The following is a 43,435-nucleotide window of genomic DNA, read 5'->3' as shown; positions in this document are numbered from 1 at the left end:
CGGGCGACCCCCCTCGCCCGCCGCACCACGCACCCGACCCCAAGGTGACCCCATGCCCGAAGACCAGCCCGTCCTGCAGGCGATCGACCTGCGCAAGCACTTCCCCGTGCGCGGCTCCCGTCCCAAGAAGTTCGTGCACGCCGTCGACGACGTGAACCTGTCGCTCCACCGGGGCACGGTGGTCGCGCTGGTGGGGGAGTCGGGCTCCGGCAAGTCCACGATCGCCCGCCTGCTCGCCCAGCTCATGCCCGTCACCGGCGGGCAGATCCTGCTGCACGGCCAGGACGCCACGGCGAAGAACCGCACGGCGTTCCACCGCTACGTGCGCCGGGTCCAGATGATCTTCCAGGACCCCTTCGGGTCGCTGAACCCCGTGCACACCGTGCGCTACACCCTCACGCGCAGCCTGAAGATCCACCGCGGGCGCCTGCGCGGCGTCGAGCTGGAGGCGGCCCTCGACGAGCTCCTGGACCGGGTCCAGCTGCGCCCGGCCGCCCGGTACATCGACAAGTTCCCCCACGAGCTGTCCGGCGGTCAGCGCCAGCGCGTCGCGATCGCCCGCGCGCTCGCGGCCGACCCCGAGGTGCTGCTCGCCGACGAGCCGATCTCGATGCTCGACGTGTCGATCCGCCTCGGCATCCTCAACCTGCTGCGCGACCTGCGGGACCGCCTGCAGCTCGCGATCCTCTACATCACGCACGACATCGCGTCGGCGCGCTACTTCGCCGACCGGACGATGGTCATGTACGCGGGCCGGATCGTCGAGACGGGCGACTCGGAGTCCGTCACGCAGGACCCCAAGCACCCGTACACGCAGCTGCTGGTGCGCTCCGCGCCGGACCCGGACGACCTGGAGTCCCGCGCCCGGGGCGCCCGCGGCGAGGCGCCGAGCCTGGTGGCCCCGCCCAGCGGGTGCCGGTTCAACCCGCGCTGCCCGTTCGCGACCGACCTGTGCCGCACCGAGGTGCCGCCGCTGATCTCCGTGGGCGAGGGCCGCGAGGCCGCCTGCTGGGGCTACTCCGACCGCCCGGACCGCCCGTCGCTGGGCTCGGTGCTCGACGCGTACGGCGAGCGGCCGGCCGTGGACGTCTCGGTGCTGGAGGTCGACCGATGAGGTTCTTCACGCGACGCATCGTGTTCTACGCGATCACCGCCTGGGCGGCGATCACCATCAACTTCTTCATCCCGAGGATCATGCCGGGCGACCCCGTGAGCGCCCTGATCGCGAAGAACCAGGGCCGGATCAGCCCCGACGCCGCCGAGGCGCTGCGGGCGCTGTTCGGCCTCGACAAGGACATGTCGCTGTGGGACCAGTACGTCGCGTACTGGCGGCTCCTGCTGCACGGCGACCTGGGCATCTCGTTCACGTACATGGCACCCGTGGCCGACGTGATCCGGCAGGCGCTGCCGTGGACGATCGGCCTGGTCGGCGTCGCGACGATCATCAGCTTCACGCTCGGCACCCTGATCGGGACCGGGATCGGGTGGCGTCGCGGGACCTGGATGGACGGGCTCCTGCCGCTGTCCACCTTCTTCTCGGCCGTGCCGTACTTCTGGCTCGCCCTGATCGCCATCTCGCTGTTCTCGGTGACGCTCGGCTGGTTCCCCGCCAGCGGCAGCTACGACCGGAGCATGGTGCCCACCCTGTCGTGGGAGTTCGTCGGGTCCGTCATCTACTACGGGTTCCTGCCGGCCATGACGATCGTCGTGTCCTCGATCGCCGGCTGGATGCTCGGGATGCGCAACATGATGGTCACCGTGTCCTCCGAGGACTACGTGACCGTCGCGCAGGCCAAGGGCCTGGCGGAGCGGACCGTGATGATGGGCTACGCCGCCCGGAACGCGATCCTGCCGCAGGTGTCCAGCTTCGCGCTGTCCCTCGGCTTCATCGTCGGCGGCACCCTCGTCATGGAGATCGTCTTCTCCTACCAGGGCATCGGCTACTACCTGTTCAGCGCGGTGAACGCGAAGGACTACCCGCTCATGCAGGGGTGCTTCCTCGTGATCACGTTCGCCGTGCTCCTCGCCAACATGGCCGCCGACGTCGCCTACGGCGTGCTCGACCCCCGCACGCGACAGGAGGGCTGACATGACCGTCGAAGCCGCGTTCCTCGAGGACCTGGAGATCAACCCGGACGCGACGACGCCCCGGACGGGCAAGCGTCGCTTCCTGTTCATGCGCAACGCGAAGGCGCTGACCGGTCTGGCGATCCTGGGGTTCTTCTTCCTCATCGCGATCATCGGGCCGTGGATCGCCCCGTACGACCCGAACGCCCGGTCGTCGGCCATCCTGCAGTCCCCGTCGTGGCAGCACCTCATGGGCACCACGCACCAGGGGCAGGACGTCATGAGCCAGCTCATCCTGGGCACCCGCAGCGTGCTGGTGGTCGGGTTCGTGGCCGGCACGGTCGCGACGGTGATCGGCGTGATCGTCGGCGTCACCGCGGGCTACATCGGCGGGGTGGGCGACGAGTCCCTCTCGGCGCTGTCCAACGTGTTCCTGGTGATCCCGCAGCTGCCGCTCATCATCATCATCGCGGGGCAGCTGCCGTCGGCGGGCGGGCTGACCGTCGCCCTCGTGATCGCCGCGACCGGCTGGGCGTGGGGTGCCCGCGTCCTGCGGGCGCAGACCCTCTCGCTGCGGAAACGGGACTTCGTCGAGGCCGCGCGCGCCAACGGCGAGAGCACGTGGCGGATCATCTCCGCGGAGATCCTGCCCAACCTCACGGCCATCATTGCCGCGGGCTTCGTCGGCACCGTCGGGTTCGCGGTCCTGTCCCAGATCACGCTCTCGTTCGTCGGCATCACGCCCACCAACGAGTGGAACTGGGGGACCGTCCTGTACTGGGCGCAGGCGCAGCTCGCCCTGCAGCGCGGCGCGTGGTGGTGGTTCGTCCCCGCCGGTCTGCTCATCGCGCTGCTCGGCATGGCCCTCACGCTCATCAACTTCGGCATCGACGAGTTCGTCAACCCGCGCCTGCGGTCCGTCGGCCTCAACGCCCGGTCGATGCGCAGGCGCAAGATCCGTCCCCGCATCGGCTTCACGCCGGTCGTCCACGAGGCCAAGGAGGACCGCGCATGACCGCCGAGACCGCCCAGCGCGCGTTCCGGGCGAACGCCGCCGCGACCGACCCGGTGCTCCAGATCAAGAACCTGTCGGTCGACTACGGGTACGACGAGGACCCGACGCACGTGCTGCGCCAGGTCTCGCTGACCCTCAACCGCGGCGAGGTGCTCGGCCTGGCCGGGGAGTCCGGCTGCGGCAAGTCGACGCTCGCGTACGCGGCGACCCGGCTGCTCCCCCCGCCCGGTCTCATCACCGGCGGCGAGGTCGTCTTCACCGACCGCGACGGGCAGAGCACCGACATCCTCACGCTCAGCGACGCCGACCTGCGGGCCACCCGCTGGCAGGACCTCGCGATCGTGTTCCAGGGCGCGATGAACTCCCTCAACCCGGTGTACCGGATCGGCCGGCAGATCGCCGACGCCATCCGCGCGCACCTGCCGGGGGTCACCAAGAAGGAGGCCCTGGAGCGGGCCGCGGGCATGCTCGAGCTCGTCGGGATCTCCGCGGACCGGCTGCGCGACTACCCGCACCAGCTCTCGGGCGGCATGCGGCAGCGCGTGATGATCGCGATGGCGCTCGCGCTCGACCCGCAGGTCCTGATCATGGACGAGCCGACGACGGCCCTCGACGTGGTCATGCAGCGGCAGATCGTCGAGCAGATCGCGGAGCTGCGCGACCGCCTCGGCTTCTCGGTCATCTTCATCACGCACGACGTGTCCCTGCTGATCGAGATCGCCGACCGCATCGCGATCATGTACGCCGGCGAGATCGTCGAGGACGCCTCCGCGCAGGACATGTACCGCCGCCCGCGGCACCCGTACTCCGACGCGCTCCTGCACTCGTTCCCGCCCCTGCGCGGTCCGCGCCGCGAGCTCACCGGCATCCCCGGCTCACCCCCGGACATGTCCAACCTGCCCACCGGCTGCCCGTACCGGGACCGCTGCGCGTTCGCGTTCGACGCGTGCGCCGCGATCACCCCGGAGCTCGTCGCGCCCGCCGTCGAGGGTGACGACCCGCGCCGGTCGGTCGCGTGCCTGCGCCACGACCCCGCGACCGTCGCCGCCGGCGGCTTCGAGCCGCAGCCGGTGCCCGTGGAGCTCTCGGTCCGTTGAACCCCGCCCTGCCCCTGGCTCCCTCTCCACAGGGCTGCTAGCCGGGGGCGGGGCGGCCCTTCGGTCGTGCCCGCACGTGCACCCGAGCGCCCTGGGCGCCGAAGATGCTGAGCAGCTCGACGGGCTCGGCGGTCTCGTTGCCGAACCAGTGGGGGACGCGGGTGTCGAACTCGGCGGCCTCGCCCGGCGGGAGCACCAGGTCGTGCTCGCCCAGCACCAGGCGCAGGTGGCCGTCGATGACGTAGAGCCACTCGTAGCCCTCGTGCGAGTTCGTCTCCGGGGAGGGGTGCGGGCCACCGGGCGGCAGGACGAGCTTGTAGACGATCAGCCCGCCGCTGCGGCGGGACAGCGGGATGACCGTCATGCCGTGCTCGATCACGGGGCGCGGGTGGATGCGGGGGTCACCGGTGGCGGGGGCGCCGACGAGCTCGTCCAGCGGGACCCGGTACAGCGCGGCCAGCGGGACCAGGAGCTCCAGCTGCGGGCGACGGGTGCCGGACTCCAGCCGCGACAGGGTGCTGACGGAGATGCCCGTCGCGTCGGACGCCTGGGCCAGCGTGAGGTCGCGCTGCTGCCGGACAGCCCGGAGCCGGGGACCGACGGTCTTCATCAGGTGCTCGACGTCGTCCATGCCCTCCAGTTTGCCACTTCGGCAACGATGCTTGCCGCCCGACGTCGCGCCGCCGGATGCTTGCCGCATGAGAGACGTGGTGGTCATCGGTGGTGGTGCTGCGGGACTGAGCGGGGCGGTGACGCTCGCGCGGGCGCGCCGGTCGGTCCTCGTGATCGACGACGGGTCGCCGCGGAACGCCCCCGCCGACGGGGTGCACGGGATCCTCGGGCAGGAGGGCGTGTCCCCGCTGGAGCTGCTGGTGCGCGGCCGGGCGGAGCTCGCGGGCTACGGGGGGTCGCTGCGGACCGGCCGGGTGGTGGCCGCCGAGCGTGCCGACGACGGGTTCGTCGTGACCCTGGACGACGGGACGACCGAGCGCGCGCGTCGGCTGCTCGTGGCCACGGGCCTCGTCGACGACCTTCCGGACCTCCCCGGACTGAGGGAGCGCTGGGGCCACGACGTCCTGCACTGCCCGTACTGCCACGGCTGGGAGGTGCGCGACCAGCCGATCGGGGTGCTCGCCACGTCCGAGCGCGCCGTGCACCAGGCGCTGCTGTTCCGGCAGTGGTCCGACGACGTGGTCCTGCTCCAGCACACCGCCCCGGAGCCGACGCCGGAGCAGGCCGAGCAGCTGGCCGCGCGCGGGATCCGGGTGGTGCCCGGGGTGGTCACGGAGGTGCTCTCGACCAGCGGTCGGCTCACCGGCGTGCGGCTGGAGTCCGGCGAGGTGGTGGAACGGTCCGCCCTGACCGTCATGCCGCGGTTCGTCGCGCGTCTCGACGGGCTCACCGGCCTCGGCCTGACCGCCGTCCCGCACGAGATGGGCGTCGGGGAGCACGCCGCCTCGGACCTCATGGGCGCGTCGTCGGTGCCCGGGGTCTGGGTGGCCGGCAACGCGACCGACCTCATGGCGCAGGTCACGGGCGCGATGGCGGCCGGCACGCGCGCGGCGGCTGCCCTGAACATGGACCTGATCGCCGAGGACACCACCCGTGCCGTCGCCGACCTCCACAGGTGAGGAGACGGTCACGTCCAGGGTGTCCACAGACCCGGCCGGTGGAGTGGGCGTCGAGCACGTGGACGACCGCGTGACCGACAGAGCCGGGAGGCCCGCCATGACCACGGTGACCACAGACGTACCGGACGCACCCGCGTGGATCACGGCCAGCGTGCGGCCCGCGGGGTCGTTCGGGCGTGCCGACGTCGGCCGGCTCCGCGACCTGCTGGGGGTCCTGTCGGCGTCGGCGTCGCTCGTCGTCCTGGACCTCGCCGCCACGAGCCTGCGCAGCGGGCACGCCGCCGAGGCGATCGACGAGGCCGGGTGGGAGCTGGAGCGGCGCGGCGGCTGCCTCCTGTGCATCAACGCGGACGACGACGCTCGCGCGCGCCTCGTCGGCTGCCGTCACGCCGTCGTGGTCGCGCCGGGGGAGCCCGCACCGGTGCCGTGATCCCGCGCGCCACCGCGCCGACACCGGCGCCGGGGGGCCGTCCCATCCGCGCGTCGGAACGGGCCCGGTGCACCGCCGCGGGTGACCTACCGTTGTCCGGTGAGCGACGCCCCCACCCTCCCCGCACCTGTGCGGCGGCCACCCGACGCCGGGGACCGCCGCGGTGTCGTGGTCGCGGTGGCGCTCGGCATCGCCGCGCTCTCCTTCGTCGGCGTCTACCTGCTGTGGCGGGTGTTCGTGGACACGCTCGCGGGTCAGCAGGTGGAGAACGCGGCGTTCCAGGGCGCCCTGTACGGCCAGACGCAGCTGTGGCGGGTCGCCGAGCGCGTGCTCGACGTGGTGTCGGTCGGGTTCATCGCCCTCGTGCTCATCGCCGCGATGCTCATCGCCGTGCTCCGTCGCCGGTGGTCGCTCGCCGTCCAGGTGGCGGTGCTCATGATCGGTGCCAACGTCACGACGCGCGTGCTGAAGACCTGGGTGCTCTACCGGCCGGAGCTCGGCGTGGAGGCGAGCTACGGCAACACGCTGCCCAGCGGTCACACCACCGCGGCGGCCTCCGTCTCGGCTGCGCTGCTCCTCGTGGTGCCACCCCGCATCCGTCCGTGGGCGGCGGTGCTCGGCGCGGGCTACACGACGGCCACCGGGATCTCGACCCTGATCGGCCAGTGGCACCGGCCGTCGGACGTCGTCGCGGCCGTCCTGGTGGTGCTGGCGTGGACCGCGATCGCGTGCGCCCTGGTGGCGCTGACCCCGGCGCGCGCGTCGACGGCGACCGGTGCCCTCCGGCTGACGGCCGACCGTCCGCCGACCCCGGCGACCATGCGCGGCGTCGTCGCCGGGCTCGTGATCCTCGGGGTCGCGGCCGGTGCCTCGGCCGCCGTCGCGCTCTCGCACACGTGGCAGAACCTGGACGATCTGGACGCTCGCGCCGAGGAGGTCACGGCCTACCTCGGCGGTGCCGCGGGGGTGCTGATGGCGTCCTGTCTGGCGTTCGCGATCATGCTGCTGCTGCGTCAGGCCGCGGCATCGCGATTGCCGCGGGGTTGACCGCACGCCGTAGAGTCCCCAACGTCGCACGGGTCGTCCGGCCCGCCGAAGTCCGAGAAGGGCCTGACTGATGTCTGCAGGGCGCAAGCTCGTGATCGTGGAGTCGCCCGCCAAGGCGCGCACGATCGCCGGGTACCTCGGCGAGGGGTACGACGTCGAGGCGAGCGTCGGGCACATCCGTGACCTCCCGCAGCCCTCCGAGCTACCCGCGGACATGAAGAAGGGCCCCTTCGGCAAGTTCGCCGTGGACGTCGACAACGGCTTCGCCCCGTACTACGTGGTGGACGCCGACAAGAAGAAGAAGGTCAGCGAGCTCAAGAAGCTCCTGAAGGAGTCGGACGAGCTCTTCCTGGCCACCGACGAGGACCGCGAGGGCGAGGCCATCGCCTGGCACCTGCTGCAGGAGCTCAAGCCCAAGGTCCCCGTCAAGCGCATGGTGTTCCACGAGATCACCCCCGAGGCCATCCAGCGCGCGCTGGCCAACACGCGCGAGCTCGACGACCGGCTGGTCGACGCCCAGGAGACGCGGCGCATCCTCGACCGGCTGTACGGGTACGAGGTCAGCCCCGTGCTGTGGCGCAAGGTCCGGCAGGGCCTGTCCGCCGGGCGCGTGCAGTCCGTCGCGACGCGGCTCGTGGTCGAGCGCGAGCGGGAGCGCATGGCGTTCGTCGCCGCCGACTACTGGGACGTCACCGGCACGTTCGCCGTCGCCGACGACGCGGAGCCCACGTTCAGCGCACGCCTGACGTCAGTCGACGGCCGCCGCGTCGCCACCGGCCGCGACTTCCTCGACACCGGTCAGCTGCGCGCCGCCGACGTCGCCCACCTCGACGAGGCCCGGGCTACGTCCCTGGTCACCGGGCTGGCCGACGCGTCGTTCACCGTCGCCTCGCTCGAGACCAAGCCGTACACCCGCAAGCCCGCGGCACCGTTCACCACGTCGACCCTCCAGCAGGAGGCGTCGCGCAAGCTGCGGATGGCGTCCCGGCAGACCATGCGCACCGCGCAGGGGCTGTACGAGAACGGCTACATCACCTACATGCGTACGGACTCCTCGTCGCTGAGCTCGCAGGCGATCGACGCCGCACGCCGGCAGGCCTCGGAGCTGTACGGCGCCGAGTACATCCCCGACGCTCCCCGCGTGTACGCCAGCAAGGCCAAGGGTGCCCAGGAGGCCCACGAGGCCATCCGGCCCGCCGGTGACCACTTCCGGACCCCCGCACAGGTGGCCAAGGAGCTGTCGGGCGACCAGTTCCGCCTGTACGAGCTGATCTGGAAGCGCACGGTCGCGTCGCAGATGGCCGACGCCCACGGGCAGACCGCGTCGGTCCGCCTCGGCGCCACCGCCGCCGACGGCACCGACGTCCTGTTCTCCGCGTCCGGCACGGTCATCACGTTCCGCGGGTTCCTCGCCGCGTACGAGGAGGGTCGCGACGTGTCGCGGTACGACTCGTCCGAGGAGGCCCCGGCCGAGAAGGACGACGCGCGCCTGCCGAAGATGGCCGAGGGCGACCCGCTGTCCGCGTCCGACCTCACCGCCGACGGCCACCGCACGTCCCCGCCGCCGCGCTACACGGAGGCCTCGCTGGTCAAGGCGCTCGAGGAGCGCGGGATCGGCCGGCCGTCGACGTACGCCGCCACGATCTCCGTGATCCAGGACCGCGGCTACGTCACCGGTCGCGGGCAGGCGCTCGTGCCGTCGTGGCTCGCGTTCGCGGTGACCCGGCTGCTGGAGGAGAACTTCGACTGGTTGGTCGACTACGACTTCACCGCCGAGATGGAGGAGGACCTCGACGCGATCGCGGCGGGGGACAAGGACCGGGTGGCGTGGCTGTCCCGGTTCTACTTCGGCGACGGGTCGGGCAACGAGGAGGGCGAGGGCCTGCGGGACCTCGTCGCGAACCTCGGTGACATCGACGCCCGCGAGGTCAACTCGATCCCGATCGGCGAGGGCATCGTGCTGCGCGTCGGCCGGTACGGCCCGTACCTGGAGGACTCGAACGCCGAGCCCGCCGAGGACGGCACCACCCGACGCACGTCGGTCCCCGAGGAGCTGGCCCCCGACGAGCTGACCGTCGCCAAGGCACGCGAGCTCCTGGAGACGCAGCCCGAGGGCGACCAGGTGCTCGGCACCGACCCCGTCGCCGGGACGCCCATCGTGGCGCGCAACGGCCGCTACGGCCCGTACGTCACCGAGATCCTGCCCGAGCCGGAGATCGACACGTCCCTGTCGGCCGCCGCCCAGAAGCGCGCGCTCGCCGCCGCCCCCAAGCCGCGCACCGCGTCGCTGTTCAAGTCCATGTCGCTCCAGTCGGTCACCCTCGACGACGCGCTCATGCTCCTGTCGCTGCCCCGCGTCGTCGGCGTCGACCCCGAGTCCGGCACCGAGATCACCGCGCAGAACGGCCGCTACGGCCCGTACCTGAAGAAGGGCACGGACTCGCGGACGCTCGCGTCGGAGGAGGCCCTCTTCACGACGACGCTGGAGGAGGCGCTGGCCATCTACGCGCAGCCCAAGCGCGGTCGCGGCGCCACCGCCGCACCCCCGCTGCGCGAGCTCGGTGACGACCCGACGTCGGAGAAGCCGATCACCGTCAAGGACGGCCGCTTCGGCGCCTACGTCACCGACGGCGTCACCAACCGGACCCTCCCGCGGGACCTCACGCCCGAGACCATCACGCGCGAGCAGGCCATCGAGCTCCTGGCCGAGAAGCGTGCGTCGGCCCCCGCGAAGAAGAAGGCCCCCGCGCGACGCGCCCCGGCGAAGAGCAAGGCCGCCGCGAAGAAGTAGGGACTCCCTCTAGACGTCGCGGCCGAACAACCGCTCCGCGCTGAGGGCCGGGTCGGGTACCCCGCCAGCCAACTAGGCAGCCGCGCCACGGGTCAAACCGCCTCGACACCCCGCGAGCGCGGCACTTTTCGACGAGAGCGGCAGTCGGGACTGCCGCTCTCGTCGCAGACTGCCGCGCTCGTGCGAGCCGGCGCCGGGGCGGACCCGGGGCGGACCGGGGGCGCGTCGCGCGCTAGGTTGTCGACCATGGCTGACCGCGCTGAAGACCCCCGTTCCGCACCGCCGATCCGCTGGGGCATCCTCGGCGCCGGAAACATCGCCGCGACGTTCGCGTCGGCCGTCAACGCGCACACCCGCGCGCAGCTGGTCGCCGTCGGCTCGCGCAACCGGGACCGCGCGGAGCGGTTCGCGACCGCCCACCACATCCCGACCACGCACGTGGGCTACCGCGAGCTCGTCGAGGACCCGCAGGTCGACGCCGTCTACATCGCGACCCCGCACTCCGAGCACAAGGAGCAGGCGCTCCTGGCCATCCGCGCCGGCAAGCACGTGCTCGTCGAGAAGGCGTTCACGCGCAACGCCGGCGAGGCCGAGGAGGTGTTCGCCGCCGCGCGCACCGCCGGGGTGTTCGTCATGGAGGCGATGTGGACGCGGTTCCTGCCGCACGTCTACGCGCTGCACCAGGTGATCGACGCCGGGGAGATCGGCGAGATCATCAACCTGTCCGCCGACCACGGCCAGGCGTTCACCTACGACCCGAAGAGCCGCCTGTTCGACCCCGCGCTGGCCGGTGGCGCGCTGCTCGACCTCGGGGTGTACCCGGTGTCGTTCGCGCACGACTTCCTCGGCGTCCCGGACGCGGTGCAGGCCGTCGGCCAGCTCACGCCGACCGGTGTCGACGGGCAGATCTCGATCGTCCTGTCCTACGGCGACCGCACGCAGGCCACCCTCTCGACCACCCTGTGGGCCAAGACGCCGACGATCGCGACGATCTCCGGCACCGAGGGCAACATCTGGGTCAAGGGCAGCTTCTACGCGCCGACGTCGTTCCGGGTGCAGCGTCTCGACGGCCGCGTGTGGGACTTCGACCAGCCCGGCACGAAGGGCCTGCAGTACGAGGCCGCGGAGGTCGCGCGCCAGGTGGCCGCCGGTCAGACGCAGAGCCCTCGCCTGACGTGGGACAACACCCTCGAGGTGCTGCGGACGATGGACACGATCCGCTCGCTCGTCGGCGTCACCTACCCGGGGGAGTGACGTCGGACCCGGCGGCTACCCTGACGCACGTGACCAGCCACCCCCCGGGCCTCTTCCTCTCGTTCGAAGGGGGCGACGGCGCCGGCAAGTCGACGCAGGCCCGTCTCTTGGGCGAGTGGCTGACCGGGCTGGGCCGTGAGGTCGTGCTGACGCGGGAGCCGGGCGGCACCGAGCTCGGCCTCCTGCTGCGCGACGCCGTCCTGCACGGCGAGCACGTGGACGCCCGCACCGAGGCGCTGCTGTACGCGACCGACCGCGCGCACCACGTGGCCTCGCTCGTCCGACCGGCCCTGGCACGCGGCGCGGTGGTCGTCACCGACCGCTACCTCGACTCGTCGGTGGCCTACCAGGGCAGCGGGCGGGACCTGGGGGCCGACGAGGTCGAGCGCCTCTCCCTGTGGGCGGTCGACGGGCTGCTCCCGGCGCTCACCGTCCTGCTCGACCTCGACCCGGTCGCGGGCAAGGCGCGGCTCACGGGGGACCCGGACCGCCTGGAGCGTGCGGGCGACGAGTTCCACCGGCGCACGCGCGAGGCGTTCCTCGGGCGTGCGGAGGCGGAGCCGGGGCGGTGGCTCGTGCTCGACGCGACACGACCGGTCGACGAGCTGGCCGCGGCCGTGCGGGCCCGTGTCGCCGCGCTGCTCGGGGTGCCGGCATGACGAGCGTCTGGGACGACGTCGTCGGCCAGGAGCCCGCCGTCGAGGTGCTGCGGCACGCGATCGAGGACCCGGCCGCGATGACCCACGCCTGGCTGCTCACCGGTCCGCCCGGCTCCGGACGGTCCAACGCGGCTCGGGCGTTCGCCGCAGCGCTGCAGTGCGCGACCGGCGGCTGCGGCACCTGCCACGACTGCACGACCACCCTGCGCGGGCTGCACCCGGACGTCACGGTCGTCGCCACCGAGGGCGTGTTCATCCGCGCCGAGACGGCTCGCCCGCTGGTCGAGCTCGCGCAGCGGTCCCCGTCGCAGGGCCGGCACCGCGTCATCATCATCGAGGACGCCGACCGCCTGAACGACACGAGCGGCAACTCCCTCCTCAAGGCCATCGAGGAGCCCGCGGGGCGCACGGTCTGGATCCTGTGCGCACCCAGCCCGCAGGACGTCCTGGTCACCATCCGCTCCCGCAGCCGCTCCGTGGCGCTGCGCGTACCGCCCGTCGACGCGGTCGCCGCCCTGCTGGTGTCGCGGGACGGCATCGACCCCGCGGTCGCGGCCGTCGCGGCCCGTGCGGCGCAGAGCCACGTCGGGATCGCCCGCCGGCTGGCCCGGGACCCGGAGGCGCGCGCCCGGCGGTCCGCGGTGCTGGGCATCGCGGCGAAGATCCGAGGCGTCGGCGACGCGGTGCTGGCGGCCGGCGAGCTCGTCGAGACGGCGCAGGCCGACGCCAAGGCCGCGACCGAGCAGCGGGACGCGCAGGAGAAGGCGGAGCTGCTCCGGTCCATGGGTGCCGAGGGTGCCGCGACCCTGCCGCCGGCGCTGCGCACCCAGGTCCGCCAGCTCGAGGAGGACCAGAAGCGCCGGGCCACCCGGGCGCAGCGCGACGTCCTCGACCGCGCGATGGTCGACCTGCTGTCCCTCTACCGGGACGTGCTCGTCGTGCAGCTCGGTGCCGGCGTCGAGCTGGTCAACGTGGAGCACGAGCAGTCGGTGCGCACCCTCGCCGGGTCGAGCACCGCCGAGCAGACCCTGCGCCGGATGGACGCCGTCGGTCAGGCCCGCACCCGCCTGGCGGGGAACGTCGCGCCGCTGCTGGCGGTCGAGGCGATGGCGGTGGCCCTGCGCCCGCAGGGCTGAGCCTGTGCAGATCGGGTGACGGTCCGGCGCAACCGGCGGACGCGGGGCCGGCCGCTCAGCGTCGACGGTTACCGTGTGCGCATGCCGCTCTCCGCCCGCCTCGTCGCGCCCACGAGCGCCGGACGCGATCCGCGGTACCGCCTCGGCGTCGCTCTCGCCGCCGCCGTCCTGGTCCTTCTGGTGCTGCTCGCCGGGTGCGTGGCGCCCAAGAACCAGGCGGCCGGACCGGCCCCTGGCACGACCCCCGACGCGCCGACCGCGGAGGCGACGGGCGACCTCGCGCGCTACTACGACCAGCAGCTCGAGTGGACCACGTGCGCGGAGGGCGAGTGCGCCACCGCGCAGGTGCCGCTGGACTACGCCGACCCCGCAGGACCGTCGATCGGGATCGCGCTCGCCCGCGCCCGCGCGACCGGCGGCGAGCCGATCGGCTCCCTGCTGCTCAACCGCGGCGGCCCCGGGGCGTCCGGCGTCGACTTCGTCAGCCAGGTCGCGGGGATGGTGAGCGGCGACATCACCCGGCAGTTCGACCTCGTCGGCTTCGACCCGCGCGGTGTGCAGCGGTCGAGCCCCGTCGAGTGCGTCGACGGGCCCGGTCTGGACGCGGTGCTCGCCTACGACCCCGACTACTCCACCGATGCCGGGATCCAGGAGGTCATCGACCTGTACGGCGACCTCGGTGCTGCGTGCGCGCAGAACACGGGTGCGCCGCTGGCACACGTCGACACGATCAGCGCAGCCCGCGACCTCGACGTCCTGCGCGCCGCGCTCGGCGACGACACGCTCACCTACCTGGGCTTCTCCTACGGCACCGCGCTCGGCGCCACCTACGCCTCGCTCTTCCCGGCGAAGGTCGGCCGGCTCGTGCTCGACGGCGCCCTCCCGCCCGACCTGACCTCCGCCGAGCTGGCGGAGGGCCAGGCCGTCGGCTTCGAGAACGCCCTGCGTGCGTACATCGCCGACTGCCAGGCCGGCAACAGGTGCCCCCTCGACGGGTCGGTGGACGACGGGCTCGCGCAGATCAGCACCCTGTTCGAGCGGGCGGAGGCCAACCCGCTGCCCACGCAGACGGATCGCGTCCTGACCAGGTCGCTCGCGTTCTACGGGATCGCGCTCCCGCTGTACGCGCAGTCGTACTGGCCGTTCCTGACGCAGGCACTGACCGCCGCGATCGACCAGAACGACGGCACGATCCTGCTCGAGCTGGCCGACCAGTACTCGGACCGCCAGCCCGACGGGACCTTCAGCACCAACTCGATCGTCGCGTTCTACGCGATCAACTGCCTCGACGGACGCGACTCCGCAGACTTCGACGTGATGCGTGCGGAGGCCGCGCAGATCGAGGCTGCCGCCCCCACCGTCGGCTACTTCTTCGGCTACGGCGGCACCGTGTGCGCGCAGTGGCCGGTCCCCGAGGTCGGCGGCCTCGACTCCTACGCCGCCGAGGGTGCCGCGCCGATCCTCGTCGTCGGCACGACGAACGACCCCGCCACGCCCTACCGGTGGGCCGAGCAGCTCGCGGAGCTCCTCTCGTCAGCCACCCTCCTGACCTACGAGGGCGAGGGGCACACCGCCTACGGTTCCTCGAACGACTGCATCGCCGACACCGTCGACGCCTACCTGCTCACCGGGGCCGTCCCCGCGGAGGGCACCCGCTGCTGAGCGCCCTCCCGGTTGCCGCGCGCCCCCCGCCGGGTGACGGTGGCCCGATGACGGCACTGTTCCGCGACGACACCCGCACCCGACGACCCGCTGCCGCGCTGGTGGCGCGGTCGGCACTGCTCGGCTGGGCCGCGGGCGCCCGCGCGTCCCTCGGGCCGGCCGCTCCGACGATCACCGGCGCCCACCGCCCGGTCGTGCGTGCGGTCGCGGCGCTGGGGGTCGTCGGAGAGCTGATCGGGGACAAGCTCCCGAACGCACCGAGCCGCCTGGACCACGGCGGCGCCCTGGTCCGCGCGACGGCGGGCGCGATCGGCGCGAGCATGCTCGCGGCGCGCGGTCGTGCCCACCCGGTCGTGCCCGCGCTCGCCGGTGCGGTCGGCGGGCTCGCCGGCGCCTTCGGGGGAGCGGCGTGGCGGGCGTGGGCGGCCGGTCGGCTCCCCGACTGGCAGGCCGCGGTCGCCGAGGACGTCGTCGCGCTCACCGCCGCCGCCGTCGCCTGCGGCGCTCGCTTTGGAGCGCCGGGGGTCGGCCAGGTACAGTAAGCGGGCTCGCCGGGGTCCACGGGTCCCGACGACGCCGCCTTAGCTCAGTCGGCAGAGCGTCTCACTCGTAATGAGAAGGTCAAGAGTTCGATTCTCTTAGGCGGCTCCACCCGAAACCCTCGTCTGACCAGGCCGAACAGCCCGGGACGGCGGGGGTTTCGTGCTTGCCGTTCGTCCGCTGCGGCATGACGCACCCCACAGGCAAGCAGCGGTGCTCCGCGGGCCATGAAGGCGACGCCCGCCGCCGGTCTCCGACCGGTCGAGCGTCCGCAGCACGGGCGACCGATGCAGCTTCGCCCCCTGCGACGTCCTCAGAAAAGGTCTCCCGGACCGGGATGCTGCGGGTCCGGGGGAGCTCGGGCACGAGCTCGGTGTCCGGTGCGCACGGACTCGTTGACCGATGCTCGGCGAAGCAGTGTCGTACTGTCCGTTCGTGTCGGACATCGCGGGCCGGAGGCGGCCACGACCTGCAGGGACGGACCGCTGCCCGATGTGCCGCGGCTCCGGCAGAGTCCACGGCGTGGTCAAGACGACCGGCATCGGGACGGGGCAGGGCAGCGGACCCGGGTGGTGCCCAGAGTGCGACGGCCAGGGCTGGATCGTTCGGAACGACCCGCACGGGCTGACGGTGGACGACGACGACACCTAGGGCGTGTCTTCTGAGTGCTGCCCGTGGGAACAGACCCTCCCGTTGCTGCCGAGCAGCAATGGGCGGCAGGGTCGCCCGTTCCGTGATCACTGCCAGTCGGTTCAGCTCCCGCGCCGAGGTTTGCTGCGCTCGTCTGGATCTGCCGCGTCTACGCCTCGTCGATGTCACCTTGGTAGCCGTGCTCTTTCGCGACAGCAAGCAGGTCGGCCTGCCGCCGACTCTCGTCGCGTCGTTCCTGAGGTCAGCGCGCGGCCGCGATCGAGCCCCGCACCAGGAACGGCATGTCGAGCCGGTGGACCGTGCCCGGCGGGGCGCCGACGGGGCCACCGGACTGACCCGCGTGCACGAGCTCGAGCAACAGCTCGACCGACCGCCGACCGAGGGCCTCGTGCGGGATGGCGAACGTCGACAGCCCGGGCTCCAGCCACTCGGCGAGCGGGGCGTCGTCGAACGACACGATCGAGACGTCGTCAGGCACGCGCAGGCCCGCCTCCTGCAGCACCTGGTACGCGCCGAACGCCAGCCGGTCGTTGAAGCAGAGCAGGGCGCCCGGGGCCGGGAACGCGGTCAGCAGGTCGGCGACGGCGCGGCGTCCGTTCTCGGGAAGCCAGTCCCGTATGACGTGGCCGCTGGCCGGTTCGAGCCCTTCCTCGGCGAGGGCGTCGCGGATGCCGGACAGCCGCTCTCGGCCGGCGACCGTGCCGGCCGACACCGCGTGGGCCTCGGGGCCGGCGCCCACGAGGTGGATCTGCCGGTGACCCGCGTCGAGCAGCGCGCGCGCGGCGGCTCGGCCGGCCGCGTACTCGTCCGGGACGACGGCGGGGACGGTGGTGGGTTCCAGGGGGAGGGTGTTGAGCAGGACCGCGGCGACGTCCTCGAGGGCAGGGGGGAGCGGCCGGAGGCGGGTGAACATCGACGCCAGGATGATCCCGTCGACCTGACGGTCAAGCATCGCGTCGAGCAGCTGCTGCTCGCTGGCGGCGTCACCTTCGGTCTCACCGATGAACAGCATGTAGCCGTGCTCCCGCGCTGCCTCGAGCGCGCCCTTGATCAGGTCGCCGGCCAGCTGGGACGTGGCGACGGTGTCCGAGACGAAGCCGAGCGTGCGCGTGGTGCCCTTGCTCAGGCCGATGGACACGATGTTGGGCCGGTAGCCCATCTCGTCCGAGACGGCGTGCACCCGCTGCTGGACGGCGTCCGAGATGCGCAGCTCGTTGCCCCGACCGGAGAGCACGAGGGAGACCGTCGTCGGCGACACGCCAGCGGCGAGCGCGACGTCGGCCATGGTCACGCGCTTGCGGCCCACGTCAGCCCTCCCGTCGCTCGGATCCTAACCAGGCCTGAGGAGGCTCAGCCGGGTCGCGACCGCCCTCGTCAGGTCACGAGTGGGTCTCGGTGCTTGACACTGCGTTGTCGCCTGCCGAGACTAGCGCTTGCTAAGCCGGATTAGCAGTGCCGGCGTGCCGGGCAACGGGGCCCGACCGGAACCCCGCTCGACGAAGGGAGACATCGGTGTCTCGACCGGGTGGATGGACTCGACGCAGGGCCGTCACGGTGGCGTTGGTGATCGGCGGCCTCGCGACCGCATCGGCATGCAGCGCACCAGGCAGCGGCAGCACCACGCCGACGCAGGGATCGACAGGATCGGCGGCGGCGGGTGAGGCACCGACCTGCGGTGAGGACCCCGTGACGCTGGAGGCGTACATCGAGACGGGGTTCCCGCTCCCGAAGGCGCTCATGGACGAGTTCACGGCGCAGTACCCCAACGTCACGTTCAACGTCCGCGAGGACCAGTTCGCGGTGATCACCCAGAACGCCCCGCGCGTGCTGGCGGACGACCCGCCGGACCTCATGCGCCTGCCGCAGGTGTCGGAGCTGGCCGAGGACGGTCTGCTGCTGAACCTCGACGGGTACGCCGAGGCCTTCGGCTGGGACCAGTGGCCGGCCACGCAGCTCGAGCAGATGCGGGTGGACGACGAGGGTCGGCGCGGCAGTGGTCCGCTGTACGCGATGGGCCTGAACTCGTCGATGACGGGCGTCTTCTACAACAAGCAGCAGGCGGCGCAGATCGGCATGACCGAGGCGCCCGCCACGCTCGAGGAGTTCGACTCCTACCTGCAGGCCGCCAAGGACGCAGGCCTGGTCCCGATCGCGCAGTTCAACGGTGGCGCGACCGGTGGGCTCGCGTTCCCGCTGCAGAACCTCATGACCTCCTACGGGGAGGCGACGCCGATCAACGACTGGATCTTCCAGAAGGACGGCGCCACGATCGACACCGACACCAACCTCCAGGCCGCGCAGCACCTGGAGAAGTGGATCGACGCCGGCTACTTCGCCGAGGACATCAACTCGATGGACTACTCGATGATGATGAGCCGGTTCATCGGCGGGCAGAGCACGTTCATCTTCGACGGCGACTGGGAGTCCGGGAACCTGGACACCCAGATGGCCGGCAACGTCGGGTTCTTCCTCATGCCCTCGGCCACCGAGGGCGGGCCGCAGGCGGCGATGTCCGCACCGCTGACCTACGGCATCTCGGCCAGCGCGGCGAACCCGGACTGTGCGGCGTTCTTCCTCGACTGGGCGGCGACCAACGAGGAGGCGCGCACGATCGGCGTCGAGATCGGTGGCTCGCGGCCCATGGGACCGGCGGACGCGTTCATGCCGGAGGTCGACCCGGACACCGTGACCGCCCAGACGCTCGCGGCGGGTGCCACGATCGGTGAGGACAACGGGGCGATGGACTTCATCGCCAACGCGACCGGATCGATCTACGCCAAGAGCTGGACGCCGAACCTCCAGAAGATGGTCGCCGGCGAGCTTGCCGCCGAGGACCTCCTCCCGGCTGTGCAGGCCGACTACGAGAGCGAGATCGGGTAGCACCATGACAGACCAGCGACTGATCCGGCAGACGACGCCGGGCGGTCGCGGGGCGACCGACCACGACTCCTCGAGTCTCGAGGGCAGGCGCCGCGCTCTGCGAGCGCGGCGCCTGCGCCGTGGGTGGGTCGCGTTGGCTCTCGTGCTCCCCGCGGCTGCGTTCTACTCGGTGTTCGTCCTGAAGTCGATCGCCTCGACGATCCAGTACTCGTTCTACGACTGGAACGGGGTCACGGCCGCGACCTTCGTGGGGTTCGACAACTACCTCGAGGTCTTCCGGGAGGACGAGCTCGCCGGCTCGATCGTCAACGCCTTCGAGCTGATCCTGTTCTTCAGCATCATCCCGGTGACCCTCGGCCTGGCGGCCGCGGCGACGATCCGCAAGTTCGCGACCAGCCGCATGGCCATGGCGTCGCGCACGGTGCTGTTCCTGCCGCAGATCATCCCGCTCGTCGCCGCCGGCATCATGTGGAGCTGGCTGCTGTCGACGGACGGTCTGGTCAACCAGCTCCTGCGCGCCGTCGGGCTGGGCTCGCTGACCCGCGCCTGGCTCGGCGACTTCGACACGGCCCTTCCCGCGGTGGGCGTCATCGGTGCCTGGGTGCTGTTCGGCCTGTGCATGCTCCTGCTGCTGGCGGGCATGACGAAGATCGACCCCTCGCTCTACGAGGCCGCCCGGATCGACGGTGCCGGCCCGTTCCGCGAGTTCTTCTCCATCACCCTGCCGAGCCTGCGCCAGGAGATCGGGGTGTGCGTCACGGTCACCGTGATCGCCGCCCTGGCGAGCTTCGACATCGTCTACATCTCGACCCAGGGCGGGCCGGGCAACAGCACCCTCGTGCCCGGTCTGGAGATCTACTACCTCGCCTTCTTCCAGCGCGAGATCGGCACCGCGTCGGCCTTGGCCGTGGTGCTCATGCTCCTCGTGCTCGCCGTCGTGCTGCCCATGCAGCGCCTGACACGGGAGCGGTGACCCGTGATCGTCTCCACCCGCGAGCGCTGGCTCGGCCGCGTCCTGCTGGTCGTCCTCATGCTCATCACGATCGCGCCCTTCATCAGTCTGTTCGTCACCGCGCTGCACCCCCCGGGCACCTATCCCGCGGGCCTGTCGTGGCCCGAGGACCCGCACTGGGGCAACTTCGCTGAGGCGTTCCAGTCCGCGCAGATGGGCAAGCTGCTCACGTCGAGCCTGCTCATCGAGCTCGGGGTGGTGCCGATCGCGCTGCTGATCGGGACCATGGCCGGGTTCGCGCTCGGGCACCTGCGCCCGCCGGGCGGCAAGGTCATCTTCCTGGTGTTCCTGCTCGGCCTGACCCTGCCGTTCGAGGGCATCATCGTTCCGCTCTACTACCAGGTCCGGGACCTGGGCCTGCTCAACACCCGGTGGGCGATCATCCTGCCGCTCATCGCGCTGTTCATGCCGTTCGCCGTCTTCTGGATGCGGGCGCACTTCATCAACATGCCCGAGGACATGTCGGAGGCCGCGCGGATCGACGGCGCCACGACGTGGCAGCTCTTCTGGCGCATCCACGTCCCGCTGTCCATGCCTGCCCTGAGCTCGCTCGCCATCCTCATGTTCCTGTGGACGTGGAACCAGTTCCTGCTCGCGGTCGTGCTCGTCGACGACCCCACCCAGCGGACGATGGCCGGTGCCCTCGGGGCGTTCCAGGGGCAGTGGGGCACGGACATCCCGCTGCTGTGCGCGGGGTCGCTGCTGATCCTCACGCCCACCCTGATCCTGTTCCTGGTGTTCCAGCGCCAGTTCGTCACCGCGCTGTTGCAGGGGTCGGTGAAGGGGTGAGCGCGGTCGAGCTGCGCAGGCCCCCGTTCGACCCGGAGATCGCCGACGCCCTGGTCACCCACCGCGCGGACGTCGTGACGTCGATGGGCCCCGAGACCATCGAGGTCCTGCGGGAGTTGGCCATGGTCCCGGCCCACGACACCCTCACGCTCGGCGGGCGGTACGGCCTCACCACGCACACCGTCCCCGGCGACCCCGATGTCGACCTGCTGCTCCTGCGTCCGGTCACCGCCGACGGACCTGTTCCGCTCGTCTTCCACCTGCACGGTGGCGGCATGGTGGTCGGCACGATGTACGACGACGTCGCGGCCGCCGCGGAGGTGGCCTCCACCGTGGGCGGCGCGGTGGCGTCGGTCCGGTACCGGCTGGCCCCCGAGGACCCCTACCCCGCGGCGGTCGAGGACTCCTACGCGGCGCTCGTCTGGCTGGTCCAGAACGCCGCCGAGCTGGGCATCGACCCGGACCGGGTGGTCGTCGCCGGCGTGAGCGCGGGGGGCGGGCTGGCCGCGGCCACCGCGCTGCTCGCGCGCGAGCGCGGCGGCCCGGCCATCGCGGCGCAGATGCTCGTCTGCCCCATGCTCGACGACCGTAACGACAGCCTGTCGTCGCACCAGATGGCCGGCACGGGCGCGTGGGACCGCACCGCCAATGCGACCGCCTGGGCGGCGTACCTGCCCGGCACCGCCGGCGGACCGGACGTGCCGCCGACCGCCTCTCCCGCGCGGGCCGACGACCTCACCGGACTGCCGCCGACGTACCTCGACGTCGGCTCGGCGGAGACGTTCCGCGACGAGGTCGTGGCCTACGCGCACGCCATCTGGCGCTCGGGCGGGCGTGCGGAGCTGCACGTCTGGCCGGGCGGGTGCCACGGGTTCGAGTTTCTCGCGCCGCACGCCACGCTGTCGCGCGACTCCCGCGAGGCGCGGACCCGGTGGCTGCGGCGCGTGCTGGGCTCGCCGCTGTGAGCCACGGCCCGCACCTGATCGCCTACGCCGACCGGCTCGGCGGTGACCTCCGCGGACTTCGGGCGCTCCTGGACGGCCCGTTGGCGGGCGCGTTCGACGGGGTGCACCTGCTGCCGTTCTTCACGCCGTTCGACGGCACCGACGCGGGGTTCGACCCCGACGACCACACCGCGGTCGACCCCCGCCTCGGCGGCTGGGACGGCGTCCGGGCGCTGGCCGACGACCGCGCCGTGATGGCCGACGTCATCGTCAACCACGTCTCCGCCCGGTCGGCGGCGTTCCTCGACGTCCGCGAGCGCGGCGACGCCTCGCCGTCCGCGCCGATGTTCCTCACGCTGTCGTCGATCTTCCCGGACGGGGCGACCGAGGAGGACCTGGCCCGCATCTACCGGCCGCGGCCGGGCCTGCCGTTCACCGCGATGCGGCTGGGCGGCCGGCAGCGCCTGGTGTGGACCACGTTCACGCCCGACCAGGTGGACCTCGACCTGCGGGACCCGACGGCGTGGGACTACGTGACGTCGGTGATCGACCACCTGGTCGACGCCGGGGTGACGCTCCTGCGGCTCGACGCGGTCGGGTACGTGGGCAAGGTGGCCGGCACGTCGTGCTTCATGACCCCGCAGGCGTTCGACGTCATGCGGCGCATCAGCGACCACGCGCACGCCCGCGGCGCGCAGGTGCTGGTCGAGGTGCACGGGCACCACACCGAGCAGATCGCGGTCGCCGCGCAGGTGGACCTGGTCTACGACTTCGCGCTGCCGCCCCTGGTCCTGCACGCCCTGACCGCGGGCGACCTGGCGCCGCTGGCGCACTGGTACGACATCCGGCCCCGCAACGCCGTCACCGTGCTCGACACGCACGACGGCATCGGGATCATCGACGTCGGCCCCGGGGGCGCGGGCGAGCCCGGCATCCTCGAGCCCGCGCAGATCGACACGCTGGTCGAGACCATCCATCGCAACAGCGGGGGCGGCAGCCGGCTGGCGACCGGTGCGGCCGCGTCCAACCTCGACCTCTACCAGGTCAACTGCACGTTCTACGACGCCCTCGCCCGCGACGACGACCGCTACGCGCTGGCCCGGCTCATCCAGCTCTTCATGCCCGGGATCCCGCAGGTCTACTACGTCGGACTCCTGGCCGGCACCAACGACCTCGACCTGCTGGGCGAGACCGGCGTGGGCCGCGACGTCAACCGGCACCGGTACACCGACGCCGAGATCGCCGACGAGCTGCGCCGACCGGTCGTCCGGGACGTCCTGGCCGCCGTACGCCTCCGGCGGGAGCACCCGGCGTTCGCCGGCTCCCCGAGCTGGGAGTTCGACGGGACGACCGCCCGGTCGCTCTGGCGGTGCGGCGAGGAGGAGGCCGCGCTGGATCTGGACGTGCGGGACGCCTCCTACCGGGTGGGGGTGCGGGAGGCCGACGGCTCGTGGCGGGTGGTCCTGACAGCCCGGGGCTGACCCTCAGGTCAGCGTCGTCAGGACGCCCCCGTCGGCGCGCAGGGCTGCACCGTTCGTCGCCGACGACACCGGACTTGCGAGGTAGAGCGCGAGGTTCGCGATCTCGTCGGGCTCGATGAATCGCTGGAGCAGCGACGTCGGGTTCCCGGCGGCGATGGCGGCCTTGAGGGCGAGCGCGTCCAAGTTCTGCGCCTCCGCCAACCGGGAGACGGTGGAGGCGACGCCGTCGGAGAAGGTGGGTCCGCCGAGGATCGTGTTCACCGTCACGTCGGTCCCCCGCGTGAGCTTCGCGAGTCCGTTGCCGAGTGCGAGCATCCCCGCCTTCGTCAGCCCGTAGTGCACCATCTCGGCCGGGACGCTCACACCTGACTCGCTGCTCACGAAGATGATGCGTCCCCACCCCTGGGCGAGCATGCCGCGAAGGAGGTGCCGAGAGAGCCGGACCCCGCTCATGACGTTGACGTCGAAGTAGCGCTGCCAGTCGCCGTCCGAGATCTCGTCGAACGCCTTGAGCTCGAACACGCCGACGTTGTTCACCAGGATGTCGACGGCACCCAGGTCGTCCAGGAGCTGCCGGACCTGTGCCGGGTGCTCGAAGTCCGCCGCGATCGCCGAGACGTCGGCCCCGGGTACCTCGAGCTCGAGCTGCTGCGCGGCGTGCTGAGCCCTGCTGGGGCTTCGTCCGTTGATGACCACCGAGGCGCCCTCGGCGAGCAGTGCCCGTGCGATCGCGTACCCGATCCCTTGCGTCGAGCCGCTGACGAAGGCCCGCTTTCCCTTCAGCTGCAGATCCATGAGCCACCTTGGTTGTGTTGCGACGTCTCGTTTTACTTTCCTAGTCAAGTGAAAGATAGCGGGGAGGACTTTCCTGAGCAAGTGAGCGTCGCCGGTGTTGACCTCGTCGCTCCCGTACGCTGCAGCCATGTCGGACCCCAGCCCCCCCGCGACCTTCAGTGCCGAGGACCTCCAGACCTGGGCGTCCCTGGCCACGGTGCTGGAGTGGCTGCCGGCCGCTCTCGACGCCCAGCTGCAGCGCGACGCCGAGCTGACGCACTTCGAGTACGGCATCCTGTTCGCGCTCGCCGACGCCGACGACCGCACCCTCCGGATGAGCGTCCTGGCCGGCTATGCCAACAGCTCGCTGTCCCGACTCTCGCGTGCGGTGGCGCGACTCGAGGCGAAGGGGTGGGTGCGTCGTGCGGCGGACGCCACGGACGGGCGCTACACGCTGGCCACTCTCACCGACCTCGGGGTGGAGAAGTTCGACCAGGCCACCCCGGGCCATGTGCGCACCGTGCACCGGCTGATCCTCGACCCGCTGACCCAGGCCCAGGCGCGGCAGGTGCGCGAGATCAGTCGGCGGATCATGCGAGCGATCCGGGACGAGGGCGGATGGGAACCGTCATCGGCCCGTGCACGAACCGACTAGCGCCCGGTGGCTCGCTGCGCCCGGACGCCCGGACGCACGGTGAAGGAGCGACACGAGCCCTCGTCGTGTTGCATGCTCGTATGGGCAGCGAGGCGATCGACGTTCCGGAGACCGACGAGCCGGTTCCCGCACGACGTCCTCGGCTCAGGCCGACCGTTCTGACCGGTCTGGCCGTGGTCGTCGCCTACGCGGCCCTCATCACGATCGATGACCTGCTGCCCGGTGGTGGGGACGGTGACATCGACGACCCGACGCTGGGGTTCCTGCGGACGCACGTCCTGCCGCTGTCGATCATCGCCGTCCTGCTGCTGGTCTTCGTGCGGTGGTCGGGGTGGTGGGCGTCGGTGTGGCGCGAGGCGCCGCGCAGGCGGGTGCCGCGGTGGTGGTGGGCCTTCCCTGCGGTCTACCTGGTGGTCATCGCGGGGAACCTCAGTCAGGTCGACTGGGGGCAGGCTCCGACCTACCTGCTCGTCCTGGCGGTCGGCACGTTCCTCGTCGGGCTCACCGAGGAGCTCGCTCTGCGCGGGGTCCTGCTCACCGGTGCCCGCGGCTCGTGGTCGGAGCTGCCCGCGTTCTTCCTGACCTGCGTCGTGTTCGGCGCGATGCATGCGCTGAACCTGGTCCACGGGGCGCCGCTCGGGCCCACCCTCGTGCAGGTCGCGGTCACGTCGTTCCTCGGCGCGATCTACTACGCCGTCCGACGAGCCGCGGGTGCCCTGTGGCTGGCCATCACCCTGCACTTCCTGGCCGACTTCGCGCTCTACGCCGCCGGCTACTCCGACACGAGCAACGGGAATCCGCCGGTGTGGGGGGCGATGTCGCTGACTCTGCTGGGCGTCCTGAGCATCCCGCTCGTCGTCTCGATCGCTCGCGAGAAGCACCGCGCGCAGGTTCCCTGACCACGGACGAGACGGCCGCGAACACCAGCGCCGTGCTGGCGTGCGGCGACGGTGAACGCCTGCCAGGCTGGTCAGACCTTGACCGGGTCGACGCGTGAGCGGGGGGACGACGGATGCGGGTGCAGCCTCGGGCATGGATCGGTCTGGCGGTGTGGGTCCTGTACATCGTCGTGATCGTGGTGCTGCAGAAGACCAGCGGCATCGGCTACACCGAGTTCGGTGACTCCCCGTCGAACCTGTGGCGCGGGGCTGTGCTGTCCCTGGTCGTCGGCGCCGTCGTCCTGGCACTGGTCACGACGTGGCTCGGCTGGTGGCGGCCGGCCCTGCGCGAGCGTCGCACGACGAAGGCGAAGTGGACGGTCATCGCCCCGGCGCTGTTCGTGATCGCGCTGATCGGCAACCTCGCGGGCATCACCTGGTCGGCGGCGACCATGGACTTCATCCTCGCGGCTCTAGCCCTCGGGGTGTTCGTCGGCTTCGCCGAGGAGCTGACGACGCGCGGGCTGCTGCTCGTCGGGCTGCGCGGCAGCGTCGCGGAGGTGTGGGCCGCCCTGATCTCGAGCCTGTGCTTCGGGCTCATGCACGGCATCAACATCTTCCTGGGCCAGTCGGTCGCCGACACGCTCCCGCAGGTCGGGCAAGCGTTCCTCCTGGGCCTGACGTTCTACATCCTGCGCCGCGTCACCGGGTCACTGGTCTGGGCGATGGTGCTGCACGGTGCATGGGACTTCTCGGTGTTCATGATCGGCGAGGCGGGCGGGTCGAACCCCCTGGGCGCCCTGTCGCTCCTCACAGGGCTGCTGGCGCTCGTCTTCTTCTGGTTCGCCGCCCGGGACGCCCACGAAGGCGTCGGGCGTCGCGAACCCGACCCCGCAGCCGTCACGGCCTGAGCCGTCCGCGTCGGCGGCGCGTCGACGTCGGCTGCTCGCACATATTGACATCTGTCGATGTCTGAGTACAGTCACCAGCAACATATCGACGACTGTCGATGGAACGCTGAGGCCGGCGTGACCACCCAGGAGGAGCATCACGATGACCACCACCACCGCACCCGCCGGTGACCTGCCCGTCGTCGTCATCGGCGCCGGCCCGACCGGCCTCGCCGCCGCGGCGCACCTCGCGGACCGCGGGCTGCCGTTCGTCGTCCTCGAGGCCGGTGACGACGTCGGCGCGGCGGTGTCGCAGTGGGGGCACATCCGCACCTTCACCCCGTGGCAGTACATCGCCGACCCGACGGCGGAGAAGCTCCTCGCCCCGACGGGGTGGACGCGGCCGACGACCCCGGTCCCGCCGAACGGTGCCGAGCTCGTCGAGCACTACCTGCGTCCGCTCGGGGCGCTGTTCGCGCAGCAGGTCCGGTTCGGTCAGCGGGTCGTGGCGGTGTCGCGGGACGGGCTGGACAAGACCCGCAGCATCGGGCGCGCCGACCGACCGTTCCTGGTGCGCGTCCGGGATCGCGACGGCCACCTCGTCGACGTCCGGGCGTGGGCGGTCATCGACGCCTCCGGCACCTGGTCCGGGCGCAACCCGCTGGGCGGGTCCGGGCTGCCCGCTGCGGGGGAGCGCGAGGCCGACGCGTTCCTCGTGGGGCCGCTGCCGGACGTGCTGGGCCGGGACCGGCAGCGGTTCGCCGGGCGGCGCACGCTCGTGGTCGGTGCCGGGCACTCGGCAGCCAACACGCTGCTGAACCTCGCGCGCCTGGCGGACGAGGCTCCGGGCACGGAGGTCGTCTGGGCGATCCGGGGCTCGTCGCCGTCGAAGGTGTACGGCGGCCAGGCTGCGGACGAGCTCGCGGCGCGGGGCCGGCTGGGCACGGACCTGCGCGCGCTGGTGGAGTCCGGGGCGGTGCGCCTGGTGACCGGGTTCTCGGTCACCGCGCTGGAGCCGGGAGACGACACGGTCACGGTGGTCGGGCAGACGCCGGGCGGGGAGGTCCGGCTGGACGGGCTGCACGCCGTCGCGGCCGCGACCGGGTTCCGCCCCGACCTGGCGATGCTGGCCGAGCTGCGCCTCGACCTCGACCCGGGCCTCGAGGCACCGCGGGCGCTCGGACCGCTGATCGATCCCGCGTTCCACTCGTGCGGCACGGTGCCGCCGCACGGGCACCGCGACCTGGCCCACCCCGAGGAGGGCTTCTACGTCGTGGGGATGAAGTCCTACGGCCGCGCGCCGACGTTCCTCATCACGACCGGCAACGAGCAGGTCCGCTCGGTCGTCGCGGCGCTGGCCGGCGACCGGGCCGCTGCCGAGGAGGTCCAGCTGGTCCTGCCGGAAACAGGCGTCTGCTCGGTGAGCTCGGCCGGGCAGGACACCGGTGCTGCCGGCGGGTGCTGCGGCACCCCGACCGGTGTGGCGGGCCTGGACGTCCCGGCCGAGGCCCATCGTGCCCGCCCGGTCGGCGTGCCCGCGCAGGGGTTCGCCACCGGGGTCGCCGGCGGCGGCGCCGTGGCCGTCCTGGCGCTCAGCGACGTCAGCAGCTCCGGCGGGTGCGGCACGGGTGGCTGCTGCTCGTGACGACCCCGCCGTCCCGGACGCAGGTGCCGAGAGCAGAGCCACCGTCGTCCGGGGTGCACCGCGGGGCCGGTCCGGCAGCCGTCGGGTTCAGGCGTCGCGCGCGGCGGTGCCTCCCGCGCGGTCGGACGGCGTCGGGTCGGCGTCGCGGACCCGCTGGAGGACCTCCTCGAACGCCCGGCGGTACGCGGGCGTCCGGGGGTAGCCGCCGTGCGTCCCGACGGTCGCGACGAAGGCGGTGGCGTCGATCTCCTCGGCCCCGCGGTCGACGAAGTTGGGGCCGTCGGACGCCACGGGCATGCCGAGCGGGTCGGTGCTCCGCCACAGGCTGACCCACGCGGGCAGGTGCGCCCTCGTCCCGTCCCCGCCCAGCCGTGCCACGAGACTCTCGGGCCTCGCGGCCTGCTGCCCGGCGGGGACCCGCTCCGGGGGGAACTCTTCGTCGGTCAGCGACCAGGGCTCGGGCCAGCGGATCCTCGGGGCCGGGCACGGAACCGTCCCGAGGACGTCCGGTCCGAGGAGCTCGGGGAAGAAGCGGCCGAAGAAGGGGCGCAGCTGAGCGCCGTAGGTGAGCAGCCCGACGCGCCCGCGCACCCGCTCGGGAGGCTCGGTGAAGATCGTGGCCACGGCGAGCACGGCACCGAGGCTGTGTGCCGACAGGACGACGACCGGCTCGGGACCCTGGCCACGCGCTGCGCCGTCCGGTCCGGTGTCGCCGTCCAGCCAGCTGCGCACCCGGGCCGCGAGCTCGGGGACGGCGCGCTCGGCGTAGCACGGCGGGCCGAACGGGTGTGCGCTGCGCGGGAGGAAGCACATGAGGTCCCACACCAGACCGACCGGGCGACCCGGCGCGTTCTGGGTGACGACCCGGAGCACGAGCGCCGTCCACACGAGGGCGATGGTCCACAGGCCGACCGAGATCAGCGGCGTGACCCAGTCGGGTGGCGTCTCGACGTCCTCGTGCACGGAGACCCACCACAGGGCCAGCACGAGCGCGGCCAGGACGCCGAAGGCGAAGCAGCCCAGCAGCAGCTCCGCACGCTTGGCCGCCGCCGCTGCCTGCCGGGTCCGGGCCCGGGCGTTGTCCAGCTCGGGGCGCCTGAACAGCTCGGCGAGGGTGCCCGCCGGCTGCACGATCTCATGGTCCTCCCGTGCTGCGTCGTCGAGCTCCTTCTCGGGCAGGCCGGTCCTGGCGCCCGTGACGACGGTCCTGGCGCCCGGATAGCGTCCGAACCGCCACGCGCACCACGCCCACACCGCCGTGGCTCCACCGAGCACCACGGTGACGACGAAGGCGAGCACCGTCGAGGCGGCGACGATCGGGTAGGTGGGCGGCAGCAGCAGGTTGGCCCGGTCGTCGGCAGCGGCGTCGGTCGCGGGCGTCGCGGAACCCTCGGCCGGGCACAGCTCGGACGCGTCGCCGCCCGCCGTGTCCACGGCGAGGCACTGGGCGGCCGCGGTGCCGTTCAGCCAGTCGCCGGCCGCGACGACCACGAGGCTCGTCAGCGCGACGACCGCACCGAGCGCGAGGACCAGGAACACCGCGGGTGCGGCACCCCGCCATCCCTCGCTCTCGCGGGGCTCCGGGGTCCCGCGACGGCGCCACGGTCGGAGGCAGACCACCAGGACGACGACGCCGGCGATGGCCAGGGGCCCGGCATACCGCTCGCTGCCGCTCCGGTCGAGGACGGCCGCCACGGGATACACGGCGAGCAGGAGCACCCCGGCCCAGGCGAGCCACGTCCATCCGGCGGCAGCGCGCCATGTCGTCGCGACGAGGGCGATGGCCAGCAGCACCGCGATCAGCGTCGCGGGCACGAACGCCATCCCGAGGAGGCCGTCGTGCGGGCTCTGCGCTCGGCCCCAGCCCCAGAGCGTCACGACCTCGACGAGGTACGCCCCCACGGCGAGAGCGAAGACGATGGTGGCGCGCGGACGCCACCCGGACAGCTCGGTCGGCATGGTGCGATGCTGCGCGCCCCAGACCAGCCTGAAGGTGTACGCGAGCACCACGAGACCGAGCAGGAACAGGAACGCCGAGACCGGCCGGGCGCCGACGTACCCGTCGAGGGCGAGGCACTCGGGGGTGCCCAGGATCCGCCCCAGGTCCCGGCAGGTGCTCGAGCCGCCCCAGACGTCGGCCGCGGCGAGCGTGATGACGATGAGCGCCAGCCCGCCGGCGAAGTGCAGTCGCGCCATCGCGCTCGTCAGGCCCCAGCGCGACCAGGTTCCCGGCTGGGCGAGCTGCCAGCCCTGCGCGCTGTCCGTCTCGTGCAGAGCGGTCGACGTCGGCTGCTCGTACCGGACCCGCGAGCCGGCGGAGAGCCAGAGCAGCAGGAGGATGACGGCGAGCGGGAGGACGGACAGCACCGCGAGCCGCTGGCTCCACGTGAACCCTTCGAGGGAGTTGAGGACGCTCGGCAGCGCCGAGCACCGGGAGCCGTCGTCGTCGAAGCACTGCGTGGCGATGAGGTCGACGCTGACCGTCAGCACGGAGGCGACGACGAGGAGGGTGAGCCCGAGCCCGAACACCCGGATCGGCCCTGCGCCGCGCGCGAACGTCCTGACGTCCGTCGTCAGCCGTCGGCTCCAGTAGGCGGTGTTCGCGAGGCCGAGCGGCAGCAGCAGGAGCCAGCCCGCACGGCTCAGCCGTTGCGTGAGGCCGGCGGTCCCCACCTTCGGGAGCGCCGCCGACTCGCGGGCCATCTGACCCCACGAGTAGGCCTCGCGGTGGACGTCGGCCGGGACGTGGTCCTGGTGCGTCCTCGGCAGGCGACGGGCCCGCGCGGACGCCTTGGGGGTGAGGCCCCAGAAGCTGCCCAGGGTGTCGCCCCGCAGCTGCTGCACCTCGTCCGCGCCCACCTCCAGCATCCCCGCGGGTGGGGTGTTCGCGACGCCGTGGATGCGGAGCTCGAGGATGTGCGGCGCCGGCGACGTCCTGTCGTCCCCCGACGGTGCCGATCCTGGTGTGCTCATGAGGTGCCCCCTGCGCTCATGTCGACTCAGGGCGGAGATCCGGAGCTCTCGATGCCGACGCGGATCGCCGCGGATGACGAAGCCGGCGGTCAGCCCGGCGCGCGCGTGTGCGCGGCCGCTGCCCCGTCCCGTCGGCCGGAGGTGGCGTGCGTGCACATCGGCGACGCGCCCGCGACGGCAGCGTCAGGTGTGCTCGCAGGCTCCCGGTGGAACGGCATTCCTCGCCCCCTGGCGACAGCCGGACTCTGGTGCAGGTCGGTGCGTGAGCACGACCTGTGGGACAGCGCGCCCGTGCGCTGTGAGAAACGCTGAAATCGTGCGTTTTCGGGACAATACGAGCAGATGAGCCCGGGCAGCGTCCATCGTCGTGGGGCGAATTCACCCCGAGGGCAGGCCGGCGGGGCCTACTGCGCGGAGCGTGCCCGGTAGTACTCGGAGGACGCCGGGCGCCACAGCAGCACCAGGATCGCGACAGCGAGCGCGAGCGAGAGCAGCTGTGTCGCGACGGTGATCCCCGTCGCGGTCATGAGGCTGAAGACCGCACTCAGCACGCCGAGCCCGCCCAGGACGGACGCGACCACCCGGGCCCACGGCCTGCCGGCGCCGTTCGCGGCGGCCATCCACAGCCACAGGCCCACGGCGACCAGGCCGACGACCGTCGCGGACGTCAGCGAGATCGTCAGCGCGGAGTCCACGTCGTCCGACGACAGGGTCGGGCTCGCCGCCGCGATCTGGTCGCGCAGCTGGCTCGTCGTGGCCCACGTGACGACGATGCCGACCACGCTCAGCGCGGCGCCGACGTACATGAGCTGCACGGCCCGGGTCACCGACGACGGGCGCTCTGCCGACGCAGCGGCGACCGGCTCGGAGCGGTACTGCGGTGCGACGGGCATCGACGACCCGGCGTCGCTCTCGTCGGGCACGTCCTGGTCGCCGTGGGTCATGCGGATCTCCTCGTGCACGGGCTGTGGAGGCTGGCACCCGGACGCTACCGGCTCGCGCCGGTCGATCGACGGCTCGTCCGTGTCGTCCCACCGCTGGACCGGGACGAGTCCTACATTGCAGACATGGCAGACATCCTGTTGGGCATCCTCGCGATCGTCGCCGGCGGCGTCATGCTCTTCGCGGGGCAGTTCGTGCTGCGGCTCGTCCTCCCGATCTGGGGCTTCTTCGCCGGGTTCGCCTTCGGCGCGGCGCTGTTCGCCGGGCTCGCCGACGAGAGCTTCCTCGGCACGGCGCTCGGGTGGGTCACGGGGTTCGTGTTCGCCGTGATCTTCGCGGTGCTCGCCTACCTCTACTACGCGGTGGCCGTGATCCTCGCGATGGCGGCGTTCGGCTACGCGATCGGGGCGGGGCTGGTCGTCGCCCTCGGGATCGACTGGAGCTGGGTGGCGGTGCTGTCGGGCGTGGCCCTCGGGGCGATCTTCGGCATCGTGTCGGTCGTCGGCAACATGCCGATGGTGGTGCTCGCGGTGGCCAGCTCTCTGGCGGGTGCCGTCAGCGTCGTCGCCGGCGTGATGCTCCTCGTGGGCACGCTGAACTCCGCCGACCTCGAGGACGGGAGCTTCAGCAGCGCGGTCGACGCCAGCTGGGTCTGGTACCTGCTGCTGCTGGTGCTGGCGGTGATCGGGTTCGTCGCCCAGACCCGGGCGAGGGTCGCGGCGCGCCGGAGCATCGACGAGGCGTGGTACGGGCAGCGCCGCACCGCCTGACGGGCGTCCGGGTGTCCCCGCACGCAGCGTCGTTGCGTTCGATGGTGACACGTGTCAATGTATGGGAGCGCATCCACGGCCGCACCGACGCGGCCGGCACGTCCGCCACGGACCGGCCCCCGCGCGAGAACGAAGGACATCGGCAATGGCGTCGCAGACCGTCACCCCGGCACCCGCGGGAACCCCGTCCGAGGTGCTCGACGTCCCCGTCTCCGGGCTCGTCGACCTCGACGGCCGACGCTTCTACCGGATCACGTCCTACGACGACCTGCCGCCGTTCTTCATGACCCTCGTCGGCGCGAGCGACCTGTGGCTGTTCATCTCCAGCACCGGCGGCGTCACCGCCGGGCGCGAGGAGGCCGACCGCGCACTCTTCCCGTACGCCACGGAGGACAAGGTGTCCGCGGGCGCCGGCCGGACCGGTGGGCTCACGCTCCTGCGCGTCGCGACGGCCGACGGCGCCGTGTTCTGGCAGCCGTTCGCGCCGCGCCGGCCGGGGGACCCGGCCGCCGAGCGCCACCTCTTCAAGGACCCGCTCGGCACGACCCTCGTGTTCGAGGAGACCCGGCCCGACCTGGGGCTGCGCGTCCGGGTGACCTGGACGACCGCCGCGCGGTTCGGCGTCGTGCGGGAGGTGGAGGTCACCTCGACGACGGACCGGCACCTGCGGGCCGAGGTCCTCGACGGCTTCGTCGACCTGCTGCCCGCGGGCGTCACCGTGCAGACGCAGGGCGAGTTCAGCAGCCTGCTCGACGCGTACAAGCGTGCCGAGGTCGACCGTGAGACTGGCCTCGGGCTCGTCTACCTGAACTCGACGCTCACGGACAAGAGCGACCCGAGCGAGTCGCTCTCGACGACCGTCGCGTGGCAGGTCGGCCTCGAGGACGTCGACCACCTCCTCTCCGTCCGGCAGGTCGGCGACTTCGCGACCGGCCGTCCCGTCGTCGCCGAGGACGAGGTCCGCGGCGAGAAGGGTGCCTACCTGGTCCGCGCGCACCTGACGCTCGCGCCTGGCCAGCAGCGTCGGTGGAGCGTCGTCGCCGACGTCGACCAGAGCGCCGCCGACGTCGTCCGCCTGCAGACCCTGCTCGCCGACCCCGAGGCCGCCGCCGCCGCGCTCGGCGCCGACGTCGACGGCACGCGTGCGCACCTCGACCGGCTCGTCGGGACCGCCGACGCCGCGCAGGTCACGGGCGACGAGCTCGCCACCGCCCACCACCGCGCCAACGTGCTGTTCAACATCATGCGCGGCGGGGTCCTCGTCGACGGGTACGCCGTCCGCACGGCGGACCTGCGGGCGTTCGTCGGCCAGCGCAGCCCGCGGACCGCGGACCGCACCGGGGCGTGGTTCGACGCGCTCGCGGCGACCGAGCAGGTGGACACGCTCGTCGAGCGGGCCGACGCGTCCGGGGACCCGGACCTGCTGCGGCTCGTGCGCGAGTACCTCCCGCTCACGTTCAGCCGGCGGCACGGCGACCCGAGCCGCCCGTGGAACACGTTCCGGATCGCCCTGACCGGCGAGGACGGCGAGACGCTCGTCGACTTCCAGGGCAACTGGCGGGACATCTTCCAGAACTGGGAGGCGCTGGCCTGGTCGTTCCCGGAGTACGTCGAGTCGATGGTCGCGGTGTTCCTGGACGCCACGACGGCCGACGGGTACAACCCGTACCGCATCTCGCGCGCGGGCGTCGACTGGGAGGTGCCCGAGCCGTCGAACCCGTGGGCGAACATCGGCTACTGGAGCGACCACCAGGTGATCTACCTCGTGAAGCTCCTGGAGGCGTCGCGACGGTTCCACCCCGGTCGGCTGGAGGCGCTCGTCGACCGCGCCGTCTTCACGCACGCCGACGTGCCGTACCGCATCGCGACGTACGACGAGACGGTCGTCGAGCCGATCGCGACGATCTCCTTCGACACCGAGGCCGAGGAGCGGGTGGCGCGGCGCGTCGCGACGGAGGGCGCCGACGGGCGGCTCGTGCACGGGAGCGACGGTGACCTCGTGCGCGTGTCGCTGGGGGAGAAGCTGCTGCTCACGATCCTCGCGAAGGTCGTCAACCTGGTCCCCGACGGCGGCATCTGGATGAACACCCAGCGCCCCGAGTGGAACGACGCGAACAACGCGCTCGTCGGCAAGGGCCTGTCCGTCGTCACCCTCGCCTACCTGCGCCGCGCCCTGACCCTGGCCCAGGACCTGCTGGCCCAGGACCTCACCGTGACGAGCGAGCTCGCGAGCCTGCTGACGGACGTGCACGCCGCGCTCGGCGAGCACGTCGACCAGGCCGCCGCCGGCTTCGACGACCAGGACCGGCGAGCCGTCATGGACGTCCTCGGCGCGGCGGGCACCGCGTACCGCGAGCGCGTGTACGCCGGGTTCAGCGGCGAGCGCGCGGAGGTCCCCGCGGGTGCCGTGCAGGCGTTCCTCGCCGACGCGCTGGTGTACGTCGACGCCGCGCTGCGGGCCAACCGTCGCGACGACGGGCTGTACCACTCGTACAACCTGCTGGACCTGCGCGACGGGGCGGCGGTCGGTCGTCTGCAGGAGATGCTCGAGGGGCAGGTCGCGGTGCTGTCGTCGGGCCTGCTGACGCCCGCCGAGGCGCTGGAGCTCGTCCGAGCACTGCGGCGCAGCGCGCTGTACCGGGCGGACCAGCACTCCTACCAGCTGTACCCCGACCGCGAGCTGCCGACGTTCCTGGCGCGCAACCTCATCACCGCGGAGCAGGCCGCGTCGGCACCGCTGCTGGCGACGCTCGTCACGGCCGGAGACACGTCGGTCGTGCTGCGCGACGTGCGCGGAGACCACCGGTTCGCGCCCGGGCTGCACAACGCGCGCGACCTCGACGCCGCTCTGGACGCCCTGGTCCGACGGGTCCCCGGGGTCGCCGACGGTCGCCAGGCCGTGCTCGACGTGTTCGAGCAGGTGTTCCGGCACGCCGAGTTCACCGGCCGGTCGGGCTCGTTCTTCGCGTACGAGGGCCTCGGCAGCATCTACTGGCACATGGTGTCCAAGCTGCTGCTCGCCGTGCAGGAGAACCACGAGCGTGCGGTCGCCGAGGGTGCCGACGCGGGTGTCGCCGCGGGCCTCGCCGACGCCTACGAGGACGTCCGGCTCGGCCTGGGCTACTGCAAGACCCCCGGCGAGTACGGCGCGTTCCCCGTCGACCCGTACTCCCACACCCCGGCCGGCAAGGGCGCCCGCCAGCCGGGCATGACCGGCCAGGTCAAGGAAGAGGTCCTCACCCGGCTCGGCGAGCTCGGGCTGCGCGTCGAGGACGGGCGCGTCGTCGTGCGACCCGTGCTCCTGCGGGCCGACGAGTGGACCACGGCCCCGACGACGTTCACCTGCTACGACCTGACCCAGCGCGAGCAGACCCTGACCCTCCCCGCGGGCTCGCTCGCGTTCACGTTCTGCCAGGTCCCGGTCGTCTACCGGCGCACCGCCGGCCCCGGCGCGACACCGACCGTGGTCGCGCACCTCGCCGACGGCACCCGCGTCGAGGGAGTCGACGGCGCGCTCGACGCGGACGTGAGCGAGCGGATCTTCCGACGGACGGGGGACGTCGTACGCGTGGAGGTCGAGGTCCCGGCGCGCTGAGGGGACGTGCGGCGATGAACCGGACAGATGGACACCGACGCCACGCACGGTGAACGATGGCCGCGATCACGCCGATCGTTCCGACTCGGGCTGGTGCCGCCATGGTCCAGGACTTTGTCCGCGAGGCCCCGTCCGTCGAGCTGCGCGTGCCCGGCGTCCCGGGGACCCCACCGCGAGCCGAGGGCGACGGCCCGCTCGACCCGATGACCGGCATCCAGCCCGTGGAGCGCCCGCGCGGCGCCACGTGGACGTGGCCGGTCTACCGGACCGGCGACGCCCAGGACCCTCCGGTGATCGTCATGCACGAGATCTCCGGCATGAGCCCGACGTACATCGGCTACTGCCGGGCCCTGGCGGCCCGCGGCTTCCACGTGTGGATGCCGCACATCGTCGGCCCCACCCCGACCGCCGGCACGGTGCGCGCCGCCGTCAGGGTCTGCATCTCCCGCGAGATCGACGTCCTGCGGAGCGGCCGGACGAGCCGGGTGGTCGCACCCCTGCGTGACCTCGCCCGACACGTGTCCGGGCTGCACGGGGGTGGCCGGGTGGGTGTCGTGGGCATGTGCCTGACGGGTGGCTTCGCGCTCGCCATGGCCACGGAGCCGGCAGTGTCCGGCGCGGTCGCCGCGCAGCCGGCGCTCCCGTTCCGGCCCTTCGTCGGGCGCGCCCTCGGTCTGTCCCCCGCAGACGCGCAGGCCATCGGCGAGCGGCTCGAGGACGGCGAGGTCGCGATCCTGTGCACGAGGTTCGCCCGCGACGCGCTCAGCCCGCACCAGCGGTGCGCGGCCGTGCAGGACCTGGGACCGGGCGTCGAGATCGACGAGATCCCGGCGGCCGGCTTCTCGTTCCTCGATCACTCCGTGCTGACCGTCGCGCCGGGCAAGTACCGCGACCGTCAGCCGCAGGCAGCCCGGCTCCAGGAGTCGGCCGACCGCGTCACCGACTTCCTGCGCAGCCGGCTCGGCGCCGTCGCCCCGAACGAGAACGGGTAGCCGAGGGTCTGGCCCGTCGTCAGCCGCCCCTCACGGTGGAGCGTGGCACGTCTGCCGGACGACATCGCCGTCATTCCCCGGACACCACCCGGCCGGACCTGCCACGATCTGCCCGTGACCGACACGGAGGTGCTGCCCACCGACCTCGCACCGCCGGCCGACGGGCCGGACCTCGCCTCCTGGTGGCGCCGCGTGGTCGCCGCGATCCTCGACGGGTCCATCCTCGGCGGGGCGACCTGGATCGTCCTCGGACCGGGCGGGTCGGGGCCGTCGCTGACGCCGACCTTCGACGTCGATGCCACCGGTGGCGTGGACGTGGTCGCGTGGTTCACCAGCCCGTGGCTCGTCGGGCTCCTGGTCGCGATGCTCGCGCTGCAGGGCTGGACCGGCGCCACCCCGGGCAAGCGAGTCGCGGGCGTCGCGATCGTGCGGGCCTCCGACGGGCTGCCGGTGGGGTTCCTCGCGTCGGCGATGCGGGTGGTGGCGCACCTGCTCGACGCGATCCTCCTCATCGGCTACCTGCGACCGATCTGGAACGTCCGCAAGCAGACGTTCGCCGACTCCCTCGTCGGGACGCTGGCCGTCCAGACCCGCGAGCCCCCGGCGCACCCGTGGTTCGCGCGGTTCCGACGGGAGCCGTCGCCGTGGCGCTCGGCCGTGCTGAACGTCGCAGCGATCGTGCTGTGCGCGTCCGGTGTGGCGTTCTCGGCGTCGCAGACCACGACCGGCTCCGTGCAGACGTCCGAGGTCCCGTGCGTCGAGGGCGTGCAGACGGCGACCGCGGCCGTCGAGGGCTCACGGGAGGTCGCGGCCTACGTGGACCAGCGCATGTGGCTGACCCGGCCCAGCACGGACCTCCCGCGGACCCTGCTGACCATCGGCTGGACCTGGTACGACACCGACCTGATGTCGGTCCACCGCCGGGTGGCGACCGACATCCTCGACGCCGACGGGCAGGTGGTGACCGAGCTCGAGCAGGAGCTCGGCGCACGCAGCACCGTCGTGCTCGACCCCGTGACGATCGAGGCCGCCGACCTCGAGAACGCAGGCCCGGGCTGGACGGTCGAGTCCCGGCTCGTCTCCAACGGCACCGTCGTCGCGTCGTGCACCGTGAGCCAGCAGGACTGGGACCGCGCGAATCGGGGCTGACCAGCGTCGCCGCACCCCGCTACGGTGACGACCATGGACCGTCGCCCTCCCGTGCAGGTGTTCCTCGGCGTGGTGATCGTCGCGGTCGGGGTGGTCGCGCTGCTGATCCAGCTCGACGTCGTGGACCTGAACCTGGGCCAGCTGTTCGCCGACTGGTGGCCGCTGGTCATCATCGGCGTGGGCCTGGCCGCGCTGATCTCGGTGCCACGAGCCTGGGTGGGTCCGTCGGTGATCATCGCGGTCGGGGTGTTCTTCCTCCTGCGGACGCTCGACGTCATCGACGTGAACTTCTGGGAGCTCTGGCCCATCGCGGTGATCCTGGTCGGGCTGTCGCTGATCACGAGCTTCGGCCGGCGGACGTCCGACGAGGACACCATCAACTCGACAGTCATCTGGTGGGGCTCGGAGCGCAAGACTCGGTCGCGGCAGTTCAAGGGCGGCAGCCTGACGGCGATCATGGGGGGCATCGAGGTCGACCTGCGCGAGGCCGACATCGTCGACAGGGCGGAGATCGCGATCTTCGCCCTGTGGGGCGGGGTCGAGGTGAAGGTCCCCCCGACGTGGCGGGTGCGCGTCAGCGGTCTGCCCCTGCTGGGCGGCTGGGACGACAAGACGACGCTCCCGATCCAGGACGGTGCGCCGGAGCTGATCGTCCACGTGACGGCCATCATGGGCGGGGCCGAGATCAAGAGCTGACGCGATGCCCTCCTACCGGGTCACCGCCGCGATCGGCCTCCTGCAGCCCGGGGTCGCCGCGCCCGACGTGCTGCCGCAGGCGGTCGCCGTCGCCGAGTCGATGACGACCGTCGAGGCGCACGACGTCGCCGTCGTGCGCGGGCAGGCGCGGGTGACAGTGCGGTTCCAGGCCGACGACGACCAGACGGCGCGTCGCGTCGGCTGGGCGGTGCTCGCGCGGCTCGACGAGCTGGCGGACATCAGCGGGCGGAGCGTGACCCGCCGGTTCGGCTCGCGGTGGTACCCGGTGCGCGCGCAGACCTGATCTCCGACACCACCGGCCTCACGACCGGTCGATCGTGAGGTTCCCCAGACCGCCCGCGACGGTGACCGCGTAGTGGTCGTCGGCCTCGTCGAAGTCCTCGGTGGTCAGGACCGTGCCCGCGCCGACCCCCGGGGTGGACGTCCCGTCGACCTGCACGCTGCCTGCCCCGGACGTGACCGTCACGCGCGCACCGACGCCGTCCGGGAGGTGGATCACGAGGTGGTCGGCGCCGGCACGCTGCTCGACCGGCACGCTCCCGACCGGGCGGGGCAGCGTCAGCTCGATGCTGCGCGCGCCGCCGTCGAGCACGACCCCTGTCACGCTCGCGGCGCTCAGGTCGGCGTCCACGGTGTCGGCACCGGCAGCCAGGTCGACGGTCCATGCGACGTCGTCGGCCAGGCGGACGATCGCGGCGCCGCCGTCCAGCGCGACCACGTGGGTGCCGTCGGACTGCTCCGCCGCGGGCCGTGCGTCGGGGTCGGTGGCGCGGACCTCGAGCAGGTCGCCCGCGGCGGCGTCGGTGCCGAGCGTGATCGACGACGCGTCGCCCGTCAGGGAGAGCGTCGCGTCGTCCGCCGACCCGCGGTCGACCCGGACCGGCTCCTCGCGGTCCTCGTCGGCCTGCTCGACGCCGCCGTCGTCCGGGCGGGGGTTCGGGTCGGGAGGCCACGACGAGCACCCGGCGGTCAGTGCCAGCACCGCGGTGACCAGGGTCGCGACGAGCAGTCTGCGCATCCCGGGACGGTAGTGGGGGCCGGGCGTCGCCGCCTGTCGAGCGGAGCTGCTACCCCAGCTCGGCGACGGCCTTCGCGATCCGGCGCTCGCGCGTCTCCGCCGTCTTCGCCGCCTCGATCGGCTCGACGACGGCCCGCTGCCGGCTGAACGACAGCGCGTCGAACGCCGCACGCGCGGGACCCGACAGGGCGGCCGCGAGGTCGTCGGGGACCTCGACCGTGCGCGGGGCGTCGTCGTGCTCGATGTCGACGTCGACCTCCTGCCCGGCCTCGACCCCGGCGGCCGCGCGGTTCTCGGCGCTCAGCGGCAGCATCGTCTCGCCCCGGTACGGCGTGACCGTGCTCCGGTACGAGTGGCCGTTGATGGTCACCACGACAGGGAACCGGGCGCCGCGGTCCATCGCGGCGACCGCCTCCGGTGGGACGGGGATGCCCGTCGCCGACGTCCCGCTCAGCTGGATCGTGCTGCGAAAGCGCATGCTCGCACCCTAGTCACGCGTCGGCGCGCACGAGCCGGTCCGCCGCGGACGCCGCGCCCAGCCAGGTGTGCGGGTTGCGGTCCCAGCACCAGCCGAGCTTCGCGCGACGCTCGCTGATCCATACCGCCGGCACGCGCTGGTTGGTGCCCGTGCGCGACGCCAGCAGGGAGAAGCACTTGTTGGGGCGGAGCATGTCGGGACGCACGACGACGAGCGCGACGCCCTCGTCGATGGTCAGGGGCGTGCGACCACGGCCGGTGATCGTCACCAGGGCGTCCTCGGGCCGCACGTCGCACAGCTCGGACCCGGTGTCGACGCCCCACAGCAGGTACGGCTCGGTGGGCACCTCGACGTCCGGCAGGGGTCGGTAGGTCGGGGCCTCGTCGCGATCGATGACGCTGACGCCGAGCCGGGTGCCGCGGCGCATCGCGGGAACGACGTCGTTGAGGTCGAGGCCGGGGAGCACCAGCACGAACGGCACGTCGTCGCCCTCGACCGCGGGCGGTGCCGTGGGCGTCGTCGCGACCTCCGACAGCGGTGCGAGCCAGGCCCGGAAGGTGTCCGGGTCCTGCCCGAGCAGCGCTGCGACGCCCAGCTCGACGTACGCGGTGATCTGGCGGTCGAGCTCGGCGCGGACGTCCGCGCCCGGGTCGAACGCCGTCGCGGCCGCCGACGGCGGGGCGGTGACGGTGGGCAGGTGCGGGTCGACGGCGGTCACGGGGACGCCCATGGTTGCCCCTCGGGTCGGTGGTCCGGACGAGGCCACCGTGCCACGGCGTCAGAGCAGGGGCACGTCCTGGCCCAGCACCAGCGGGTCGCCGACGGGCCGTGCGGGTCGCGTCCGTCCCTCGTCGTACGACACGGCGCTGTACCGGTGCGCGACCACCAGGCTCCGGGCTCCCGCGTCGGACGCCTCGACGAACACCGCCGCACCCTCTTCGCCCGACAGCTGCCCGAACCAGGCGACCGCCGCACGCGCCGCACCCGTGCTGCGGACCCACGCACGAGCCTCCTGCTGCGCCCGCGCGGGGTTCCCCTCGAACTGGCGAGGCTCGTGGCCCTGGGTCGGGCTGCCGTCCACGACGGCGAACGGCGCGGCGGTGCCCTCGGAGGCGATCGCGATGGCGAGAGCCTGGTCGAGCACGCCGAGGGCGATGTCCTGCGCCTCCCGCGACGGCGGGTAGGGCAGGTCGGCCGGGACCCGGTACACGGGAGGTGCAGGCGGCGTCGGCACGGGAGCAGCGACGGGCGCCCTCGAGAACGCCGACGCGAGCGACGTGTGGACGGGGCGGGACGGGCCCGGGCTCAGCGGGCCGGGCGCGGGAGCGACGACGTGCGGGGTCGGGAACGCGCCCGCCGCCGTCGCGAAGTACCCCGCGGGACCCGCGTCGGCGGTCGGGCGGGACGGCAGCGGGGCACGGTCGAGGGCAGCGTCTGCCTCCTGCACGGTCGCCCGGCCCGGCAGGGGTGCGGCCGCACGCGAGGGGAGCGGGGTCTCGGCGCGCGACGGCAGGCCGGCCTCCGCGCGGGACGGCAGCGTCCTCGCGGTCCGCGAGGGCAGCGCCGGGGAGGCGTCGGCAGCGCTCGCGGGGAGCGGGGCGAGCTCGTCCGCCCGGGGTTCCGGTGCCGTGCGCGCCGGCACCCGCGGGGTCGGCACGTCGGGCGCGGCCGACGAGGCCAGGTGGGCGGCTGCCGCGGCGACGTACTCGGCGACCCATGCGGGGGTGCACCCGGTGCGCCAGCGCGCCGCGACGTCGGCGAGCGGAAGTGCGGCGTCCTCGCCCGAGAGCGACACGACCGCGGGCGTGGGTGCGGCACCGGCGGTGCGCAGGGCCCACCGGGAGCCGGGGACGAGTGCCACGACCAGGTCGCCCACCCCGACGCCGAGCGCCATGACCATGGCCTGCGGGACGGGCGCGCCCGGGTCGGCCGCCCAGCGCGTCCGGGTGGCGTGCAGCAGAGCGCCGACGGCGTGGGCGTCCGTCAGGTCCGCCCCGCTGGACCGCAGGTGCGCACGGGCGCGGTCGAGGTGACCGAGCTCGTCCGGGGTCAGGGGCCGGACCCCGGGCGGTGTGCGGTGGGCGCCGGACGCCGGGTCGGACAGCGTCGGGCGCAGATCAGTCATGTGGGCGGATCGGCCCGTCAGCCGCTCCTCTTGAGCCTGCCGAGGACGGTTCCACCGGATGGCGGTGGTCGGCGGCGAGCGGCGGGTGGCGCGGGGTGGCGGTTACCCTTGCTGGCGGATCGAGACCGCCGCACGCACTGGAGAACGCCATCCGTCGACCCTCGCGCAGCATCGTCGCCGTCGTCGCCGCCGTCCTCGTGGTCGGGGGCGCCGGAGGTGCGTGGGCGTGGACGGAACGCGAGGACCGCGTGGCCGCCGCGCAGGCCGCGACGCAGGAGCGCGAGGCCGACGCGCTCGCGGCGCAGGTGCGCGACCTCGACGCGCTCCAGGCGCAGGCCGCCGACGCCGCCGCGGTGCACGTGGCGACCGTCCGTGCCGATGCCCGTACGGTGCTCGCCGCCGCGGCCGAGCACGCGCGGGGAACGCTCGCGACGACCGAGGGCAAGGTCACGGACGACGCGGTCCGGCAGACGCTCGCCGCCCTCCTGGCCGAGGCCGACGCCACGGTCGCCGCCACGGACCCGGCGGCTGCGACCGGGACGACCGGTCCGTACAGCGCGACCGCTCTGCGCGCGGGCGCCGCCGCCCTCGCCGCCGCCGACGCCGCGGCGACGGCCGCGCACGAAGCCTGGCTGCAGGCCGAGGCCGCCGCGGCCGCCGCCGCGGCGCGACCCACCGCGAAGCCGTCGTCCAGACCGGCGGCCGGTGCCGCGGCCCCCTCGTGCGACACCACCTACACGGGCCCGCC

The 43,435-nt window shown here is 72.9% G+C and carries 37 protein-coding genes, 1 tRNA gene and 1 pseudogene; 30 read left to right on the top strand and 9 right to left on the bottom strand.

Annotated elements, in window-relative coordinates:
• Positions 1–52: 52 nt before the first annotated feature.
• Genes CTE05_RS18755 through CTE05_RS18740 form a run of 4 tightly spaced genes read left to right on the top strand, consistent with a single transcriptional unit; the run spans position 53 to position 4,179 of the window.
• Positions 53–1,114: an ABC transporter ATP-binding protein gene (locus CTE05_RS18755; RefSeq protein ID WP_146847819.1), complete on the top strand. Its 1,062-nt coding sequence runs from the start codon at positions 53–55 to the stop codon at positions 1,112–1,114.
• Positions 1,111–2,088, top strand: coding sequence for an ABC transporter permease (locus CTE05_RS18750; RefSeq protein WP_146847818.1), 978 nt, complete (start codon positions 1,111–1,113; stop codon positions 2,086–2,088). The genes CTE05_RS18755 and CTE05_RS18750 overlap by 4 nt, the downstream gene beginning before the upstream one ends.
• Position 2,089: 1 nt before the next feature.
• Positions 2,090–3,082, top strand: a complete 993-nt coding sequence (locus tag CTE05_RS18745) for an ABC transporter permease (RefSeq protein WP_146847817.1) — start codon at positions 2,090–2,092, stop codon at positions 3,080–3,082.
• On the top strand, positions 3,079–4,179 hold the full coding sequence (locus CTE05_RS18740) for an ABC transporter ATP-binding protein (RefSeq protein WP_146847816.1): 1,101 nt from the start codon (positions 3,079–3,081) through the stop codon (positions 4,177–4,179). The genes CTE05_RS18745 and CTE05_RS18740 overlap by 4 nt, the downstream gene beginning before the upstream one ends.
• Before the next feature lie 37 nt (positions 4,180–4,216).
• Here CTE05_RS18740 and CTE05_RS18735 read toward each other — a convergent pair whose 3' ends face one another.
• Complete coding sequence (locus CTE05_RS18735; protein ID WP_146847815.1) at positions 4,217–4,810, bottom strand: helix-turn-helix domain-containing protein; 594 nt, start codon at positions 4,808–4,810, stop codon at positions 4,217–4,219.
• Between the two features lie 67 nt (positions 4,811–4,877).
• Between CTE05_RS18735 and CTE05_RS18730 the strand changes: the two genes are divergently transcribed.
• The 10 genes from CTE05_RS18730 to CTE05_RS18685 all read left to right on the top strand — a co-directional run bounded on the left by CTE05_RS18730 (position 4,878) and on the right by CTE05_RS18685 (position 15,440).
• Positions 4,878–5,810, top strand: coding sequence for an NAD(P)/FAD-dependent oxidoreductase (locus CTE05_RS18730; RefSeq protein WP_146847814.1), 933 nt, complete (start codon positions 4,878–4,880; stop codon positions 5,808–5,810).
• A 97-nt stretch (positions 5,811–5,907) separates the two neighbouring features.
• Positions 5,908–6,240: a hypothetical protein gene (locus CTE05_RS18725; protein ID WP_146847813.1), complete on the top strand. Its 333-nt coding sequence runs from the start codon at positions 5,908–5,910 to the stop codon at positions 6,238–6,240.
• Positions 6,241–6,339: 99 nt separating this feature from the next.
• The gene (locus CTE05_RS18720) at positions 6,340–7,287 is read left to right on the top strand and encodes a phosphatase PAP2 family protein (protein WP_246123755.1); all 948 of its coding nucleotides are present in this window, start codon (positions 6,340–6,342) and stop codon (positions 7,285–7,287) included.
• 70 nt (positions 7,288–7,357) lie between these two features.
• Positions 7,358–10,078: a type I DNA topoisomerase gene (topA, locus tag CTE05_RS18715; protein ID WP_146847811.1), complete on the top strand. Its 2,721-nt coding sequence runs from the start codon at positions 7,358–7,360 to the stop codon at positions 10,076–10,078.
• 246 nt (positions 10,079–10,324) lie between these two features.
• Entirely contained in the window at positions 10,325–11,332 is a 1,008-nt protein-coding gene (locus CTE05_RS18710) for a Gfo/Idh/MocA family protein (RefSeq protein ID WP_146847810.1), read from the top strand.
• Positions 11,333–11,361: 29 nt separating this feature from the next.
• Positions 11,362–11,991, top strand: coding sequence for a dTMP kinase (tmk, locus tag CTE05_RS18705; RefSeq protein WP_146847809.1), 630 nt, complete (start codon positions 11,362–11,364; stop codon positions 11,989–11,991).
• Positions 11,988–13,127 carry a DNA polymerase III subunit delta' gene (locus CTE05_RS18700; protein ID WP_146847808.1) on the top strand — a complete coding sequence of 380 codons (1,140 nt, stop codon included), beginning with the start codon at positions 11,988–11,990 and terminating at the stop codon, positions 13,125–13,127. Before tmk ends, CTE05_RS18700 begins: the two co-directional genes overlap by 4 nt.
• Positions 13,128–13,208: 81 nt before the next feature.
• Entirely contained in the window at positions 13,209–14,789 is a 1,581-nt protein-coding gene (locus CTE05_RS18695; protein WP_146847807.1) for an alpha/beta hydrolase, read from the top strand.
• Between the two features lie 47 nt (positions 14,790–14,836).
• Complete coding sequence (locus CTE05_RS18690) at positions 14,837–15,331, top strand: hypothetical protein (protein WP_146847806.1); 495 nt, start codon at positions 14,837–14,839, stop codon at positions 15,329–15,331.
• A 33-nt stretch (positions 15,332–15,364) separates the two neighbouring features.
• Positions 15,365–15,440, top strand: a tRNA-Thr gene (locus CTE05_RS18685).
• A gap of 781 nt (positions 15,441–16,221) precedes the next feature.
• On the opposite strand, the gene CTE05_RS18680 is transcribed toward CTE05_RS18685, so the two are convergent.
• On the bottom strand, positions 16,222–17,286 hold the full coding sequence (locus tag CTE05_RS18680; protein WP_246123754.1) for a LacI family DNA-binding transcriptional regulator: 1,065 nt from the start codon (positions 17,284–17,286) through the stop codon (positions 16,222–16,224).
• Positions 17,287–17,666: 380 nt separating this feature from the next.
• Here CTE05_RS18680 and CTE05_RS18675 point away from each other — a divergent pair, with 380 nt between their 5' ends.
• From CTE05_RS18675 to gtfA, 5 genes are read left to right on the top strand one after another with little or no spacing between them, the layout of a single operon-like run.
• Complete coding sequence (locus CTE05_RS18675) at positions 17,667–18,860, top strand: ABC transporter substrate-binding protein (RefSeq protein ID WP_246123753.1); 1,194 nt, start codon at positions 17,667–17,669, stop codon at positions 18,858–18,860.
• A gap of 4 nt (positions 18,861–18,864) precedes the next feature.
• On the top strand, positions 18,865–19,833 hold the full coding sequence (locus CTE05_RS18670; protein ID WP_146847804.1) for a carbohydrate ABC transporter permease: 969 nt from the start codon (positions 18,865–18,867) through the stop codon (positions 19,831–19,833).
• 3 nt (positions 19,834–19,836) lie between these two features.
• Positions 19,837–20,661 carry a carbohydrate ABC transporter permease gene (locus tag CTE05_RS18665; RefSeq protein ID WP_146847803.1) on the top strand — a complete coding sequence of 275 codons (825 nt, stop codon included), beginning with the start codon at positions 19,837–19,839 and terminating at the stop codon, positions 20,659–20,661.
• Positions 20,658–21,626 (top strand): alpha/beta hydrolase, encoded by a 969-nt coding sequence (locus tag CTE05_RS18660; protein ID WP_246123752.1) that lies wholly within the window; start codon positions 20,658–20,660, stop codon positions 21,624–21,626. Before CTE05_RS18665 ends, CTE05_RS18660 begins: the two co-directional genes overlap by 4 nt.
• Positions 21,623–23,086 (top strand): sucrose phosphorylase, encoded by a 1,464-nt coding sequence (gene gtfA / locus CTE05_RS18655; RefSeq protein ID WP_146847802.1) that lies wholly within the window; start codon positions 21,623–21,625, stop codon positions 23,084–23,086. Before CTE05_RS18660 ends, gtfA begins: the two co-directional genes overlap by 4 nt.
• A 3-nt stretch (positions 23,087–23,089) precedes the next feature.
• Here the strand turns inward: gtfA and CTE05_RS18650 are convergent, their stop codons facing one another.
• The gene (locus tag CTE05_RS18650; RefSeq protein WP_146847801.1) at positions 23,090–23,881 is read right to left on the bottom strand and encodes an SDR family NAD(P)-dependent oxidoreductase; all 792 of its coding nucleotides are present in this window, start codon (positions 23,879–23,881) and stop codon (positions 23,090–23,092) included.
• Positions 23,882–24,008: 127 nt separating this feature from the next.
• Here CTE05_RS18650 and CTE05_RS18645 point away from each other — a divergent pair, with 127 nt between their 5' ends.
• From CTE05_RS18645 to CTE05_RS18630, 4 genes are all read left to right on the top strand, one after another.
• Positions 24,009–24,515 carry a MarR family winged helix-turn-helix transcriptional regulator gene (locus tag CTE05_RS18645; RefSeq protein ID WP_146847800.1) on the top strand — a complete coding sequence of 169 codons (507 nt, stop codon included), beginning with the start codon at positions 24,009–24,011 and terminating at the stop codon, positions 24,513–24,515.
• A gap of 80 nt (positions 24,516–24,595) precedes the next feature.
• Entirely contained in the window at positions 24,596–25,414 is an 819-nt protein-coding gene (locus CTE05_RS18640; protein WP_186814940.1) for a CPBP family intramembrane glutamic endopeptidase, read from the top strand.
• A gap of 113 nt (positions 25,415–25,527) precedes the next feature.
• Positions 25,528–26,304 (top strand): CPBP family intramembrane glutamic endopeptidase, encoded by a 777-nt coding sequence (locus tag CTE05_RS18635; protein WP_146847798.1) that lies wholly within the window; start codon positions 25,528–25,530, stop codon positions 26,302–26,304.
• A gap of 142 nt (positions 26,305–26,446) precedes the next feature.
• Entirely contained in the window at positions 26,447–27,928 is a 1,482-nt protein-coding gene (locus tag CTE05_RS18630) for an FAD-dependent oxidoreductase (protein WP_146847797.1), read from the top strand.
• An 87-nt stretch (positions 27,929–28,015) separates the two neighbouring features.
• Here CTE05_RS18630 and CTE05_RS18625 read toward each other — a convergent pair whose 3' ends face one another.
• Positions 28,016–30,901 carry a hypothetical protein gene (locus tag CTE05_RS18625; protein ID WP_146847796.1) on the bottom strand — a complete coding sequence of 962 codons (2,886 nt, stop codon included), beginning with the start codon at positions 30,899–30,901 and terminating at the stop codon, positions 28,016–28,018.
• 404 nt (positions 30,902–31,305) lie between these two features.
• The gene (locus CTE05_RS18620; protein WP_146847795.1) at positions 31,306–31,845 is read right to left on the bottom strand and encodes a hypothetical protein; all 540 of its coding nucleotides are present in this window, start codon (positions 31,843–31,845) and stop codon (positions 31,306–31,308) included.
• A 123-nt stretch (positions 31,846–31,968) separates the two neighbouring features.
• On the opposite strand from CTE05_RS18620, the gene CTE05_RS18615 reads away from it, so the two are divergent.
• From CTE05_RS18615 to CTE05_RS18590, 6 genes are all read left to right on the top strand, one after another.
• Positions 31,969–32,613 carry a DUF4203 domain-containing protein gene (locus tag CTE05_RS18615; RefSeq protein ID WP_146847794.1) on the top strand — a complete coding sequence of 215 codons (645 nt, stop codon included), beginning with the start codon at positions 31,969–31,971 and terminating at the stop codon, positions 32,611–32,613.
• A gap of 145 nt (positions 32,614–32,758) precedes the next feature.
• A complete protein-coding gene (locus tag CTE05_RS18610; protein WP_146847793.1) occupies positions 32,759–36,208 on the top strand; it encodes a 1,3-beta-D-glucan phosphorylase, GH149 family in 3,450 nt (1,149 codons plus the stop codon).
• A 101-nt stretch (positions 36,209–36,309) separates the two neighbouring features.
• Positions 36,310–37,200, top strand: a complete 891-nt coding sequence (locus CTE05_RS18605; protein WP_146847792.1) for a dienelactone hydrolase family protein — start codon at positions 36,310–36,312, stop codon at positions 37,198–37,200.
• A 114-nt stretch (positions 37,201–37,314) separates the two neighbouring features.
• Entirely contained in the window at positions 37,315–38,349 is a 1,035-nt protein-coding gene (locus CTE05_RS18600) for an RDD family protein (RefSeq protein ID WP_186814939.1), read from the top strand.
• A 33-nt stretch (positions 38,350–38,382) separates the two neighbouring features.
• Positions 38,383–39,045, top strand: coding sequence for a LiaI-LiaF-like domain-containing protein (locus CTE05_RS18595; RefSeq protein ID WP_146847790.1), 663 nt, complete (start codon positions 38,383–38,385; stop codon positions 39,043–39,045).
• Between the two features lie 4 nt (positions 39,046–39,049).
• Positions 39,050–39,349, top strand: a complete 300-nt coding sequence (locus tag CTE05_RS18590) for a hypothetical protein (protein ID WP_146847789.1) — start codon at positions 39,050–39,052, stop codon at positions 39,347–39,349.
• A gap of 18 nt (positions 39,350–39,367) precedes the next feature.
• Here CTE05_RS18590 and CTE05_RS18585 read toward each other — a convergent pair whose 3' ends face one another.
• Genes CTE05_RS18585 through CTE05_RS18570 form a run of 4 tightly spaced genes read right to left on the bottom strand, consistent with a single transcriptional unit; the run spans position 39,368 to position 42,687 of the window.
• Positions 39,368–40,084: a hypothetical protein gene (locus tag CTE05_RS18585; RefSeq protein ID WP_146847788.1), complete on the bottom strand. Its 717-nt coding sequence runs from the start codon at positions 40,082–40,084 to the stop codon at positions 39,368–39,370.
• Between the two features lie 49 nt (positions 40,085–40,133).
• Positions 40,134–40,562 carry a YdeI/OmpD-associated family protein gene (locus CTE05_RS18580; RefSeq protein WP_146847787.1) on the bottom strand — a complete coding sequence of 143 codons (429 nt, stop codon included), beginning with the start codon at positions 40,560–40,562 and terminating at the stop codon, positions 40,134–40,136.
• 13 nt (positions 40,563–40,575) lie between these two features.
• Entirely contained in the window at positions 40,576–41,292 is a 717-nt protein-coding gene (locus tag CTE05_RS18575) for a DUF5701 family protein (protein WP_222595518.1), read from the bottom strand.
• Between the two features lie 48 nt (positions 41,293–41,340).
• Complete coding sequence (locus CTE05_RS18570) at positions 41,341–42,687, bottom strand: hypothetical protein (RefSeq protein ID WP_146847786.1); 1,347 nt, start codon at positions 42,685–42,687, stop codon at positions 41,341–41,343.
• A 95-nt stretch (positions 42,688–42,782) separates the two neighbouring features.
• On the opposite strand from CTE05_RS18570, the pseudogene CTE05_RS18565 reads away from it, so the two are divergent.
• Positions 42,783–43,435: pseudogene (locus CTE05_RS18565) on the top strand (M15 family metallopeptidase); the annotation flags it as partial.

This window comes from Cellulomonas terrae, assembly GCF_007990265.1.
GTDB lineage: Bacteria > Actinomycetota > Actinomycetes > Actinomycetales > Cellulomonadaceae > Cellulomonas > Cellulomonas terrae.
The sequence above is the reverse complement of the archived record's forward strand: the minus strand, read 5'-3'. Positions and strand labels throughout refer to the sequence as shown.

Coding starts and splice junctions, on each gene's coding strand:
- CTE05_RS18755 (WP_146847819.1), top strand. CDS start 53: ATGCCCGAAGACCAGCCCGTCCTGCAGGCGATCGACCTGCGCAAGCAC.
- CTE05_RS18750 (WP_146847818.1), top strand. CDS start 1,111: ATGAGGTTCTTCACGCGACGCATCGTGTTCTACGCGATCACCGCCTGG.
- CTE05_RS18745 (WP_146847817.1), top strand. CDS start 2,090: ATGACCGTCGAAGCCGCGTTCCTCGAGGACCTGGAGATCAACCCGGAC.
- CTE05_RS18740 (WP_146847816.1), top strand. CDS start 3,079: ATGACCGCCGAGACCGCCCAGCGCGCGTTCCGGGCGAACGCCGCCGCG.
- CTE05_RS18735 (WP_146847815.1), bottom strand. CDS start 4,810: ATGGACGACGTCGAGCACCTGATGAAGACCGTCGGTCCCCGGCTCCGG.
- CTE05_RS18730 (WP_146847814.1), top strand. CDS start 4,878: ATGAGAGACGTGGTGGTCATCGGTGGTGGTGCTGCGGGACTGAGCGGG.
- CTE05_RS18725 (WP_146847813.1), top strand. CDS start 5,908: ATGACCACGGTGACCACAGACGTACCGGACGCACCCGCGTGGATCACG.
- topA (WP_146847811.1), top strand. CDS start 7,358: ATGTCTGCAGGGCGCAAGCTCGTGATCGTGGAGTCGCCCGCCAAGGCG.
- CTE05_RS18710 (WP_146847810.1), top strand. CDS start 10,325: ATGGCTGACCGCGCTGAAGACCCCCGTTCCGCACCGCCGATCCGCTGG.
- CTE05_RS18700 (WP_146847808.1), top strand. CDS start 11,988: ATGACGAGCGTCTGGGACGACGTCGTCGGCCAGGAGCCCGCCGTCGAG.
- CTE05_RS18695 (WP_146847807.1), top strand. CDS start 13,209: ATGCCGCTCTCCGCCCGCCTCGTCGCGCCCACGAGCGCCGGACGCGAT.
- CTE05_RS18690 (WP_146847806.1), top strand. CDS start 14,837: ATGACGGCACTGTTCCGCGACGACACCCGCACCCGACGACCCGCTGCC.
- CTE05_RS18670 (WP_146847804.1), top strand. CDS start 18,865: ATGACAGACCAGCGACTGATCCGGCAGACGACGCCGGGCGGTCGCGGG.
- CTE05_RS18650 (WP_146847801.1), bottom strand. CDS start 23,881: ATGGATCTGCAGCTGAAGGGAAAGCGGGCCTTCGTCAGCGGCTCGACG.
- CTE05_RS18645 (WP_146847800.1), top strand. CDS start 24,009: ATGTCGGACCCCAGCCCCCCCGCGACCTTCAGTGCCGAGGACCTCCAG.
- CTE05_RS18640 (WP_186814940.1), top strand. CDS start 24,596: ATGGGCAGCGAGGCGATCGACGTTCCGGAGACCGACGAGCCGGTTCCC.
- CTE05_RS18635 (WP_146847798.1), top strand. CDS start 25,528: ATGCGGGTGCAGCCTCGGGCATGGATCGGTCTGGCGGTGTGGGTCCTG.
- CTE05_RS18630 (WP_146847797.1), top strand. CDS start 26,447: ATGACCACCACCACCGCACCCGCCGGTGACCTGCCCGTCGTCGTCATC.
- CTE05_RS18625 (WP_146847796.1), bottom strand. CDS start 30,901: ATGAGCACACCAGGATCGGCACCGTCGGGGGACGACAGGACGTCGCCG.
- CTE05_RS18620 (WP_146847795.1), bottom strand. CDS start 31,845: ATGACCCACGGCGACCAGGACGTGCCCGACGAGAGCGACGCCGGGTCG.
- CTE05_RS18615 (WP_146847794.1), top strand. CDS start 31,969: ATGGCAGACATCCTGTTGGGCATCCTCGCGATCGTCGCCGGCGGCGTC.
- CTE05_RS18610 (WP_146847793.1), top strand. CDS start 32,759: ATGGCGTCGCAGACCGTCACCCCGGCACCCGCGGGAACCCCGTCCGAG.
- CTE05_RS18605 (WP_146847792.1), top strand. CDS start 36,310: ATGGTCCAGGACTTTGTCCGCGAGGCCCCGTCCGTCGAGCTGCGCGTG.
- CTE05_RS18595 (WP_146847790.1), top strand. CDS start 38,383: ATGGACCGTCGCCCTCCCGTGCAGGTGTTCCTCGGCGTGGTGATCGTC.
- CTE05_RS18590 (WP_146847789.1), top strand. CDS start 39,050: ATGCCCTCCTACCGGGTCACCGCCGCGATCGGCCTCCTGCAGCCCGGG.
- CTE05_RS18585 (WP_146847788.1), bottom strand. CDS start 40,084: ATGCGCAGACTGCTCGTCGCGACCCTGGTCACCGCGGTGCTGGCACTG.
- CTE05_RS18580 (WP_146847787.1), bottom strand. CDS start 40,562: ATGCGCTTTCGCAGCACGATCCAGCTGAGCGGGACGTCGGCGACGGGC.
- CTE05_RS18575 (WP_222595518.1), bottom strand. CDS start 41,292: ATGGGCGTCCCCGTGACCGCCGTCGACCCGCACCTGCCCACCGTCACC.
- CTE05_RS18570 (WP_146847786.1), bottom strand. CDS start 42,687: ATGACTGATCTGCGCCCGACGCTGTCCGACCCGGCGTCCGGCGCCCAC.